The 54436-nt window shown below is 68.1% G+C and carries 59 protein-coding genes (2 of these 59 running past the window's edge); 44 read left to right on the forward strand and 15 right to left on the reverse strand.

Annotation, left to right across the window (positions count from 1 at the left end; translation table 11 throughout):
• Positions 1 to 61 carry the final stretch of a glutathione S-transferase family protein gene (locus FS845_RS09985; protein WP_144633758.1) on the forward strand. It extends 608 nt beyond the left edge of the window, so the window shows 61 of its 669 coding nt (coding positions 609-669); its start codon lies beyond the left edge, outside the window; it ends in the stop codon at positions 59 to 61.
• A 45-nt stretch (positions 62 to 106) separates the two neighbouring features.
• Here FS845_RS09985 and FS845_RS09990 read toward each other — a convergent pair whose 3' ends face one another.
• Complete coding sequence (locus FS845_RS09990) at positions 107 to 1012, reverse strand: LysR family transcriptional regulator (protein WP_144633761.1); 906 nt, start codon at positions 1010 to 1012, stop codon at positions 107 to 109.
• A gap of 246 nt (positions 1013 to 1258) precedes the next feature.
• On the opposite strand from FS845_RS09990, the gene FS845_RS09995 reads away from it, so the two are divergent.
• The 4 genes from FS845_RS09995 (at position 1259) to FS845_RS10010 (ending at position 7920) form a co-directional block, all read left to right on the forward strand.
• Entirely contained in the window at positions 1259 to 2035 is a 777-nt protein-coding gene (locus FS845_RS09995) for an alpha/beta fold hydrolase (protein ID WP_144633764.1), read from the forward strand.
• Positions 2036 to 2211: 176 nt separating this feature from the next.
• Positions 2212 to 2769 carry a sigma-70 family RNA polymerase sigma factor gene (locus tag FS845_RS10000; RefSeq protein WP_144633767.1) on the forward strand — a complete coding sequence of 186 codons (558 nt, stop codon included), beginning with the start codon at positions 2212 to 2214 and terminating at the stop codon, positions 2767 to 2769.
• A 4-nt stretch (positions 2770 to 2773) separates the two neighbouring features.
• The gene (locus FS845_RS10005) at positions 2774 to 3445 is read left to right on the forward strand and encodes an NrsF family protein (protein ID WP_144633770.1); all 672 of its coding nucleotides are present in this window, start codon (positions 2774 to 2776) and stop codon (positions 3443 to 3445) included.
• A gap of 197 nt (positions 3446 to 3642) precedes the next feature.
• Positions 3643 to 7920, forward strand: coding sequence for a PAS domain S-box protein (locus tag FS845_RS10010; protein WP_144633773.1), 4278 nt, complete (start codon positions 3643 to 3645; stop codon positions 7918 to 7920).
• An 83-nt stretch (positions 7921 to 8003) separates the two neighbouring features.
• Here FS845_RS10010 and FS845_RS10015 read toward each other — a convergent pair whose 3' ends face one another.
• The 3 genes from FS845_RS10015 to FS845_RS10025 form a co-directional block, all read right to left on the reverse strand.
• Entirely contained in the window at positions 8004 to 8996 is a 993-nt protein-coding gene (locus FS845_RS10015; protein WP_144633776.1) for a Bug family tripartite tricarboxylate transporter substrate binding protein, read from the reverse strand.
• A gap of 85 nt (positions 8997 to 9081) precedes the next feature.
• A complete protein-coding gene (locus FS845_RS10020) occupies positions 9082 to 9621 on the reverse strand; it encodes a hypothetical protein (RefSeq protein WP_144633779.1) in 540 nt (179 codons plus the stop codon).
• Complete coding sequence (locus FS845_RS10025) at positions 9614 to 10936, reverse strand: 3-isopropylmalate dehydratase large subunit (RefSeq protein WP_144633782.1); 1323 nt, start codon at positions 10934 to 10936, stop codon at positions 9614 to 9616. The genes FS845_RS10020 and FS845_RS10025 overlap by 8 nt, the downstream gene beginning before the upstream one ends.
• Before the next feature lie 143 nt (positions 10937 to 11079).
• Between FS845_RS10025 and FS845_RS10030 the strand changes: the two genes are divergently transcribed.
• The 17 genes from FS845_RS10030 to FS845_RS10110 all read left to right on the forward strand — a co-directional run bounded on the left by FS845_RS10030 (position 11080) and on the right by FS845_RS10110 (position 24434).
• Positions 11080 to 12012 carry a LysR family transcriptional regulator gene (locus tag FS845_RS10030; protein WP_186332224.1) on the forward strand — a complete coding sequence of 311 codons (933 nt, stop codon included), beginning with the start codon at positions 11080 to 11082 and terminating at the stop codon, positions 12010 to 12012.
• 151 nt (positions 12013 to 12163) lie between these two features.
• The gene (locus FS845_RS10035; protein ID WP_144633788.1) at positions 12164 to 13147 is read left to right on the forward strand and encodes an alpha/beta hydrolase; all 984 of its coding nucleotides are present in this window, start codon (positions 12164 to 12166) and stop codon (positions 13145 to 13147) included.
• Position 13148: 1 nt separating this feature from the next.
• Positions 13149 to 14036, forward strand: coding sequence for a fumarylacetoacetate hydrolase family protein (locus tag FS845_RS10040; RefSeq protein ID WP_144633791.1), 888 nt, complete (start codon positions 13149 to 13151; stop codon positions 14034 to 14036).
• Positions 14037 to 14062: 26 nt separating this feature from the next.
• Positions 14063 to 15262, forward strand: coding sequence for a hypothetical protein (locus FS845_RS10045; RefSeq protein WP_144633794.1), 1200 nt, complete (start codon positions 14063 to 14065; stop codon positions 15260 to 15262).
• Positions 15263 to 15342: 80 nt separating this feature from the next.
• Positions 15343 to 16497 carry a hypothetical protein gene (locus FS845_RS10050; protein WP_144633797.1) on the forward strand — a complete coding sequence of 385 codons (1155 nt, stop codon included), beginning with the start codon at positions 15343 to 15345 and terminating at the stop codon, positions 16495 to 16497.
• A 444-nt stretch (positions 16498 to 16941) separates the two neighbouring features.
• Complete coding sequence (locus FS845_RS10055) at positions 16942 to 17241, forward strand: RebB family R body protein (RefSeq protein ID WP_144633800.1); 300 nt, start codon at positions 16942 to 16944, stop codon at positions 17239 to 17241.
• Between the two features lie 31 nt (positions 17242 to 17272).
• Positions 17273 to 17542, forward strand: coding sequence for a RebB family R body protein (locus FS845_RS10060; RefSeq protein ID WP_144633803.1), 270 nt, complete (start codon positions 17273 to 17275; stop codon positions 17540 to 17542).
• Positions 17543 to 17593: 51 nt separating this feature from the next.
• Positions 17594 to 17863, forward strand: a complete 270-nt coding sequence (locus FS845_RS10065; protein WP_144633806.1) for a RebB family R body protein — start codon at positions 17594 to 17596, stop codon at positions 17861 to 17863.
• Positions 17864 to 17894: 31 nt separating this feature from the next.
• Entirely contained in the window at positions 17895 to 18164 is a 270-nt protein-coding gene (locus FS845_RS10070) for a RebB family R body protein (RefSeq protein WP_144633809.1), read from the forward strand.
• Between the two features lie 40 nt (positions 18165 to 18204).
• Positions 18205 to 18477, forward strand: coding sequence for a RebB family R body protein (locus tag FS845_RS10075; RefSeq protein ID WP_144633812.1), 273 nt, complete (start codon positions 18205 to 18207; stop codon positions 18475 to 18477).
• 67 nt (positions 18478 to 18544) lie between these two features.
• On the forward strand, positions 18545 to 18754 hold the full coding sequence (locus tag FS845_RS10080; RefSeq protein WP_144633815.1) for a RebB family R body protein: 210 nt from the start codon (positions 18545 to 18547) through the stop codon (positions 18752 to 18754).
• A gap of 26 nt (positions 18755 to 18780) precedes the next feature.
• Positions 18781 to 19329: a RebB family R body protein gene (locus tag FS845_RS10085; protein ID WP_186332225.1), complete on the forward strand. Its 549-nt coding sequence runs from the start codon at positions 18781 to 18783 to the stop codon at positions 19327 to 19329.
• 96 nt (positions 19330 to 19425) lie between these two features.
• Positions 19426 to 19758 (forward strand): hypothetical protein, encoded by a 333-nt coding sequence (locus tag FS845_RS10090; protein WP_260986229.1) that lies wholly within the window; start codon positions 19426 to 19428, stop codon positions 19756 to 19758.
• Positions 19759 to 19780: 22 nt separating this feature from the next.
• Entirely contained in the window at positions 19781 to 20974 is a 1194-nt protein-coding gene (locus tag FS845_RS10095) for a hypothetical protein (protein ID WP_260986230.1), read from the forward strand.
• Between the two features lie 9 nt (positions 20975 to 20983).
• Positions 20984 to 21370, forward strand: a complete 387-nt coding sequence (locus FS845_RS10100; protein WP_144633824.1) for a hypothetical protein — start codon at positions 20984 to 20986, stop codon at positions 21368 to 21370.
• A 506-nt stretch (positions 21371 to 21876) separates the two neighbouring features.
• Entirely contained in the window at positions 21877 to 23613 is a 1737-nt protein-coding gene (locus tag FS845_RS10105; RefSeq protein ID WP_144633827.1) for a helix-turn-helix domain-containing protein, read from the forward strand.
• Positions 23614 to 23912: 299 nt separating this feature from the next.
• A complete protein-coding gene (locus FS845_RS10110; RefSeq protein ID WP_222129979.1) occupies positions 23913 to 24434 on the forward strand; it encodes a hypothetical protein in 522 nt (173 codons plus the stop codon).
• 30 nt (positions 24435 to 24464) lie between these two features.
• Here the strand turns inward: FS845_RS10110 and FS845_RS10115 are convergent, their stop codons facing one another.
• Together FS845_RS10115 and FS845_RS10120 are read right to left on the reverse strand one after the other, a co-directional pair.
• The gene (locus tag FS845_RS10115) at positions 24465 to 25100 is read right to left on the reverse strand and encodes a hypothetical protein (protein WP_144633833.1); all 636 of its coding nucleotides are present in this window, start codon (positions 25098 to 25100) and stop codon (positions 24465 to 24467) included.
• A 9-nt stretch (positions 25101 to 25109) separates the two neighbouring features.
• Positions 25110 to 25580, reverse strand: coding sequence for a GNAT family N-acetyltransferase (locus tag FS845_RS10120; protein WP_144633836.1), 471 nt, complete (start codon positions 25578 to 25580; stop codon positions 25110 to 25112).
• Positions 25581 to 25774: 194 nt separating this feature from the next.
• Between FS845_RS10120 and FS845_RS10125 the strand changes: the two genes are divergently transcribed.
• Complete coding sequence (locus FS845_RS10125) at positions 25775 to 26179, forward strand: RidA family protein (RefSeq protein WP_144633840.1); 405 nt, start codon at positions 25775 to 25777, stop codon at positions 26177 to 26179.
• Positions 26180 to 26260: 81 nt separating this feature from the next.
• Here the strand turns inward: FS845_RS10125 and FS845_RS10130 are convergent, their stop codons facing one another.
• The 3 genes from FS845_RS10130 to FS845_RS10140 form a co-directional block, all read right to left on the reverse strand.
• The gene (locus FS845_RS10130) at positions 26261 to 27139 is read right to left on the reverse strand and encodes a fumarylacetoacetate hydrolase family protein (protein ID WP_144633843.1); all 879 of its coding nucleotides are present in this window, start codon (positions 27137 to 27139) and stop codon (positions 26261 to 26263) included.
• Between the two features lie 100 nt (positions 27140 to 27239).
• Entirely contained in the window at positions 27240 to 28205 is a 966-nt protein-coding gene (locus tag FS845_RS10135; protein ID WP_144633847.1) for a Bug family tripartite tricarboxylate transporter substrate binding protein, read from the reverse strand.
• 65 nt (positions 28206 to 28270) lie between these two features.
• Positions 28271 to 29065 (reverse strand): GntR family transcriptional regulator, encoded by a 795-nt coding sequence (locus FS845_RS10140; protein ID WP_186332226.1) that lies wholly within the window; start codon positions 29063 to 29065, stop codon positions 28271 to 28273.
• 141 nt (positions 29066 to 29206) lie between these two features.
• Between FS845_RS10140 and FS845_RS10145 the strand changes: the two genes are divergently transcribed.
• Genes FS845_RS10145 through FS845_RS10170 form a run of 6 tightly spaced genes read left to right on the forward strand, consistent with a single transcriptional unit; the run spans position 29207 to position 36304 of the window.
• Entirely contained in the window at positions 29207 to 30406 is a 1200-nt protein-coding gene (locus FS845_RS10145; protein ID WP_144633853.1) for a CaiB/BaiF CoA transferase family protein, read from the forward strand.
• Positions 30403 to 31200: an enoyl-CoA hydratase/isomerase family protein gene (locus FS845_RS10150; RefSeq protein ID WP_144633856.1), complete on the forward strand. Its 798-nt coding sequence runs from the start codon at positions 30403 to 30405 to the stop codon at positions 31198 to 31200. Before FS845_RS10145 ends, FS845_RS10150 begins: the two co-directional genes overlap by 4 nt.
• Before the next feature lie 20 nt (positions 31201 to 31220).
• The gene (locus FS845_RS10155; RefSeq protein WP_144633859.1) at positions 31221 to 32162 is read left to right on the forward strand and encodes a hydroxymethylglutaryl-CoA lyase; all 942 of its coding nucleotides are present in this window, start codon (positions 31221 to 31223) and stop codon (positions 32160 to 32162) included.
• Positions 32163 to 32192: 30 nt separating this feature from the next.
• Complete coding sequence (locus tag FS845_RS10160) at positions 32193 to 33389, forward strand: acyl-CoA dehydrogenase family protein (protein WP_144633862.1); 1197 nt, start codon at positions 32193 to 32195, stop codon at positions 33387 to 33389.
• 31 nt (positions 33390 to 33420) lie between these two features.
• Complete coding sequence (locus tag FS845_RS10165) at positions 33421 to 34800, forward strand: MmgE/PrpD family protein (protein ID WP_144633865.1); 1380 nt, start codon at positions 33421 to 33423, stop codon at positions 34798 to 34800.
• A gap of 4 nt (positions 34801 to 34804) precedes the next feature.
• Positions 34805 to 36304, forward strand: coding sequence for a class I adenylate-forming enzyme family protein (locus FS845_RS10170; RefSeq protein WP_144633868.1), 1500 nt, complete (start codon positions 34805 to 34807; stop codon positions 36302 to 36304).
• A 70-nt stretch (positions 36305 to 36374) separates the two neighbouring features.
• Here the strand turns inward: FS845_RS10170 and FS845_RS10175 are convergent, their stop codons facing one another.
• Positions 36375 to 37115 (reverse strand): SDR family NAD(P)-dependent oxidoreductase, encoded by a 741-nt coding sequence (locus tag FS845_RS10175; RefSeq protein ID WP_144633871.1) that lies wholly within the window; start codon positions 37113 to 37115, stop codon positions 36375 to 36377.
• 25 nt (positions 37116 to 37140) lie between these two features.
• The gene (locus tag FS845_RS10180) at positions 37141 to 38103 is read right to left on the reverse strand and encodes a Bug family tripartite tricarboxylate transporter substrate binding protein (protein WP_144633874.1); all 963 of its coding nucleotides are present in this window, start codon (positions 38101 to 38103) and stop codon (positions 37141 to 37143) included.
• Between the two features lie 177 nt (positions 38104 to 38280).
• On the opposite strand from FS845_RS10180, the gene FS845_RS10185 reads away from it, so the two are divergent.
• Together FS845_RS10185 and FS845_RS10190 are read left to right on the forward strand one after the other, a co-directional pair.
• On the forward strand, positions 38281 to 39048 hold the full coding sequence (locus tag FS845_RS10185; RefSeq protein ID WP_144633877.1) for a DUF72 domain-containing protein: 768 nt from the start codon (positions 38281 to 38283) through the stop codon (positions 39046 to 39048).
• Positions 39049 to 39051: 3 nt separating this feature from the next.
• Positions 39052 to 39414: a hypothetical protein gene (locus FS845_RS10190; RefSeq protein ID WP_144633880.1), complete on the forward strand. Its 363-nt coding sequence runs from the start codon at positions 39052 to 39054 to the stop codon at positions 39412 to 39414.
• Here FS845_RS10190 and FS845_RS10195 read toward each other — a convergent pair.
• Positions 39386 to 40339 (reverse strand): LysR family transcriptional regulator, encoded by a 954-nt coding sequence (locus tag FS845_RS10195; RefSeq protein WP_144633884.1) that lies wholly within the window; start codon positions 40337 to 40339, stop codon positions 39386 to 39388. The two genes, FS845_RS10190 and FS845_RS10195, sit on opposite strands and share 29 nt — an antisense overlap.
• A 167-nt stretch (positions 40340 to 40506) precedes the next feature.
• Between FS845_RS10195 and FS845_RS10200 the strand changes: the two genes are divergently transcribed.
• The 4 genes from FS845_RS10200 to FS845_RS10215 all read left to right on the forward strand — a co-directional run bounded on the left by FS845_RS10200 (position 40507) and on the right by FS845_RS10215 (position 43323).
• Positions 40507 to 41259 (forward strand): SDR family oxidoreductase, encoded by a 753-nt coding sequence (locus FS845_RS10200; protein WP_144633887.1) that lies wholly within the window; start codon positions 40507 to 40509, stop codon positions 41257 to 41259.
• A 31-nt stretch (positions 41260 to 41290) separates the two neighbouring features.
• On the forward strand, positions 41291 to 42217 hold the full coding sequence (locus tag FS845_RS10205; protein ID WP_144633890.1) for an SDR family NAD(P)-dependent oxidoreductase: 927 nt from the start codon (positions 41291 to 41293) through the stop codon (positions 42215 to 42217).
• The gene (locus FS845_RS10210) at positions 42207 to 42692 is read left to right on the forward strand and encodes a DUF1097 domain-containing protein (RefSeq protein ID WP_144633893.1); all 486 of its coding nucleotides are present in this window, start codon (positions 42207 to 42209) and stop codon (positions 42690 to 42692) included. Before FS845_RS10205 ends, FS845_RS10210 begins: the two co-directional genes overlap by 11 nt.
• 118 nt (positions 42693 to 42810) lie before the next feature.
• Complete coding sequence (locus tag FS845_RS10215; protein WP_144633896.1) at positions 42811 to 43323, forward strand: DoxX family protein; 513 nt, start codon at positions 42811 to 42813, stop codon at positions 43321 to 43323.
• A gap of 44 nt (positions 43324 to 43367) precedes the next feature.
• On the opposite strand, the gene FS845_RS10220 is transcribed toward FS845_RS10215, so the two are convergent.
• Together FS845_RS10220 and FS845_RS10225 are read right to left on the reverse strand one after the other, a co-directional pair.
• Complete coding sequence (locus FS845_RS10220) at positions 43368 to 43769, reverse strand: VOC family protein (protein ID WP_144633899.1); 402 nt, start codon at positions 43767 to 43769, stop codon at positions 43368 to 43370.
• Positions 43770 to 43940: 171 nt separating this feature from the next.
• Positions 43941 to 44870, reverse strand: coding sequence for a LysR family transcriptional regulator (locus tag FS845_RS10225; RefSeq protein WP_260986231.1), 930 nt, complete (start codon positions 44868 to 44870; stop codon positions 43941 to 43943).
• An 87-nt stretch (positions 44871 to 44957) separates the two neighbouring features.
• On the opposite strand from FS845_RS10225, the gene FS845_RS10230 reads away from it, so the two are divergent.
• The gene (locus FS845_RS10230) at positions 44958 to 45782 is read left to right on the forward strand and encodes an SDR family oxidoreductase (RefSeq protein ID WP_144633902.1); all 825 of its coding nucleotides are present in this window, start codon (positions 44958 to 44960) and stop codon (positions 45780 to 45782) included.
• 38 nt (positions 45783 to 45820) lie between these two features.
• Positions 45821 to 46321, forward strand: a complete 501-nt coding sequence (locus FS845_RS10235) for a lipocalin-like domain-containing protein (protein WP_222129980.1) — start codon at positions 45821 to 45823, stop codon at positions 46319 to 46321.
• A 145-nt stretch (positions 46322 to 46466) separates the two neighbouring features.
• On the opposite strand, the gene FS845_RS10240 is transcribed toward FS845_RS10235, so the two are convergent.
• Positions 46467 to 47345, reverse strand: coding sequence for an SDR family oxidoreductase (locus tag FS845_RS10240; RefSeq protein ID WP_144634581.1), 879 nt, complete (start codon positions 47343 to 47345; stop codon positions 46467 to 46469).
• Positions 47346 to 47445: 100 nt separating this feature from the next.
• Between FS845_RS10240 and FS845_RS10245 the strand changes: the two genes are divergently transcribed.
• The 7 genes from FS845_RS10245 to FS845_RS10275 form a co-directional block, all read left to right on the forward strand.
• Complete coding sequence (locus tag FS845_RS10245) at positions 47446 to 48279, forward strand: helix-turn-helix transcriptional regulator (RefSeq protein ID WP_144633905.1); 834 nt, start codon at positions 47446 to 47448, stop codon at positions 48277 to 48279.
• A gap of 79 nt (positions 48280 to 48358) precedes the next feature.
• Complete coding sequence (locus tag FS845_RS10250) at positions 48359 to 48742, forward strand: VOC family protein (RefSeq protein WP_144633908.1); 384 nt, start codon at positions 48359 to 48361, stop codon at positions 48740 to 48742.
• A 374-nt stretch (positions 48743 to 49116) separates the two neighbouring features.
• The gene (locus tag FS845_RS26480; RefSeq protein ID WP_186332227.1) at positions 49117 to 50124 is read left to right on the forward strand and encodes a methionine ABC transporter ATP-binding protein; all 1008 of its coding nucleotides are present in this window, start codon (positions 49117 to 49119) and stop codon (positions 50122 to 50124) included.
• Entirely contained in the window at positions 50124 to 50792 is a 669-nt protein-coding gene (locus FS845_RS10260; RefSeq protein WP_144633911.1) for a methionine ABC transporter permease, read from the forward strand. The genes FS845_RS26480 and FS845_RS10260 overlap by 1 nt, the downstream gene beginning before the upstream one ends.
• A gap of 61 nt (positions 50793 to 50853) precedes the next feature.
• Positions 50854 to 51732, forward strand: coding sequence for a MetQ/NlpA family ABC transporter substrate-binding protein (locus FS845_RS10265; protein ID WP_144633914.1), 879 nt, complete (start codon positions 50854 to 50856; stop codon positions 51730 to 51732).
• Between the two features lie 4 nt (positions 51733 to 51736).
• Positions 51737 to 53062, forward strand: a complete 1326-nt coding sequence (locus tag FS845_RS10270) for an LLM class flavin-dependent oxidoreductase (protein ID WP_144633917.1) — start codon at positions 51737 to 51739, stop codon at positions 53060 to 53062.
• 2 nt (positions 53063 to 53064) lie between these two features.
• A protein-coding gene (locus tag FS845_RS10275; RefSeq protein WP_144633920.1) for an LLM class flavin-dependent oxidoreductase crosses the window boundary here: on the forward strand, positions 53065 to 54436 show its 5' portion. 8 nt of this gene lie beyond the right edge of the window; only the first 1372 of its 1380 coding nucleotides appear in the window; the start codon lies at positions 53065 to 53067; its stop codon lies beyond the right edge, outside the window.

Below are 54436 nucleotides of genomic sequence, written 5' to 3' on the forward strand. Positions count from 1 at the left end.
CCGGCGTGATCTGGATGCGCGGATGGACACGTTCATGAGCGCCCTCGGCACCACCTTCTGAGGCCGATCCGCGCGGCGTCTCGCAGAGCGTCAGGGGGCTTCTGGTTCAGCGCACGCCGTATCGCGTCGCCGCCAACTGTTCCTCGACGAAGGCGATGAAGGCGCGGGCCTTCGGGCTGGCGCGGCGCGCCCCGCCCGGCAACACCACCCACAGGTCCAGGGGCGGCATGCTCCAGCCGGCAAGGACCTCGACGAGCTGGCCGCCGTCCAGCTCGTCCTGGATGATCCACTCGCTGGCGACGGCCACGCCCAGGCCGGCCAGCACCGCGGCTCGGAGCCCCTCCAATGCACTGACGCGCAGCCTGGGCCGAAGCACGACCTCGGCCGAGGCGTCGCCGTTGGCAAAGGCGATGCGGTCGCCGCCTTCGTCGCGAGACAGGACGATGGCCGCGTGCCCGGCGAGATCGCTCGGCGCGTTGGGCATGCCGTGTTTCTCCAGGTACCCGGGCGTGGCGACGACGATGCGGCGGCATTGGCCTATCTTGCGCGCCGTCAGGTTGGAGCTCGCCAGCTTGCCCATGCGCAGGGCGACTTCGGCGCCTTCCTCCACGAGGCCGATGTTTCCATCGTCCAGCAGCAGGTCGATGGACAGGCCGGGATGTTGCGCCATGAAGATGGGCAACTTTGGAATGATGTGCTGCCGCATGAACGTGATGGTGCTACTGACACGCAGCCTGCCCGTCAGCGGTGCGTCCGCGCCTTTGACCGACTTCACGGCCAGGTCGGCGTCTTCCAGCGTACGGGCCGCATGCTCGTAGAAGTGATGCCCGGCATCGGTCGGCGTGAGGCCGCGCGTCGAGCGCAGGAAAAGTTGGACGCCGAGCTCCTGCTCGAGCTGCGCCATGGCCTTGGAGACCGAAGGCTGGCCCAGGTTCAGGCCCTTGGCTGCCGCGCTGAACGAACGGGTCTCGTAGACACGCACGAACGATCGCATGGCGCTGAGCAGGTCCATCGGTATTCGATCCCGGCATATGAAGAAGGGGATCGGCAAGCATACCCGTATTGACGGGACTGAATCCCCAGGTGATGCCGTCAGTGGCGGGTAATGGGCGGGTATGACGCGATTGATGGTTCGAGCTCGGACCCGCGCGACGGGGCGCGGCTGCCGCGAAAAAAATTTTCCGCCGACGTAACAACACGCACCGCCCCGACGAATAGTCCTCATGAAGCATCCCGCTTCTTCCTCAGGAGGACTCCCATGAAAGCACTGATTTCCACCGTTGCGCTGGCCTTTGGCCTGTCTTTCGCTGCCGCCAGCGGCGCCGCCTCCGCCCAGCCCCCGGCTCCCGTCCAGGCGAAGAACGTCGTCCTGGTCCACGGCGCCTGGGCCGATGGCTCCAGCTGGGCCGACGTCATTCCCTATCTCCAAGCCGCGGGGCTGAAGGTCATCTCGGTCCAGAACCCACTGACGTCGCTGTCCGACGACGTCGCGGCGACGCAGCGCGCCCTGGCCATGGTGGACGGGCCCACGGTGCTGGCCGGACACTCGTACGCAGGCACCGTCATCACCGAAGCCGGCGGCGATCCGAAGGTCACCGGCCTGGTCTACGTCGCCGCGCGCGCGCCGGATGCCGGCGAAGACTTCGTCGCGCTGTCCGCCAAGTTTCCGACGATGCCGGTCCGTGCCGGCGTGAAGGAGAAGAACGGGTTCTCAACCATCGAAGAGGACGCGTTCCTGCGTTACTTCGCCAACGGCGTCCCCGCCGGGAAGGCAAAGACGCTCTACGCCGTGCAGCAGCCGATCGCCGCGACGCTGTTCGGCGGCAAGACCACGACCGCCGCATGGCACACCAAGCCGTCCTGGTACGCGGTCTCGAAAGACGACACCACGACGGCGCCCGACCTGCAGCGATTCCTGGCGAAACGCATGAACGCGACGACGGTCGAACTGGAGTCGGGCCATCTCTCGCTGGTCTCGCATCCGAAAGAGATCGCGGACCTGATCCTGGCGGCTGCGGGCAAGCCGGCGCGTTGAAGGCGGATGCGTGCAGAGCGCCTGGTCGACCTCCGCTCCGTTTCCGTGCCGCGCACCGGCCGCCCGGGCGCAGTGCTACGCTGGCCGTCCTGGAACGGCGGCGGGGTCCGGCCGTAGGTCGGCCACGCTGATGGGCAAGGCACCCATGACGCGAGGATAAGGACGGGGCATTCGGCGTGGAATCGCAGAGTCAGGAAAGTGCTTGGGCGGCGGCCGTGCGCAAGGGGCGGGCGGGCGATCGCCTGGCGTACGAACAGTTCCTTCAAGACCTGTCGGCGTACCTGCGCCGGATCGTCCGGTATCGATTGCGCACGTTCGGGCTGGATCCCGCCGAGGCCGAGGACGTGGTGCAGGAGATCCTGATCGCGATCCATACCCGGCGCGACCAGTGGCATGCCGAGCGACCGCTCATGCCGTGGCTGGACGCGATCGCGCGCTACAAGATCATCGATGCCGCGCGGCGCCTGCGCAAGGACGCGCGGGGCAGGGTGGACTTCGACGATGCGCAGTGGTCGGCGCTGCCCGCCTCGGGCCAGCACGATCCGGCGATGCACGTCGACGTGGAACGCATGCTTTCGGAGCTGCCGCCGGCGCAGCAGTCGGTTGCCCGCGCCATCGGCGTGGACGGCGCATCGCCAAGCGAAGCGGCTGACCGGCTGGGCATGAAAGAAGGCGCCGTCAGGGTGGCGTTCCACCGGGCGTTGAAGAGACTGATGGCGATGGCCAAGGATTGAAGACATGGCGAACACGAAAGAAGAAGCGGAAGTCATGCGGACGGACGCGCTGATCCAGCGCCTGTCCAGCGAGGCCGGACAGGCCCCCACGACATCTCATGCCGCCATGCCGTTCGGCCGGGCGCTCGGATTGGGCTTGGCGCTGGCGTTGGTGGCGGCGCTGCTGGTGGTGATCGGCCTGTCGGAGATACGGACGGACCTGCCGGCGATACTGCCGACGTGGGTGTTCCAGTTCAAGGTCGTGGCGATGGTCTCGATCATCCTGGGCGGCATCAGTCTGGTGCGTGCGGCGGGGATCCCGGGCGCGCCCGTACGGCCCGTGCGGGCGTTGCTGCCGGGGATCCTGTTCCTGCTGGCGGGCCTGCTGCTCGACCGTACGGGGTTTCCGCTGCTGGGCGTACAGCAGTTCTCCGCCGCGCGCTGCGTGGCCGTCATCGTCGCGGCGTCGCTGCCCGGCCTCGCCCTCATCCTGGCGGGATTGCGCCGAGGCATTCCCACGCGGCTTTCTTCCGCCGGCGCGGTGGCCGGCATCCTGGCCGGTTCGCTGGCGGCGTTGGTGTACACGGTCGCCTGCGTCAACGACGGGACGGCTTTCGTCGCCATCTGGTATGTCGTCGCGATCTCGATCACCGCGGCGGCGGGGGCCATTGCGGGGCGGCACGCATTGGCCTGGTGAGCCCCGGTGGACGCGTTGCAGGCATTCAATCTACTAGTTGGTTGGGGTTCTGTCAATGCTGCTCGCGGCGGCCTGACGGCGCTGCCGGACAGGCCGGCCGGTTCGCCCATGAGCAGTCCTGGCACGCCGCATGCGGATTGCCTGCCTCGTGCAATCTTCGCACCGGCGTGCCGGGAGCCTTTGTGTCCGATCCACCAGTGAACGAAAGTGAAGCACCGCTCCACCTCCTGACCGGGGGCGAGATGCGGGCGCGCATCCAGGCGCACGATTGGTCGCATACGCCGCTGGGCTCACCGTCTGCATGGCCGCGCAGCCTGTCGTCCGCCATCGAGATCATGCTGGGTTCGCGCCATCCGACGCTGGTATGGTGGGGGCCGGATCTCGTCCAGTTGTACAACGACGCCTGCGTCCCGCTGCTGGGCTCGCGGCATCCGTGGGATCTTGGCCAGCCCGCCGCCCATTGCTGGGCAGATGCCTGGGCGGTCTTTGGCAGGCAGGCCGACGCGGTGATGGACGAAGGCGTGTCCTCCAGGATCGAGCGGTTCGAGATGGCGATGACGCGCAACGGCTTTCCCGAAGAGGTCTACATGACCTTCTCGTACGGTCCCGTACTTGACGACGCCGGCTCGATCCGCGGGGTGTTCTGCACCGGCGTCGAAGAGACGCCGCGGGTGCTCGGGGACCGACGCCTGGCGATGGTGGCAGCGCTGGGCGATCGGACGGCAAAGGCGCGGACGACGGGGCAGGCGTGCGATGCGGTGGCCGCTGTGCTGGCCGATAATCCGCGTGACTTGCCGTTTGCGCTTCTGTACCTGCTGGATGAGGGACAGCAGACCGCTCGCCTGGCGGCGATGACGGGCATCGAGCGGCCGGTGCCTGCCGACCTGGTGCGCGTCGAGCCGGGCGAGAGGGCGGCCTGGCCTTTCCGCGAGGTGTCCGCCCGGGGCGTTCCCGTCCATGTCGACGCTCTCCGATCACGCCCAGTCATGGCCTGCAAAGGCGCGTGGCCGGAGCCCCCGCGAGACGCGCTCGTCCTGCCGTTGGCGCGGACCGCAAGCGACGGGCTCGCCGGGTTTCTCGTTGCCGGCATCAGTCCGCGGCTGGTGTTCGACGACAGCTACCGAACTTTCCTCGGTCTGCTCGCGCGCCAGATCGCGACCGCGCTGGGCGCGGTCGCGCCATCGACGGAGGCGACGGCGGCCAGCGCGCGGGCGTTCGAACGGGAAGCGGTGCAATGGTTGCCGGGGCCGTCTTCCAAGTCCGCCTTTCGCGGCGGCGAACACAACAAGTATCGCGCGCTGTTCCAAGCCATGGGGCAAGGCTATTGCGAGCTGGAGCTCGTGCGCGACGCGCAGGGCCGTGCGGTCGACTTGCTCTGCCTCGAATTCAATCCGACCTTCGAACGCCTGTCGGGCATCCCCGTGGTGCAGGCAGAAGGCCGCCGTGCAAGCGATGTGTTGGCCGACCTCGATCCCATCTGGACGCAGACGTTCGGCAGGGTGGCCGCCACGGGAAAGCCCGAACGGATCGAGTATGAAATGGCATCGCTTCGCCGCTGGTTCGAAGTGTTCGCCTATCCGCGCGGCGGCGACCGTGTCGTCGTCCTGTACGACGAGATCACCGACCGCAAGCGCGCGGAGACGGTGCTTCGCCAGAACGAGGAGCGGCAGGCATTCCTGCTCAGGCTCAGCGACGCGATGCGCGCGCAGGACGATCCCGACGCCATCGGGCGCGTCGCCACCCGCCTGCTGGCCGAACAGTTGCAGGTCGACCGCTGCTACATCTGCCGCTTTTCCCGCGAAGCGGGCACGGCGTGGATCGGCCCCGAATATCACGACGGCGGCATCGCTCCCGCCCGCGGCGCATATCGGTTCGCGGATTTCCCCGAATCGATGCGCACGCTGGAAACCGGGGGCCTGGTCGTCGAAGATCTGCGCAGCGACAGCGCGCTGTCCGACCGGGACAAGCAGTCGATCGCCACGATGGGCATGAACGCCGTGCTCGTCGCCGCGCTGCGCAAGGTGGAACGGGACTTCGTCTGGGCGATGGCCGCGGGAGATTCGAACGAACGCCGCTGGACGGACCATGACCGCGTATTGCTCAACGAGACCGCCGAGCGGGTATGGGCAGCGACCGAGCGGGCGTGTGCGCAGGCCGCGGCGCTCGAAGCGCAGGCGCGGTACCTGGCCTTGTTCAATTCGATCGACCAGGGCTTCTGCATCATCGAAATGAAGTTCGACGAGCACGACCGGCCCGTCGATTACCGCTTCCTCGAGGTAAGCCCCTCGTTCGAGCGGCAGGCAGGCATCGTTGACGGGGCGGGGCGCTGGATGCGCAACGTCGCCCCGGAGCACGAACAGTTCTGGTTCGATGTGTACGGACGCGTCGCGCGTAGCGGCGAGTCGGTCAGGTTCGAGGACTACTCGACGCCACTGGGCCGCTGGTGGAGCGTCTATGCGTTCAAGGTCGAGGGGCCGAACCGGGTGGCCGTTCTCTTCGATGACATCACGCAGCGCCAGCGCGATGCCGACGCGCTGCGGGTCAGCAAGTCCCACCTCGAGTCGGAACTGAAACGACTGACCCTGCTGCATGCGCTGTCCAACCGGTCGGTGACCGAGGAAAGGCTTCCGGCGCTGTTCGAGGAAATCCTGGCCACCGCGGTCGCGATCATGGAGGCCGACGCCGGCACGGTGCAGGCGTACAGTCCCGCGTCACATTCGCTCGAACTGCTGGTGACGCAAGGCGTCGAGGGCAGGATGGCTGACCTTTTCCGCCGGATCGACGGCGCCAGCAACACCGCGTGCGGTATCGCCCTGAGGACCGGCGCGCGCACCTTCGTGGACTTCGACCGCCAGGAAACGGACGAGGCCCACAGGATGCACGTCGAGGCCGGCCTGCGTTCGGCCCAGGCGACACCGCTGCTGGCTCGCGACGGCACGCCGATCGGCATGATAAACACCCACTGGCGCGCCTCTGGCCACCGGCCCAGCGCGGACCAGCTGCGTTTCCTGGACCTGCTGGCGCGGCAGGCGGCCGACCTGATCGAGCAGCGGCGGGCCGACGAGAGACTGCGCGACAGTGAAGAGCGGCTTCGGCAATTCGGGGAGGCTTCGTCAGACGTGCTGTGGGTCAGGGGCGCCGTGCGCCTGCAGTGGGAATACCTGAGCCCCGCTTTCGAGGCGATCTACGGGGTGCCGGTCGCGCAGGCGCTGGCCGGCGACAACATGGGCAACTGGCTCAGCCTGGTCGTCGAGGAAGACCGCCAGCGCGCGCTGGCATGCATCGAGCGCGCGCGCGCCGGCGAATACGTCGCCTTCGAGTATCGCATTCGCCGGCCCGACGGCAACGTGCGCTGGCTGCGCGACACCGACTTCCCCATGCGCGGGCCAGGCGGCGAGGTCGCGCGCATCGGCGGCGTCGGGCAGGACGTGACGGAGCGCAAGGCTGCCGAGATCGCCTTGCGGGACCGCGAGGCGCGATTGAAGACCATCATGGAGACCGCGCGCGATTATGCGATCCTCACGCTGGACGCGGACGGGCGGGTGAACGGCTGGTGGGCGGGCGCCGAGGCCGCGTTCGGCTACCGTGCCGACGAGATCATCGGACGGGATGGCGGGCTGCTGTGGACCGAAGAGGACCTGCGGCGCGGCGAGGACCGGAAGGAGCGCGCCGTGGCGCGGGACCAGGGGCGCGCGCCCGACGTGCGGTGGCATGTCCGCAAGGACGGCAGCCGCGTGTTCATCGAGGGAATGGTCACGCCGCTGCCGGGCCCGGAAGGACAGGTCTCGGGCTATCTCAAGGTCGGCCGCGACATGACGGAGCGCCATGCCACGGACGAGCGGCAGCATGTGCTGGTCGCCGAGCTTCAGCACCGGACGCGCAACCTCATGGGCGTTGTCCGCTCGGTCGCGGACAAGACGGCGCGCGCCAGTGTCGACCTCGATGATTTCCGCGAGCGTTTCCGGGATCGGCTGGAAGCGCTCGCGCGGGTGCAGGGCCTGTTGTCCCGGCTGAACGACTACGACCGCGTCGCCTTCGACGAATTGATCGAAGCCGAACTGGCGGCGATGAGCGGCTCGGTCGACCGGGTCAGGCTCAGCGGCCCTCGCGGTGTGCGTCTTCGCTCTTCCGCAGTGCAGACCCTTGCGATGGCGCTGCACGAACTGGCGACGAACGCCGTCAAGTACGGGGCGTTGGGCCAGCCGGGTGCGCGTCTGGCGGTGACGTGGTCTCTGAGGGCCAGGGAGCAGGGCGGCCCGCCCTGGCTGCACATCGACTGGAGGGAAACCGGGGTCGCCATGCCCGCGGCGGGAGCGGACCCGCGCGGCGGCGGGCAGGGCCGCGAATTGATCGAGCGGGCGCTGCCATACCAGCTGGGCGCCGAGACCACGTACGAACTGGGCGAGGACGGTGTTCATTGCACCATCCTGATACCGATTTCGGCGACGCCGCCGCGGGATGCCGGAGGTGCGTGAACGACGGCTGCCGGATGGCCAATGACGGGGGCGGTGGAATCGCCTGAAGCCCGCGACTGGACGCCGCGCGCGTCGGTGTGGGATCAATCCACCGTGATCTTCATGTCGTTGGCCAGCTTGCGCGTGTCGGTGATGTACTTGCGCAGCATGGCGTCCATCTCCTCCGACGTGCTGGAGACCGGCTCTGCGCCGGCGCCGATGAAGGCCTCGCGCACGTCGGGCAGCTGCACGATGCGGGCCAGCGCCACGCTGAGCTTCTCGCGATAGGCCTTGGGCATCTTCGACGAGGCCACGAAGCCGAACCAGTCCGCGCCGTCGTAGCCGGGCGTCTTCTGCTGCGGCAGGGTCGGCGTGCCGGGAATGAACTTGCTGCCTTCCTCCGAGCTGCTGCCCAGGATCACGACGCTGCCGTTCTTTGCCAGGTTGATGACGTTGGGCGCCGGGGCGAAGGCATACGTCAGCCGGCCGCCCATCACGTCGACGATGGCCTCCGGCGTGCCGCGGTAGGGCACGTGCAGCGCCTGGAATCCCGAGACGCGGGCGAACATCGCACCGTGCAGGTGCGCGGTGCTGCCCACGCCGGCCGAGCCGAAGGTCAGCCCGTCCGGCATCGACTTGCCCAGGGCGACCAACTGGTCCACCGTCGTGATCTTCTGCGACGGCGCGACCACCAGGAAGCTGGGCGAGCGGGCGATCAGCCCGACCCCGGCGATGTCGCGCAGCGGATCGTAGGGCAGGGCATGGTCGATGGCCGAGCGCACGCCGAAGGCGCTGGGCACCATCATCACGGTATGGCCGTCGGCGCGCGCGGCCAGCAGCGTGGTGGCGCCGATGACGCCGCCCGCGCCGGGCTTGTTGTCGACGATGACCGGCACCTTCCAGTCTTCCTGCAGGTGGCGGGCCAGCACCCGCGCCAGGATGTCGGTGGTGCCGCCGGCGGTGGCGGGGATGATGATGCGCACGGTCTGGCCCGGCTGGGGATAGGCGGGCAGGTTCTCCTGCGCGGAGGCGGCGAGGGTGTAGAACGCGGCTGCGCAGGGGGCAACCAGACGGCAGAGGCGGCGAAGCATAGGCATGGAAGATCTCCGGATGGCCTTAAATCGGGGATACTGCTTCCTTGGAACGATGAACCTGCCGGGCTCGCAAAGAGCCCGGGGTGCTTCAACCCGGTGCGTCCTGCGCAGGATGGGTGCTCCACCAATTGCGCAGCCAGCCCGAGGTGCCGCCGTGGGTGACCAGCTCGTGCAAGGCGGAAGGAATCGGCGCGAACTGCGTGGTCATGCCGCGCTTTTCATTGTGGAAACGGCCGGTGGAGAAATCCACTTCCAGCTGGTCGCCGTCGTCGCACAGGTCCAGCACGCCGGGGCAGGGCTGCAGCACGCACAGGCCTTCGCCCAACGCGGCCCGGTAGGCCTGCACCGGCATCGACTCGCAGACCAGGCCCAGGCCCAGCGCCTTCATGGCGATGTAGCCGGGCACCTTGGGGCCCTTGCCGAAGCGGTGCCCGGCGACCACGATGTCGCCGGGGCGGCAGTCCTGCCCGAAGCCCGGGCGCAGGTCCTCGAACAGGTGCGGCTTGAGCACCTCGGGGTCGGTCTCCCGGGCGGTGATGAAGTGCGCCGGCAGGATGCCGTCGGCGTGCGGCACGTCATGGCCGAATTTGCGGCAGCGGCCGCGCATGACCCAGACGAAGTCAGACATAGGCGTTCTCCAGGAGGGCCAGTACTTCGGCATCCGCGCGCAGGGCGCGCGGGTCGGCGATCCGTCCGGCCACGGCCGACGCGGCAACGGTGGCGGGACTGCCCAGGAACAGGCGCGCGTCGCGCGGACCGAAGCGGCCATGGTTACTGTTGGTGGCGGTGGAAATCGAGGTCTCGCCCGAGGCCAGGGGCCCCACCACGGCGTCGTTGCAGGGGCCACAGCCCGCGGGCAGCACCATCGCGCCCGCATCCATGAAGATCTGCATCAGGCCGTCGGACATCAGGCGGCGGGTGGACCGCTCCGTGCCCGGCACGACGAACAGCCGCAGGCCCTGCGGCAGCCTGCGTCCCTTGAGGATGCTGGCGGCGACAACCAGGTCGTCATAGGCGCCCGACCCACAGGAGCCGATGAAGGCATGGTCGATGGCGGTGTCCAGCGCGGCGTCGATGTCGCCGGCAAGCGTCACGTCGCCGGGGGGCACGACCTGCGGGCCGACGTCGGCCAGGTCGATCGTGCCGACGGCCTCGTACCGGGCGTCGGCGTCCGGATAGACCGGGGTGTAGGGACGTTTCGCATGCGCGGCGCAATAGCGCAGGATCTCTTCGGACGGCGGCACGAAGACACCCGCGGCGCGCATTTCCGTGGCCGTGCTGCACAGGGCGATGCGGGCGCCCAGGCCGAACTGGTCGAGATCGCCCGCGAATTCCAGCACGCGGTAGTCCAGGTCGAAGGGAATCCTGCCGGCCTTGACTGCGCGGGCGAAGTAGAACCCCACGTCGCGGGCGTACACGCCGGGCGCCAGGCGGCCGCGCAGCTCGAGCTTCACGCTGCGGGGCACGGTGATCCAGGTGGTGCCGGTGGCCAGCACGCGGGCGATCTCGTTGCCCACGCGCATGCCGAACGCGCCCACCGCGCCGGCGTTGGTGGCGTGCGTGTCGTTGTCCAGGTAGAACATGCCCGGCAGCACCAGGCCTTCCTCCATCGGGAAGATGTGGCCATGGCCGCCCTGGCCGGCGTCGTAGAAGTTGTGGATCTTCCAGGTCTTGGCGGCCTTGCGGTTGAAGGCCCCGCGTTCGGCGGCGCGCGCGCTGCCGTACAGCACGTCGTGGTCGCTGACCACCATGGTCTTCTCGGGGGCGTGGATGCGGTCGATGCCGATGCCGTCGAGCATCTGCTTGGCCTCGCGCAGCAGGCCGTCGTGGATCATGACCATGTCCGGGTCAGGGAAAACCAGGGTATCGGCCGGCACGCCGTCGGGCTGCGCCGGGTTTCGACAGACCCGGGCCATGACCTTTTCGATTGCGGTGTAAGGCATCGTGAGTCTCGGTGGCTGGTGTGATGCCACTGTAGGCAGCCGACCTGGATAAGTAAATTATGAGTACGTGATGGAAGATTCACGTTTCTTTATGGATGCCACACGGGCAGAATACGGGAAATCCCTGGTCGGAGCCCTGCGCCATGCATCTGAATCTCCATCAACTCGACGCCTTCGTCCGCGTCGCCAGCGTGGGCCGTTTCTCGTACGCGGCCGAGCAGATGCACGTCAGCCAGGCGGGCCTGAGCATCCTGGTGCGAAAGCTGGAAGAGCGGCTGGGCGTGCAGCTGTTCGAGCGCACCTCGCGCAGCGTCACGCTGACCGCGGCCGGCAAGGCCCTGTTGCCCACGGCGCAGCGCATGCTGCAGGACGCGCAATGGATGCTGAACAGCGGCCATCAGCTGGTGGACCTGTCGCTGCGGCGCATCACGGTCGCGCTGCCCTCGGCACTGGCTGCGGCGGTACTGCCCGACGTGCTGTCGGATTTTCACGAGGCGCAGCCGGACGTGGAGGTCAGCTTCCGGGAGTGCGTGCGCGAAGAGCTGGTGCAGCGTGTCTACACCCGCGAGGTGGATTTCGGGCTGGGGTTCGAGCAGCCCGACAATTCGGAACTCGAAAGCCTGCCGCTGGGCCACGACGTGATCTCGGTGGTGCACGCGAAGGATCACCCCTTGGCCCGGCTGGCGCGGGTGCGGTGGGTCGACATCGCGCAGTACCCCCTCATCGTGATCACGCCCGGCAGCGGCACGCGCATCCTGGCCGAGGAGGCCTTCGTCGGCATCAAGGCGACCCTGCGCCCGGCCTACGAGACAAGCAACCACGTCACGTCGGTGATGCTGGCCAGCCGGGGCCTGGGCGTGGCGCTCGTCTCGTCCACCATGAGCAGCCTGGCCGCGTCGATGCGGGTCACGGTGCGCGCGCTGCAGGCGCCGCAGGTCAGCCGCCCGCTGTGCGTGCTCAAGCGCCGCGGCACGGCGTTGGCCGAGCCCGCCAAGGTGTTCATCGAAATGTTCGGCAAGGCGGTGGGCCGGCACCGGGCGGTGGCGCGGGCGCCCAAGCCGCGCCGGACGAAGTAAGGCTGCCTCGACGCAGTGCGCCGGCGATGCGACGTTGCTGTCCGGCTATAACAATCCTTTAACTGAGATTCAAGAAGCAGAATTTTACTTATCGATGCCCGGCTTCTACATTGGGTGCGGCCCATGCCATTCATCCAAAGGAGCGAGCATCATGAGCACAGCAAGACAGGCCTCCGCCAGCACGGAGGACCGCCCCGACGTCCAATGGTCGGGCGGCGAGGAGCACTGGACGACGCGCGACGGCGACGTCGAACTCTTCATGTGGCGCAAGCCGCCCAAGGCCCCGGCGCGTCAGGCGGGAACGATCCTGTTCGTGCACGGGTCATCCATGGCGTCCCAGCCCACCTTCGATCTCACCGTGCCGGGCCGGGAAGACTCCTCGGTGATGGACTGGTTCGCCGCGCAGGGCTACGACACCTGGTGCGTGGACTGCGAAGGCTATGGCCGTTCCAGCAAGCACCGCGACATCAACTTCGACATCTCGAACGGCGCCGACGACCTGGCCGCGGCGAGCGCCTACCTGATGGCGCACACCGGCGCGACCGAGCTGCTGGTGTATGGCATCTCGTCCGGCGCGCTGAAGGCGGCGCTGTTCGCGCAGCGACATCCCGAGCGCGTGGCGCGCCTGGCGCTGGATGCGTTCGTCTGGACGGGCAAGGGCAGCCCCACGCTGGAGCAACGCGCCAGGCGCCTGGACGAATGGCGCAGCATGAACCGCCGCCCCATCGACCGGGCGTTCGTGCACAGCATCTTCAACCGCGACCACCCGGGTACCGCCGAGGACCGCGCGGTCGATGCGTTCGCCGACGGGATCCTGACGCTGGATTCGTCGGTGCCGACGGGCACGTACGTGGACATGTGCGCGAACCTGCCGCTGGTCGATCCGCGCGCCATGCCCATGCCTACTATCGTGATGCGTGGCGAGTACGACGGCATCGCCAGCGAGGAAGACCTGTTCGAGTTCTTCCGGCTGCTGCCCAACAGCGACAAGCAGTTCGCGGTAATGGCCGGCATCGCCCACGCGAGCTTCCAGCAGAAGAACTACCGCACGGTCTACCACATCCTGCGTTCGTTCTTCACGCAGCCGGCGCCCGTCTACCAGCCCGGCGCGGCCTCCAACGGCAAGGGACACTGACATGCGCATCGCAACCTTCAAGCACGGCGCGCAGCGCCTGGTGGGCGTGGTCTCGGACGACCAGCGCTCGGTCCGGCCGTACCGGCTTGCCCCCGACGCGGCTCAGCGCGGGGTGCAGTCCCTGATCGAGCGTTCGCTGCAGTCCGGCGCGGCGCTGCCCCAAATCGAGGACCACGCGATCGACCTGGCGGACGTGACGCTGGAGGCGCCGCTGCCCCTGCCGCGCCGCAACCTGTGGTGCGTGGGCCGCAACTACAAGGCACATGCCAAGGAGTTGGCGGCCACGGTGTTCAAGGACTCGCCGCGCGATACCGCCGCCTGGCCCATCGTGTTCACCAAGGCGCCCGAGACGGTCATCGGGCCCTATGCGCCGGTGCAGCTGCCCGGCCCCGTCTCGGCCCAGATCGACTACGAGGCCGAACTGGCCATTGTCATCGGCAAGCCGGGCAAGAACATCGCGCGCGAGGACGCGCTGGACCACGTGTTCGGCTACACCATCGTCAACGACGTCACCGCGCGCGACGTGCAGATGCGGCACCAGCAGTGGGATCTGGGCAAGTCCTTCGACACGTTCTGCCCGATGGGTCCGTGGATCGTGACGGCGGATGCGTTCGACGGCGCCAGGACCCGCATCCGCTGCTGGGTCACGCCCGCCGGGAAGGACGCAGAGCTGCGCCAGGATGCCCGCACCGAGGACCTGATCTTCGACATCCCGACCCTGATCGCCACGTGTTCGGCGGGCATCACGCTGCAGCCCGGCGACGTGATCGCCACCGGCTCGCCGGCAGGGGTGGGCATGGGGATGAATCCGCCTCGCTATCTCGGGGTGGGGGACAGCGTGCGCATCGAAATCGATGGGTTGGGGTTCATCGAGAACAGCTTCGTGTAGACCCCAGAGGTCGAATGCGGCGTGGCATGGGTTTGGCGACCCGGCCACGCGATCTCCGACGAATCCAGCCGATTCGTCGAAACGGCGGAATTTCCGCGATTTTCAGCCGTGCCGACATCCTCGGTATCGCGATGTCCATCGATTTGTTCGAGCCAGGCTTGCCTGCCATTCATAGACTGGCGGCATCGACTGAAGCCTTGCTGCAAGGAGAGGACATGCTGACCACGAAGCAACTGAACAAAGCCGCGGCCACCATTTCGGTCGTCGCCGCGAAAGCCACCAAGTTCATACTGAAATATGGCGCCGCAAACCAGGTCGCCGATATTCGGAATGGCACGGGCGGCAAGTTCGAATCCGATGCGCGCGTCAAGCTCATCAGGGACTACGTGCAGCGTGCGATGGCTCACCACGGCAACTCGACCAGTAATAGCAGCGTCCTGGAACGGGACGCGCTCACGACCGGGATCGGCGCCATCCTTGCTGCCTATTATCGCGCCGGCAACTGCGGCGAGAACGCGGCGGTCGCGTTCTGCATGCTGGAGCGGCTGGCGGCCGTCGGCTCGCTCAGGGAATGGCTGGTCCAGAGCGGCGTGTCGATGCATTACTGGCGGCTGTCCGTGGATGCGGATCACGCGTTCTGCGTGATTCGCCTCAGGTGGGCCTCGACGGAGCCCATGGAAATCGACGGGGTCCCGAACGACAACGAGGATTACGCCGTGTATTCGGATCCGATCATCTGCGATCCGTGGGCGAAGGACAGCCACGTCATCGACACGCAGAACTTCTTCATGAACGGCGCACAGGCGAACGAGTCCCTGCCTTCCACCGAGCTCGATGCGTTGAAATCCGCGTTGTCGCAAAAATACAAGCTCGACCCCTCGCTCGGCAAAGCGCTGAATCTGATGGAACTGTCCTGGAATATCCTCTGCGCTTTCCTGTTGAGCGAGGGGAAGAACCCCTCGACCGTCTTCCAGGACAAAAAGAGCATCGCGGGGGCGCAGCGGCAACCCCGCGATGGGGATTGGGAGGTCCCCCATCCGGCCCGCGACCCGCACGCCCTGCTGACGTTCGAGGGGACCAACCTCGATCTGGAAAGCGACCCGGGACAGAAGCAATTTGCCTCCGCCATCTACAACGAACTCCTCGGTTACTACCGCGGGGTATACGGCACGCTGATCAACTACATCACGCATTCCTCTGCGTTCTATCCGCACGTTCGCAATTGATCGGCCGATACGAACCCAATGGAATCGGCATCCGTCCGGTTCACGACCACCGCGCGCTTACTTGATCGGAAGGAGGCACCATGCCCTGGATGACGGACCTGTACTACGACCCACAGCTCTCGGTTGACGACCGGGACGGGTTCTCCACTCGTGCGCTGCGCCAGATCTGCATGCCGGGCACGCACGATTCGGGTTGCTACGCGACCCACACGCTCAGCCTGAATGTACTGTCGCTGACCCAGACGAAGAATGTCCTCGGACAATTGGCGGGCGGCATCCGCTACTTCGATATCCGCCCCTGCTTCTACGGCGAGCAGATCTACACGTATCACGGCCCGCTCTATTACGGCGACAGGATCGATGGCGACGAGGGCATCCTTGCCCAGGTCAAAGCCTTCATGGACAGCCTTGCCGACACGGACAGGGAACTGGTGATCCTCAATGTGGCGCACTTTTATAAATTCGACGACGCCAGGCACGAGAAGCTGATCGCCACTATCCAGGAGACGCTTGGCAGGTATCTGGTGGATTTCAACCAGAACGGCATCGATCTGTTTAATAACCCGTACGAGACTGTGTTGACCGACCAGAGCGGAAACACCGGCTCGCGAGTGGCCATTGTCTACGACGGTGCGCTCGATGAGGATCGGCAGCCGTACATCACCGGATATCTGGCCAGGAAGGGCGTCCTCCCGCCGGGATTCTTCACGGTTTCCCCGAAATACACCCCGCAGGGCAATCCGATCTACATATTCGATATCTACAGCAACAAGAAGCGTGTCGACGACACGTTCCTGCGGGGACCCGGCATGCGCGCCGATCAATTCGCCAAGTTGACCAAGCGCGAGACGTTTCCCTACACGATGAAGCCCTGGGGCGCGGACCTGGATTCCAGGTTGTGGACCCCCGATGAGCCGAACGGGGTTGCAAGCACGTTGCACGTCCTGTCCTGGACGCTCACGCCTCAGCCGAGGGAGCCGATCACCTACGCGAAGAAATACGCCAATCCAGCGCTGATCGGTTTCCTGAGCGACCGGCAGCGGTGGAAGAATTCGTCGGGCGATGGCGGCTACTACGACGCCCTGTACAACCCGCAGATCAACATCGTCTATGTCGACGATTTCGACTCCGAGACTCATGCCAGTCCCGGGTCTCCCTGGCAGGGCATGGCCCAGCCGGTAGCCATCGCGGCGCGCATCAATGTAGGTCCGGTCGGCCCGCAAAACACTTGGTAGTGCCATTGGACGGCCGTTCCGCTGCAGCGCCGCGAATAATCGCAAGGATTCGAATTTCGCGAATCGGTGGATTTTGATTCGTCCCGAAGGGCGATTGCGCCCGAGCTGAAGCCACAGCCAAAGCCCATGCATCGCATGGCCCGCATCCCGCCCTGGAAAACCCAATCCGCGCCGACCCCGGCGCGGTTTTCATTTTCACCCCAAGAATAATTAATTTCGCGTGGAATCATCATATTGAACAGATTTGGCCGTGTATTGCCAGATTTCCACTGGATTTTGCCCCGGCTATTCGTGATTGTGTGCCACCGTATCCATTGGTTTCTTCAAGCCGGCTTGCAAACCGTTTTATAGACTTGCCATCAAGACATCGCCGGAAATCATTCGGGTCGTGTCGATCCTTCGCTTTCACCGGCGAATTCCACTGGATTATCAAAGGAGCCGTAAATGGCATTTCCCACGGCAGTGAACGACCAGATCACCGATTCGGTCACGCAGGCCAATACCAAGGTGCTGGGCGACGCGCCCGCCATGGCGATGGGCAATCTGTACCAGGCGACCGCCCAGGCCCTGGCGAACGCCGCGCACAACGCGACCAACGCGCAGCAGCAGAGCTATGTGACGTCGCAGTCCGCCACCACGATGGGCGTCTCGACGCTGTACTCGCTCGACACCGCAAGCGACGGCAGTGCCACCAGCAAGATCCTGTACCCCAAGGTGGCCGGCCTGAACCATCCCTATCCGTAAACATTCGCTCATTCGAACCAGGAGATAAGACATGGCCTTTCCGACCGCAGTCAACAGCCAGATCACCGATTCGGTGACCCAGGCGAATACCAAGGTGCTGGGCGACGCGCCCGCCATGGCGATGGGCAATCTGTTCCAGGCGACCGCGCAGGCGCTGGCGAACGCCGCGCACAACGCCACGAACGCGCAGCAGCAGAGCTACGTGACCTCGCAGGCGGCGACGACGATGGGCGTCGCGACGCTGTACTCGATCGATACCGCAACCGACGGTGTCGCCACCTCCCAGATTCTGGCCAGTTAAGCGCCGCATTGGCGTCCGTGATTCTTCCTACTTGACCGAAGGAGTTCCCACATGGCTTTCCCGACCGCTGTAAACGATCAAATCACCGACTCGATCACCCAGGCCAACACCAAGGTGCTGGGCGACGCGCCCGCCGTGGCGATGGGCAACCTGTTCCAGGCCACGGCCCAGGCGCTGGCCAATGCCGCGCACAACGCGACCAATGCCCAGCAGCAGAGCTACGTCACGTCGCAGACGGCGACCACGATGGGCGTGGCGACGCTGTATTCGATCGACACCGCCACGACCGGTGTCGCCACGACCAAGATCCTGAACGGATGACGCTGAATAAAGCGTAGAAGGAGACGCCACCATGGCCTTCCCAACCGCCGTCAACGACCAGGTCACCGATTCGGTCACGCAGTCCAACGTCCAGGTGTTGGGCGTAGCCCCGAGTCTGGCGATGGGCAATCTTTACCAGGCTACCGCCCAGGCACTGGCCAACGCCGCGCACAACGCGACGATGGCGCAGCAGCAGATGTACGTGACTGCGCAGGCGGCCACCACCATGGGCGTCTCGCTGCTGTATTCGCTGAATACCGGCAGTTCCGGCGCCGCGACCACGAAGATACTCGGCGCCTGATCCGGCCGGCCTTTTTCCTTTCTGAAACGGAGCTCTCATCATGGCTTTTCCTACCGCAGTCAACAGCCAGATCTCGGACTCGATCACGCAGGCCAATACGGAGGTCGTGGGCGCCGCCCCGGCCGTCGCGATGGGCAATCTGTTCGTCGCAACCGGGCAGGCGTTGTCGAACGCCGCGCACAACGCGACCAACAATCAGAACCAGTCGTACGTGACGCTGCAGGCCAGCACGACCCAGGGCCTGTCCACGCTGTACGGCATCGAGACCGGGACGACGGGGGTCGCGACCCGGGGCATCCTCGGGCTGGTCTGAAACGCGCCGGGTGCGGACCACGGTCCCAACCTGGCGTTGAGCCGAGCCAGCGCGTGATCCTGCCGTCATGAGCGCCGAAGTGGACGGCTTGCAGATCGCGCTGGCGCCCTCGGCGGCCATGGCGATGTGCGATCTCGCCATGGCCAACAGCCTGGCGCTGGCCATGGCGAATGCCGTGGCCAGCCAGCAGAGAGGGCAGGTGGTGTGCGAAACGGCGGTTTCGATAGTACTCGCGAAGATACTGACGGCAGCCGCCAAGCCGCCGTCTAAGTCATAGATCAACTTCATTGGATGGGATTCAACATGAGCGACTTGGTCGGTACGGTCAACAGTCAGGTCATCGATGCCAATGCCAGCATCGTCACGCTAATGACCGGGCAGGCGCCGGCGCAGGCGTTCGGCATGCTCGATGCGGTCTTGCTGGAGACGCTGGGCATCGCGATGTACAACGCGGTCAACCGGCAGCAGGGAGCTGGCATGATGAGCGCGGCGGCGGTCACGACGGCCTGCGCGAAGATGCTGGGAGTGCCGCTGGACGTCAAGGCGCCGCCGCCGCCGCCGGCCGTCGCGCCGCCTGTCGTCGAGCCGCTGCCGGGGCCGCCGCCGTCGCTGGATCCGGCCGCCGCCATCGCCGTGGCGAACGCGCAGGCGCAGGCTGCGCTGACGGCCCTGCAGGCCGAGGCGCAACTGGCCGAAGGGGCCGCGACGCAGGCTCAGCAGGACCTGAAGAACCTGTCGAGCCAGCTGCAGGGCGGCGCGTCGCAAGCGGCGGCCGGCACCCCGGGCAGCCCTGCGTCACAGCCCGGTGCCGATCCCGGCAGTCAAACGCCTACTTCCGGCGACGCCGGTTGACGAACCCGGAACCCGCGCCGGCCCCGCTGGGGTCTTCGCGCCGCAGACCGGCCGCATGTACAAGCTACGGAGGTTTCCATGAGTGGAATTACGAACGTGAATCCGCAGATCGTCGATGTGATCAACCAGGTGCAGCTCGCGACGATGAGTCCGCAGGTCGTCCTGACCAGCGGTGCCGGCAAGGCCTATCAGGCGGTCGCGCAATCGTCCGCGATCGCCATCCAGGACGCCGCCGACGCGCTGCGCAACGTCTCGACGATCGCAACCACCGCGGCGGGTGTCGCGATGGCGCAATTGCTCGTGACCGGCGATCCGAAGTACATCGCCGTCCTGCAACTGGCGCAGTCGATGACCAGCGCCGCCTCCAGCGATTTTGGCCAGATCAGCAGTACCGCGGCGGCGCTGCTCAAAGAGTTTCCCGCGGGCTGATCATTGACGACGGAGATCTTCCATGACGTTGAATATTGCTGCCAGCCAGATCCAGCAGCCTTCCAGGATCTCCGCCTCCGCGCGCTCCTGCCTGAGCCTGATCGACGGAGGATTGCAATGGCTGCAATGGGCGATCCAGTCGCCGGTGCAGCATTTCAGGCTGCCCGACGAAACACAGATGCTGTGTACCGTGCAGCAGGGGCTGCACGGCGACCCGCTTTGCCTGCTGCCGGTATCCGAACTGCTGGTCAGTCCCGCCAAGCTGATGACGATGGACAGCAACGATCTGCAGACCTTGACCAGTGTGGAAGCGCAGGGCCGTGCCCAGCAGGACCCGGTCCTGGACAACCAGCTGGCGAACGTGCTTTCCAGGCACAACCTGGTGTGCCGCGCCGATATCGCGGCATTGCTGACATGGCTCGAACAGCTGGGCGTAGGGGCCTGCCCAGTGTTCCAATGCCTCTCCATCGACGACGCCAGGGCACTGATCGAGCTGATGCGCAGCGCGCCGAGCACGCTGAGCACAGATGCGGCGGAACCGCCGAGTACGCCGCCGCAGACCCTGGCAGCCGCCGCTTTCGCCGTGGAAGAGGCGCGCACGCCGCTGGAGTTCGTCGACTACATGCGTTTCTATCTGGTGCTCGCCGCCCGCGATCTTGCGGACCAGGCGCAGGCACTGCTGCACGCGACGTTGCCGGCGTTGTTCGGCAGTCTCGAGTGCCCGCAGCTGCGTGGATTGCCGACGCCCGAGGCGGTCATGAAAGTCGTGCGCGACTGGTACGCGCAATCGCGCCAATTGGGTTTTTCGCGTCTGTCGCTGGCCGCGCTGCGCCTGGTTCAGCGCACCGACTATCCGAAGAAAGGAGAATCCGACCCCAGAACCGCGCTGTGGCGCTACACGACAGCCGCGCAGATCCTGTTGTCGTCGATTGCCGACGTCACCGCGCGCATGGGGCAGGACGGCAGTACCTGCACATACCAGATGAGTCGCGGCACGCAGAGCGCGGTGCTGTGCCTGGACAGGCACGGTGTGATCTCGCTCGATGATTTCGTGCCGGACAACACGCCGGACGGCGTGCCAGGACAGTCTTCCAGCGGTCTTGCCGGCGCCGGCCCATCCGCCGTCAATGGCGCGTCCAGCGGGCCGGCATCGTCGCTGTCGACATTGACGCGAGGCCTCGCGTTCGGGCGCCGCCTGCTCACCCCAACGAATTGAGGATTCACCATGCCAAACTATCCTTCCTCCGCGGCGGCCTCCAGGGCGTCGGTACCGCAACCCGTGCCCGCGTCGCCCGACGTGGCGGCACCCTCCGTGCCGGCGCCGGGGTCGGCTCCCGATCCGTACCCCGTCGTGGACGCGGCGGTGAAGCAGGCGCAGGCCGCCGTCGCGGGTGTGCAGCAACTGGTCGATGCGAACATCCGGCAATACGAAGCGGCGATGGCGCAGGCGATCCAGGGTACCGAGCGGCAACTGGCCGAGGCGGTGAAGATGACCGAGCAGTCGCTGCAGCAAGCGATGCAGAGTACGGCCACCGCCGTCGCCAAGGCCGCCGATACCGGACAGACTGGGGCGGCGAAGCCCCCGAATGCAGGCGGCGGCCCGGCCAGCTGAGTCGAGGCGCCGCCGCCCTGAGCGGGCGGACTCTGCGAGCCGCGTGGACATCGTGGCGCGCGCGCACTAACCCTTCCTGGCACGGGTAAGCATCGTCCAGTCAGGATGGACCTGCTCGACCCATCGCGATTGCCCGGCCGTGACGCATGGCGCCGGCGTCGTGTGCTGCATTGCCGTGCCATCGCCAAGTACCTCACCTCATGTGCCCATGAGCATCGGGCGGACCAATCGGGCGGATTCCAGAGACATCGCCCGGGGCCGGGCCCGATTCGCAATACGTTTTCGTCGTAGGTTCCGCCATGCGACAGCGGCGATGCGGACCGGACCGCGCTTGCATGCGGGCCCGACCGTCGGCCCGTTCGAGGAGCGGGCGAAATTAAAAGAACGGGACTTCCCTGCACGGAAGCCAAGCAAGGTCGACTGACCTGGTCAGTACTGTTCTTTCAACTTCGGCACGCAGCTTCGATTGCGTTGCGCAGCTATTCGACGGTGTTACGGGGCACACGATGAAAATGCAGGTTAGCGATAACGAGCCAGGGCAGGTTGTTTCCGTATCGGATATGGCAGGATTGCGAAACCGATTCCCGCAGGCGGGCGCGGAGCCCGTCTGGCAGGATTCGCTCGCGCACGGCAGTGAGATCGGCGTGTTGATTCCAGCACTGCTGCGCAACATGAAGGACTGGCTGGAGGTTCGCGACATCGTGCTGGCCATCGAGCGGGGCGATGGATGGGGACATGCGCAATCGGCGGCATGGTCGCCGCAGTACTGGTCGGCAAGCGGGGCATCGGATCCGGCGGACGCAGACCCCTGCCGTCCGCCCGAGACAGTGGAACTGCGCTTTGCCGGGCGGCGGCTCGGTACGCTGAAATTCTTCTGGTCGGCAGGGGCCGGCGCGACCTTGCCGGCCTTCGTGAGCGAACTGGTCCGGCGGCTGGGCTGGGTGGTCTTGCGGTACCTCTTCCAGTCGGCCAGTTTCGGGCCCATGTCCCGATCAACGTTATGGATCGGCGCGGGGCATGCAATCCAGCGCTTCACGGAGCGTCTCGAGGTCGCGGTACGCAGTCATTTCCCGGTGTACATCGCGGGTGAGTTCGGAACGGACCCCAGCTCGATCGCGTGGGCGATGCACGCGTTGCGTTGCGGCTTCGATGCGCCTTTTGTCGAGATCCGCGGGTCGCATCCCGAGGGAACCCCTGCCGAATGGTTTGCCCGGGCCAAAGGCGGGACGCTGTACATCAACGGCATCCAGGACATGGCGCCTGCCTTGCTGTGCGAGTTGCCGGGCTACCTGCAGTCACGGCTGGGCCAATGGGCCAGCTCCCCCCCGCGGGAAGATGCATGCCAGCTCGTATCGTCCGGCGTGCTGCGTGCGGAGCAGTTGATGTGCGCGCCGGAATTTCCGCGTGCCCTGATGGCGGAGCTGAGCCTGGTCGAACTTCACGTGCCACCGTTGCGTGCGCGTATCGATGATTTCCGTGCATTGTTTTCCCATGTGTGCCAATGCGTGGGCCAGGATATCGAGTTGCATTGCGACGATGACGTTTGGCAGTACCTGGAGCGCCACGTGTGGCCGGAGAATCAGCTCGAGCTGACTCGGCTGGTCGCGCAGCTTGCGCTGTCCGTGCAGAACCGCGCGGTTCGGTATGCGGATCTGGCACATTGCGTGCCCACGCTCGTTCCGCGGATGCCACCCGCGGCGGTCGAATCGCTGCTGAGCGCGGCCGCGCGATCGGCTCCGGCGACGCTGCGCGAGACGCCGCCGCCGAAGAATGAGCATTCCGTCGGTCCTGGCATCCCGGTTCATCCTGCCGCAGGCAGCGAATTGGTGGAAACATGCACGCCGTGCACGGCTTCGTCGTGGGCGCACTACGTCCTGCAAGGCGAGCAGTGCGCGGGAATCGAGGGCGAGATGGCTTTGCCGCGCGCGCTCGTGCGCGCGCTGCGCCATCTTTCCCAGCATTACAGCGAATCGCTGACGCAGCCTGACCTGGCCGCGGTTGCATGTACGAGCGCCTCCCATCTGGCGGCGTTGTTCCGGCAGCATCTGGGCGTCAATTTCAAGACGCTGCTTCAGCACATCAGGGTGCTGCGCGCGAGGCATTTGCTGTGCGAGGCCGGTGTGGTCCGGGTGTCCGATGTCGCGATTGGCCTGGGTTTCGCCGACCTGAGCCACTTCGAGCGTTGTTTCAAGCGGATCACCGGATACAGTCCCAGGGAGTACCGGATGCGGTTCGCGCCGTGATGCCGGGTCCCGCCGCCGGCAAGGGCTGGGCGTGCCGGCGCAATGCATCGGGCCAGGGTGCCGGTTTCAGATTTGCTTGCCAGTTGTCTTGGCTTGTCCAACGGTTCGCGCGCCGGGCCGCTACCATGCAGGGTGTCATCCGGTCAGGAGCCGTACCTATGCATCGCACGACATCCCTTGTTCGTTTTCGTCTGGCGGCGTGTATTCCCGCCGTCGCTTTGGCCGTCGCCTTGGCGGCTTGTTCTCCGTCAGAGACAGAGGGTGCCACCGGCTCCTCGGGAAAGAGCACCCAGGGCAGCGTGACGCAGCCGCCCGGCAAACCCGGAGCCGCGCAGGCTGAGGCGCCCGCGGGCGGCACGGCTCCGGCGTCGACGCCGACGCCCGCCGCCGCCAAGGTGCTCGCCCTGGAAGGCCTGGGCGACCTGCGCATCGGCCAGCCCGTGCCCAAGGGCACGTCCTGGGCCGAGCGCGGCGCGCAGACGGGCAACGAATGCCGCACGGTCAGCTCGCCCGCCTACCCCGGCGTGTATGGCATGGTGGTCGACGGCAAGGTCCAGCGCATCACGGTGGGCAAGCGCTCGGACGTGAAGCTGGCCGAGGGCATCGGCACGGGCGCCACCGAGAAGGAAGTGAAGCAGTGGTTCCCGAGCTTCCGCCAGGAGCCGCACAAGTACGAAAGCGCGCCCGCCAAATACCTGACGGCGCCCAACGCCGCCAATAGCGAATCCGCGCTGCGCTTCGAGATCGGGCAGGATGGCAAGGTGAACTTCATGCACGTGGGCAGGATGCCGGTGCTGGCTTACGTGGAAGGGTGCGCGTAGCGGCCCGCACGTGTCGGGCAAGCGTTTCGCCTACTTCTCGTAGGGATACCCGATCTCTTCCAGGTCTTCGACTAGCTGATCCTGGTCGATGGACAGGCCTGATGACGCCAGGGATGCAAGCGAAATGGGCTGGTGGTTGAAGACGCGTTCCACCAGGTCCGGATCGATTTGCACCTCGTAATACGCCTGCGCCCAGGAGCGGTAGAAGTCCGGCCCGTTGCGTAGGCATTGCAGCAGGTCCGCCTGGCCGCCATCGTCGCCCGGAACGAAATCCGCGGGCGGCGAAGCTGCCTGCCATTGCGCCTGCGATTCGTCGAACCACAGCACGAACGAGGCTTCGTCCAGGGAGAACGCCGGCTCGGCCATGAATTCGGCGAAATTCGCGGGAATCTGCGTCTTCACGCTTGCCAGGAAGGCCGCGCTGCCCTGGATGCTGCTGTCGGAAGCGCAACCCTTGATGGCGGTGCCGTAGGGCGCGTAGATCAGGAAATAGTCGTCGCCTTCCCCGTCGCGCATCGAGCTCATTTCCTGGCCTGGCGCCCAATGGGCGTTGTGGCTGAAGTAGCGCAGGTCCCATTCCCGGCACAGGATGGCGTCGAGCGCGGCCAGGGCTTTCGAGCGGGTCTTCAACACGTCCGGCGCGGGCAGCTGGATCGGCGGGTTCATCGTGGGCCCCTATGCCGTCGCAGCCGGCGGCAATCGCTTGCGCATGAATATCCGGTTGAAGCCGTCCTGCTCGGCGCGGTCGTACTCCTGCCAGCCCAGCCTGGTGTAGATCGCCACGTTCTCGTGCATCAGCACGTGGGTGTACAGGCGCAGTTCGTCGATGCCGTTCTGCCGTGCATGGGCTTCGGCGTGGTCCAGCAGCCTGCGGCCGAGGCCGCGGCCCTGGTGGGCGCTCGACACGGCGACGTTGCTGACCAGCAGCCCGTCTTCGTTCGCGCGCAACACGATGAGGCCGGCCACGCCGCCGTCCTGCACCAGCACCCAGGCGGCGCCGCGCGCGACCAGGTCGGCGTAGTCGGCGCTCATGGGAGCAGGGGGGCGGCCCATCCGGGGGATGTAGCGGCTGTAGGCGTCGTTGACCACGGACTGGATGGCCGGCAGGTCCGATGCGGTGGCGGGGCGGATGGTGGCTTCGCTCATGGCTTTCTCGTGATTCGTGATCGGGCTGTCTGGCCGATGGGACCAGGCGGCAAGACGTGCGGAAGCAGGCCGGCCCATGTTAGCAGCGCATTGTTTGGCAGACGCAAACAGTGGTTTTGCGAACCGCTGGTTTATCCGGGGCCGGCGCGATCCTACAGTGAGGGCTTCTACAACGGTATTGAAGGAGTGCCCTCATGACCATCCGCGACGTCGTCTTCCCGCCCGATCGCCACGCCCTGTACGACCTGCACCGCTATTCCCCGGCCATCCGCGCCAATGGCCTGTTGTTCGTGTCGGGCCAGGTCGGCAGCCGGCCCGATGGCACGCCCGAGCCGGACCTGGACCAGCAGGTGCGCCTGGCGTTCAGGAATCTCAACGCCATCCTGGCCGAGGCCGGGCTCAGCTTCGCCGATGTGATCGACGTGACGGTGTTCATGGTGGATCCGGACCGGCATTTCGAACGCGCCTGGGCCGTGGTCGCGGAGTATTGGGGCGAGGCGCCGTATCCCACCGCGACGGCGGTGGGCGTGACCTGGCTGTCGGGGTTCCAGTTCGAGATCAAGGTGATCGCCAAGCTGCCTGAAACGGCGGCAGCCTGAGTGCTGTCCGGCCGCCGCGCAAGGCGGCGCCGCTGAGGCGTTGCGCGCGGGCGAAGACGCCCGCATGCCCCTGCCGCGTGCTCAGCGCGCGAACGGCACCACGCGCTGCCGCTGTTCGCCCAGCCCCTGCACGCCCAGCGTCATGACGTCGCCCTCGCGCAGGAACACCGGCGGCTTCATGCCCAGGCCCACGCCGGGCGGCGTGCCGGTGATGATGACGTCGCCGGGCAGCAGCGTCATGAAGCGGCTGACGTAGCTGACGATGGTGCGCACGTCGAAGATCATGGTGCGGGTGTTGCCCGTCTGCATGCGCTGGCCGTTGACGTCCAGCCACAGGTCCAGCGACTGGGGGTCGGGCACCTCGTCGCGCGTCACCAACCAGGGGCCGATGGGACCGAAGGTATCGCAGCCCTTGCCCTTGTCCCAGGTGCCGCCGCGATCCATCTGGTATTCGCGCTCGCTGACGTCGTTGACGACGCAGTAACCTGCCACGTGGTCCAGCGCGTCTGCCTCGGCTACGTAGCGCGCGCGTTCGCCGATGACGATGCCCAGTTCCACTTCCCAATCGCACTTCTGCGCGCCCTCGGGCAGCATGACGTCGTCGTCCGGACCCTGGATGCAGGAAGTCGCCTTCATGAAGATCACCGGCTCCTTGGGCACCGGCGCCCCGACCTCGGCGGCATGGTCGTAGTAGTTCAGGCCGATGGCCACCAGCTTGCCCACGTGGGCCACGGGGCAGCCCAGGCGCGGCTTGCCGTCCACGGCGGGCAGGGTGGCGCTGTCCAGCCGGGCCAGCGCCGCGAGCGCGTCGCGCCCCAGTTGCCCGGCGCCCGGTTGCCCGGCGCCCGGCTGCCCGGCGCCCAATTCCAGCATCACGCCGGACAGGTCGCGCAGCACGCCCTGCGCGTCGATCAGGCCAGGCCTTTCCTGCCCTGCCGGGCCGAATCTCACCAGTTTCATGCTTGTTTCCTCGTTGCTCGTTGCTCGATGTTCGATGTTCGATGTTCGATGTACGGGGCGGCCGGAAAACCCGGCCGCCGTCGTTCGCGCGGGCTGCGCGTCACTCCAGCTGCACGTTGGCCGCCTTGATCGTGTCGCCCCAGCGGGTGATCTCTTCCTTGATGTAGGCGTCGGTCTCTGCAGGCGTGCTCAGCATCACCTCGGCGCCCAGCGCGGCCAGCTGCTCCTGCACGGCGGGCTTCTTCAGCGCCACCTGCATGGCCTGGTTGAGCTTCTCGACCACGGGCGCCGGCGTGCCCTTGGGCACCAGCAGGGCGGCCCAGGTCTGCGCGTCAAAGCCCGGCACGCCGGCCTTGTCCACGGTGGGGATGTCCGGCAGGGCCTTCGAGCCGCGGCGGCTGCCCACTGCGAACACCTTCAGCGCGCCTTTCTGCACGTGCGGCATGATGGCCGGACCCGACTCAAACATCATCGACACGTCGCCGGACATCAGCCCGGTCAGTGCCGCCGCCGCACCGCGATAGGGCACGTGCATGAGGTTCACGCCGGCCTGGCGCTTGAACATCTCCATCGTCAGGTGGTTGGTCAGCCCCGTGCCGCCCGAGCCGTAGTTGAGCTTGCCGGGATTCTTCTTCACGTACTCGATCAGTTCCTTCAGGTTGTTGGCCGGAAAGTCCATCCTGGTGACCAGGAACTGCGGCACCACGACCACCATGGAAACGGCCGTGAAGTCCTTCAGCGTGTCATAGGGCAGCTTGCGGTACAGCCCCATGTTGATGGCCAGCGGGCCGCTGGACGCCATCAGCAGCGTGTAGCCATCGGCCTCGGAACGCTTGGCGCCCTCCATGCCGATGATGCCGCCCGCGCCGCCGCGGTTGTCCACGAAGAACGCCTGGCCCAGGGATTCCGAGAGTTGCTGGCCGATGATGCGGGCCAGCACGTCCGTAGTCTGCCCGGCCGGGAACGGCACGATGATCTTCACGCCCCGGTCCGGATAATCGGCCCGGGCCGGCGTGAAGCTCATGGCGCCCATGATGCACAACATTGCTGCGAGTACTCGTTTCATGGATTGTCTCCTCCATCCTTTTTTGTCCGAGCACGCCACAAGCCTCTGCCTGTCGGGGGATCAGATCATGGCTCCTCTCCACGTTCCCATTCGGTTTGCAGCTTGAAGCGATCGGCGATATAGAAGTTTTCAGAGACCGTCAGCAGACGGCCCTGGGGGTTGAAATACGCGCGCAGCATCCGCAGGGCGGGGCTGCCGCTTTCCAGGCCGAGCTGGAACAGGGCGTTCTCAGGCATCAGCGTGGCCTCTATCTGCTGGCGGATCCGGTGGATCTCCTGACCATAGTCGTCCTGCAGCATCTTGTAGATGCTGGGATGATTGCCATGCAGTTTCTTCTTGATGCTCTCGAACTCGGGGCGCATGTAGACGCGCGTGTACGAGATGACGCGATTGTTCTCCACCAGCTTGCGGTTGGTGTGCAGCACCAGCCACTTGGAGCCGGCTTCGCAGCGCAGCGACTCGGCCATGGCGTCGTCGGCCACGGCGACGGTTTCGCCGAAGACCTCGAGCCGGGTGTGATCGGTATACGCCAGGATGTCCTTCATCGTGCCCAGGCCCGCCACGTAGCTGGGCTGGGTGGCGCCCGGCTGTGCCGCGGTCACCACGGTGCCGATGCTGGGGTAGCGCACGATCATGCCGGTGTCGACCAGCCGGCGGGTGGCCTCGCGCACGGTATGGCGGCTGACGCCGTAGGTGGCGCTGAGCTGGGCCTCGGTGGGCAGCAGCGACCCCACGGGGTACTTGCCCGACACGATGTCGTTCAGCAGGCTCTGGTGCAGCCACGCATAGCGAGGCTGGGTCTTGCTGCGCGGCGTGGCACGCGTGGGCTTGGACGCGGGCTTGCCGTCATTCTTGGGCATGCTGGGCACGTTGTCTTTGCAAAAAAAGTTGTCGAAGGCAATGTACGTACATTTGAATAAGATGTAAAGTGGTGAATGTACGTACATTGAATATAAACGTTTCGACGCCCGGCCACGGGCGCATTGGACGGAGACACATCCATGCAGGACAGCAGCGATACCGCCCGGGTCGCGGCCGCCAGCCGCCCATTCGAGGGGCTGGTGGTGATCGAACTGGGGCATAGCGTAGCCGCGCCTTTCGCCGGGCAGATACTCGGCGAACTGGGCGCCACGGTCATCAAGATCGAGAAGCACGATGGCGACGCCGCGCGCGCCTGGGGCCCGCCGTTCCAGGAGGGGGCGGCGACGCTGTTCCAGGCGCTGAACCGCAACAAGCAGTCGGTGGTCTGCGACCTGCGCGACCCGGCGCAGGCAGCCGCCCTGAAGAGCCTGATCGTCGAGCGCGCCGACGTGGTGCTGCAGAACCTGCGGCCCGGCCAGGTCGACGCGCTGGGCCTGGACGGCGCGGCGCTGCTGGCGCTCAAGCCGTCGCTGGTCTACTGCAACATGGGCGCCTTCGGGCGCGTGGGGCCGCTGCGCAGCCATCCGGGCTACGACCCGCTGATGCAGGCCTTCGGCGGCATCATGAGCACCACGGGCGAGGCCGGCCGGCCTTCCGTGCGGGTGGGCGCGTCCATCGTCGACATGGGCACGGGCATGTGGGCGGTGGTGGGCGTGCTTGCCGCGCTGTGGCAACGCGAGGCCACCGGGGCCGGGCGCGTGGTGGACGTGTCGCTGTTCGAGACCGCCACCACCTGGGTGTCGCTGATCGCCTCGCAGGTGCTGGTGACGGGCGAGGCGCCGCCGCGCTTCGGGTCCGGCACCGCCAGCATCGTGCCGTACAAGGGCTACGCCACGGCCGACGGCGAGATCGTGGTGGCCGCTGGCAACAATGGGCTGTTCCGCAGCCTGGCCCGCGCGGTCGGCCGTCCCGAGTGGGCCGACGATCCGCGATTCGTCGACAACCCCACCCGCGTGCAGCATGCGGCCGAGCTGTACGGCATGCTGGACGCCATCTTCGCGCAGCGGCCCACCGGTTTCTGGCTGGAGCAGCTCGAGGCCGCGGGCCTGCCGTGCGCGCCGGTCAACGACATGAACCAGATGCTGGCGCATCCGCAGACCGAGGCCCTGGGCCTGGTGCAGCGCGTGCCCGGCACTGAAATGGATTTCATCGGCCTGCCCCTGAGCTTCGACGGGCAGCGGCCGCAACCCCGCTCGCGTCCGCCGGCGCTGGGCGAGCACACCAAGGCCCTGCTGGGCGCATACGCCGCCCCGGCCGACAAGACGGAGAAACTGGCATGACGCTGCCCGAGTACGACACCATCACCACGCGCATGGCCGACGAGCACGTGCTGCTGGTGACGCTGAACCGCCCGCAGGTGGGCAATGCCCTGAACACCCAGATGGGCCGCGACCTGCTGGACCTGTGGAACCGCCTCACCGAGGACGCCGGCGCCGCGCGCTGCGTGGTGCTGACGGGCGCTGGAGACCGCATCTTCTGCGCCGGCGGCGACCTGAAGGAACGCAACGGCATGAGCCGCGAGACCTGGCAGCGCCAGCACGAGCTGTTCGAGCGCATGTACTGGACGCTGGTCGATCTGCCGCTGCCCGTCATCGGCGCGGTCAACGGCCATGCCTACGCGGGCGGGCTGGAGATGGCGCTGTCCTGCGATTTCGTCTATGCCAGCCGCCAGGCGCGCTTCGCGCTGACCGAGGTGACGCTGGGCATCATGCCTGGCGCCGGCGGTACGCAGAACCTGCCGCGCGCGCTGGGCGAGCGCCGCGCCAAGGAGATCCTGATGACCGGCCGTCCGTTCGAGGCCGCGCAGGCATTGGAATGGGGCCTGGCCAACGCGCTGCACGAGCCGGCCGAGGTATTGCCGGCGGCGCTGGCCACGGCCGGCGTGATCGCCGGCAACGCGCCGCTGTCGGTGCGGCAGATCAAGAAGTCGGTGCGCTACGGCGGCCAGATGGAGCTTCGTACGGCGTTCCGCTTCGAGATCGAGGCCTACAACCATCTGGTCGATACCGACGACCGCCGCGAAGGCGTGCTGGCCTTCAACGAGAAACGCAAGCCGGTCTTCACGGGCCGCTGAAGCATACAGAGGAGAACATCATGGCAAGAGACGTCATCCTGCGCGAGGTGGGCCTGCGCGACGGCCTGCAGAGCGTGGCCACTTTCTTCGAGACCGCCGACAAGCTGGAATGGATCCGCCGCGAGGCCGCCGCGGGCGTGGGCGAGATCGAGGTCACGTCCTACGTGCCGCCCAAGCTGCTGCCGCAGTTCGTGGACGCGGAGGCCGTCACCACCGAATCGATGCGCATCCCCGGCCTGACGGTGGCCGCGCTGGTGCCCAATCTGCGCGGCGCGCAACGCGGCCTGGAGCTGGGCGTGCACAAGATCAATTTCGTGATGTCGGTCAGCGCGACCCACAACATGAAGAACGTGCGCCGCAGCCGCGAGGACTCGCTGGCCGACTTCCGCAACATCGCCGAGCAGGTGCGCGCGCGGCCCGAGGGCCAGCGGCCCGAGCTGTGCGGCGGCCTGGCCACGGCGCTGGGATGTTCCTACGAGGGCGACGTACCGGTGGACGAGGTGGTGCGCTACGCGGTGGCGCTGGCCGAGGCGGGCGCCGACGAGCTGATCATTCCCGACACGGTGGGCTACGCCAATCCCGCGCTGGTGCGCCGCGTCTTCAAGGCGGTGCTGGCCGAGGTCGGCTCGCTGCCGGTGGCGGCGCACTTCCACGACACGCGCGGCACGGGCCTGGCCAATCTGCTGGCGGCGCTCGACTGCGGCGTGCGCGCCTTCGACGCATCGCTGGGCGGCCTGGGCGGCTGCCCCTTCGCGCCCGGCGCCACCGGCAACATCGTGATGGAAGACGCGGCCTACATGCTGGAATCGATGGGCGTGGACACGGGCATCGACCTGAACGCGCTGCTGGAGGTGCGCCAGGTGCTGCAGCGCGTGCTGCCGGACACGCCGCTGTACGGCGGCCTGGCGCGCGCCGGCCTGCCGCGCGGTTTCGTGCCGGCGCACGAGGCCGTGGCCGCCTGATTCCTCCCATCCCAAACACCGGACACCTGCATGGACACGATTACGCATAGCGGTCAGGACGAGCTGACCATGCCCCTGGGCGAAGACTTTCCCGACGTGCGCGACAGCGTGCGGCGCATCTGCGAGCGCTTTCCCGGCGAGTACTGGCGCCGCCTGGAAGCCGAGGAGCGCTATCCCGACGAATTCGTCGCCGCGCTGACGGAATCGGGCTTCCTGGCCGCGCTGATCCCCGAGGAGTACGAGGGCAGCGGCATGCCGCTGCGCGCCGCGGCGGTCATCCTGGAAGAGATCCACGCCGCCGGCTGCAACGCCGGCGCGTGCCACGCGCAGATGTACACCATGGGCACCGTGCTGCGCCATGGCAGCGCCGAACAGAAGGCGCGCTACCTGCCGGCCATCGCGCGCGGCGAGCTGCGCCTGCAGGCCTTCGGCGTGACCGAGCCCACCAGCGGCACCGACACCACGCGCCTGAAGACCCGCGCCGTGCGCGACGGCGACAGCTACGTGATCAACGGCCAGAAGGTATGGACGTCGCGCGCCCTGCAGTCCGACCTGATGCTGCTGCTGGCGCGCACCACGCCGTACGACGAGGTGCAGAAGAAGAGCGACGGCCTGTCGGTGTTCCTGGTGGACATCCGCGCGGCGCTGGGCCGCGGCATGGAGATCCGGCCGCTGGCCGCCATGATCAACCACAACACCACCGAGGTGTTCTTCGACAACCTGCGCATCCCGGCCGACAGCCTGATCGGCGAGGAAGGCAAGGGATTCCGCTACATCCTGGACGGCATGAACGCCGAACGCATCCTGGTGTCGTCGGAAGCCATCGGCGACGCGCGCTGGTTCACCCGCACGTCGGTGGCTTACGCCAGCGAGCGGCAGGTCTTCAACCGGCCCATCGGGCAGAACCAGGGCATCCAGTTTCCCATCGCGCGCGCCTACGCCGAGACTCAGGCGGCAGACCTGCTGCTGCGCAAGGCGGCCGCGCTGTTCCAGGCCGGCCTGCCGTGCGGCGACGAGGCCAACATGGGCAAGATGCTGGCCTCGGAAGCCGCGTGGCATGCCGCCGAGGCCTGCCTGCAGACGCATGGCGGCTTCGGCTTCGCGCGCGAGTACGACGTGGAGCGCAAGTGGCGCGAGACCCGGCTGCTGCAGATCGCGCCGATCTCGACCAACCTGATCCTTTCCTACATCGGCCAGCACATCCTGGGCATGCCGCGTTCGTTCTAGGCCTCTGGCCCTCTCGACAAGGAGACTCACCATGACCGGACTTACCCAGGCGCTGGCCGCCTACATCGCGGCCGGGCCGCAGGACGACGCGCAGGCCAATGCCATTGCCCGCATGGGCATGACGGACACCATCGCGGTGGCGCTGGCCGCGCGCGACGAAGGCGTCACCCGCATCGCGCTGGACTATGCGCGCGGCCTCTGCGGCACCGGCCCGGCCGCGCAGGGCGCGCCGCTGTGGTTCGGCGGCGACGCGTTGCCGCCGGCGCTGGCCGCCTTCGTCAACGGCGTGGCCAGCCATGCGCTGGACTACGACGACGTGGCGCTGTCGGGCCATCCCAGCACCGCGCTGACGCCCGCCATCCTGGCGCAGGGCCATGCTCAGGGCGCCTCGGGCGCGGACTGCCTGCGCGCCTACGTGGTGGGCTACGAGGTGTGGGCCGAGCTGGTCGCGCGCGAGCCCGATCCGTACCACATCAAGGGCTGGCATCCGACGGCGGTGTTCGGCACCGTGGCGGCCACGGCCGCGCTGTCGCACCTGCGCGGCCATACGCGGGAGCAGGCCGCGCGCGCGCTGGCCATCGGCGCCAGCCTGGCCAGCGGCCTGGTCGCCAACTTCGGCACCATGACCAAGCCGCTGCATTCGGGCCGCGTCGCCGCGCTGGCCTTCGAGGCGGTGACGCTGGCCGGCCTGGGCCTGACGGCGGCGGCCGACGCGCTGGAGCACCATGCGGGTTTCCTGGCGGCGCTGTCGCCGCGCGGGCAGGCCGACCGCGAGCGCCCGTACGTGCCGGGCGAGCCGCGCATCCTGGCCACCGGGCTGTCGATCAAGAAGTATCCCGTCTGCTATTCCGGGCACCGCGTCATCGACGCGGTGATCGACCTGGCGCGCGAATCCGGCCTGGATGCCGCGCAGGTGGAACGCGTCACGATAGGCATCGGACGGCCACAGGCCTCCATGCTGCGCAACGCCGAACCCGTCACGGCGCTGGAGGCCAAGTTCAGCGCCCAGTTCGCCGTGGCCGCGGCGCTGGTGCGACGCAAGGTGGGCCTGGCCGAGCTGGACGACGCCTTCGTCAACGAGCCGGCCATGCGCGCGCTGTACGGCAAGGTGGCGGTCGGGATCATCGAGGGGGCCGATCCCGAGGACTCGGCCTTCTCGCTGCACGACACGGTGGAGATCGCGCTGCGCGATGGACGGGTGCTGCGTTCGGGCGAGATCCGCTATCCGCGCGGCCATGCGCACCTGCCGCTGGCCGAGGCCGACCTGCGCGCCAAGTTCGACGATTGCCACGCCATCTGGCGGCGCCAGGCGGGCGAGGGCGCGGCGGCGCTGCCGGCGGGCGGCGCCCTGTACGACCGGCTGGCCAGCCTGGCGCAGATCGACGACGTGCGCGCGCTGTTCCGGAGCTGACACGATGCGCGGCACCGAAACCATCCCGTGGTCCCTGGAACTGCACACACTGGCCCGCCGCTTTCCGCAAGGCGTGGCGGTCGATGACGGGCAGGGGACGCTGGGCTACGCGGAACTGAACGCGCGCGCGCACGCGCTGGCGCAGGCGTTGCTGGCGGACGGCGCGCGGCAGGGCGGCTGCGTGGGCATCTATCTGCCCAACGGACGAACGGCGGTCTGGGCCGACTACGGCGCCACGGTCAGCGGCGTGTGCCTGGTGCACCTGAACGCGGTCTACACGCGCGAGGAGATCCGCTGGAGCCAGCAGCTGACGCCCATGAGCCACATCATCACGGACCGCGCGCATGCCGAGACGGTGCGCGGGCTGAGCGCGCGCCTCATCCTGTGCGAGGACATCGCGCCGCTGGACGCGCCGCCCGTGCTGCCGGCCGTCCCGGCCGACGCCTGGGGGCGCATCATCTTCTCGTCGGGCACCACGGGCAAGCCCAAGGCCCTGGTCTACGACCAGGGCCGGCGCTGGCTGGCCGCGGTGATGCTGCGGGCCGTGCTGCCCTTCACGCCAGGGCCGGGCTCGCGCGTGTTGCTGATGACGCCGTACGTGCACGGGGCCTCGATGCAGGCGCGCGCGTGGATGGACTACGGCGGCACCGCCGTGCTGCTGAACGGCGTGGACGTGGAGGCCGCCGGGCGCGAGCTGCGCGCTGGCACGCTGGACGCGGTGTTCGCGCCGCCCACGGTGCTGGCCAAGCTGGCCGCGGCGTTCGAGGGCGAGCATTTCCCGGGCCTGCGCTGCGTGTTCACGGGCACGCAGACGCTCACGCCCAGCCTGTACGCCAAGGCGCGCGCGCTGTTCGGCCCGCGCGTGCGCGTCACGTACGGCAAGAGCGAGAACGTCAATCCCATCACGGTGCTGGACCCCGAGGCCACGGAGGCCTGCTTTGCCGCGGGCGGCGGCGAGGGCGCCTGCCTGGGCTGGCCCGCGCCCGGTGTGCAGCTGCGCATCAACCCGCAGGGCGAGATCGAGCTGCGTTCGCGGCATATGTACATCGGCCATGTGGACGACAAGGGCTTCCACGGCCCGGACGCCGACGGCTGGCATCGCACGGGCGACCTGGGACGCATCGACGAGCAGGGCCGGCTCTGGCTGCTGGGCCGCATGGCCGACGTGATCAAGAGCGGCGGCTACAAGGTCTATCCGGACGAGATCGAGGCGGCGCTGGCGGGCACGCCGGGCTGCGGCGAGATCTGCGTGGTCGCGCTGCCGTCGGACTACTGGGGCGAGGTGATCGTCGCGGTGGCGGAACGCGTCACGGGCGAATGGATCGCCGCGGCGCGGCGCAAGGTGGAAGGCCTGGCGCGCTACAAGCATCCACGCGCGTACATTCCGGTGCAGGCGCTGCCGCGCAATCCGCAGGGCAAGCTCAGCCGGCGCGTGGTGCGCGAGCTGGTGCAGTCGCGGTACGACCTGATCGACGGGCCGTATCCAGAGCTGCGCGCACGGTAGGGGCGATCGAGCGCAGGCATGAAAATACGCGGCGCCGGAAAGATCCGGCGCCGCGTTTCCTTCGCCCTGGTCAGTACGTCGACCGCCCGCCCGACAGGTCGAACACCGCGCCGGTCGAGAACGAGCAGTCCTCGGTGCACAGCCAGGCCACCATGGCCGCCACTTCCTCCGGCAGGCCGAAGCGGCCCATGGGGATGCGCGACAGCATGTAGTCGATGTGCTGCGGCGTCATCTGGTCGAAGATCGCCGTCTTCACCGCGGCCGGCGTCACGCAGTTCACGCGGATGTCCGTGCCGGCCAGCTCCTTGCCCAGGGACTTGGTCAGCGCGATCACGCCGGCCTTGCTGGCGCTGTAGGCGGCGGCGTTGGGGTTGCCTTCCTTGCCCGCCACCGACGCGATGTTGACGATGCGGCCGCTGCCCCGTTCGCGCATCTGCGGCAGGACGGCCTGGCAGCACAGGAACGTACCGGTCAGGTTCACGTCCAGCACCTGCCGCCAGGCGGCTTCCGGATAGTCCATGACCGGGGCGTTCGGCCCTGTGATGCCCGCGCAGTTGATCAGCGCGTCGACGGCGCCGCCGTCCTGCGTGGCGGCCATGGCCGCGCGCACGCTGGCCGCGTCGGCCACGTCGACCTGCACGCCCGATGCGCCGGCCAGTTCGCGGGCGGCCGCCTGCAGCGCCGACGCGTCGCGGTCCCACAGCACGGGCCGCGCGCCCGATGCGGCGACGCGCCGGGCGATTGCCAGGCCCAGGCCCGCCGCGCCGCCGGTGACCACCACGCGCTTGCCGTGCATATCCAGTTGATTCATGCCTTGCTGCTCCAGAAGTAGGGGATCAATCGACCCGCGCGCCGGAGGTCTTGACCGCCTGTCCCCAGACGCCGATCTCGCGCGCGATGAACTGGCGGGCTTCCTCCCGGCCGATGGACACGGTCTCGGCACCTTGCTGGGCAAGCTTGTCCTGCAGGTCGGGGCGCGCCAGCGCCTTGCGGGTCGCGGCGTTGAGCTGCTCGAGCACCGCCGCCGGCGTGCCCGCCGGCGCCATCAGGGCGATCCAGGCCTGGGCCTCGAAACCCGGCACGCCCTGGTCGGCCACCGGCCTGGCCTGCGGGAACGCGCGCGCGGGTTCGCGGCCGCCCACGCCCAGCACCTTCAGCGTGCCGGCCTTCACGTGCGGCATGATGGCCGGGCCCGCCTCGAACATCATGGCGACGTCGCCGGCGATCAGTCCGGTCAGCGCGGCCGAGGCGCCGCGGTACGGCACGTGGGTCATCTCCAGCTTGGCCTGGCTCTTGAACATCTCCATCGTCAGGTGGTTGGTCAGCCCGCTGCCGCCCGAGCCGTAGTTCAGTTTGCCTGGGCGCTTGCGCACGTAGTCCAGCAGCTCGGGCACCGAGTTGGCGGGGAAGTCCGACCGCACCACCAGGAACAGCGGCACCATCGCCACCAGCGCCACGGGCTCGTAGTCCTTCTGGGCGTCGTAGGGCAGCTTGCTGTAGAGGCCCGGGTTGATGGCGATGGGGCCGCTGGCGCTCATCAGCAGCGTGTAGCCGTCGGGGTCGGCGCGCTTGGCCGTCTCCATGCCGATGATGCCGCCCGCGCCGCCGCGGTTGTCGACGAAGAAGGCCTGGCCCATGGCCTCGCCCAGTTCCTGCCCGACCACCCGGGCAATGACGTCGGTGGTCTGTCCGGCCGGGTAGGGCACCACGATCTTCACGCCCCGGTCGGGATAGGCGGCCAGGGCGGCCGTCGTGCCCAGGCTCGCGCCCAGCAGCACGGCCGCAAACAGTCTGCGCATGCTCAGTCTCCTTTGGTGGATGGCGGCGCTGATCTTTGGTCAACGTCCGGACATTACGATATCACTTATCTCCATCTATGTACGTACATTGTTTTCGCATCCTGGTCCATGCGGGTCGAGGCGGGGCGGACGAGTGCGCCGCCGTCTTCGAGCGACCGGCGGTGTTACCCTGCTGACATGAATCCGGCAGGCGCTCATTCTTCCCTGGCCAGGCCGCGCGTGGGTTGCGCGGGCTGGTCGCTGTCGTCCAAGGTGGCTGAAGCCTTTCCGGCGCAGGGCAGTCATCTCGAACGGTACGCGCAGGTGTTCTCCTGCGTGGAGATCAACTCGTCCTTCTATCGCCCGCACCAGCCCAAGACCTATGCGCGCTGGGCCGCCGGCGTGCCGGACGCGTTCCGCTTCAGCGTGAAGTTGTCGCGCACGGTCACGCACGAGCTGCGGCTGCGGCAATGCGAGCAGCCCGTGCGCGAGTTCTTCGAGCAGGTGGCCGCGCTGGAGGGCAAGCTGGGCTGCGTGCTGGTGCAACTGCCGCCCAGCCTGGCGCTGGACGCGGGCGAGGCCGCGGCGTTCTTCGACCTGATGCGCCGGCACACGCAGGCGCCCATCGCGTGCGAACCCCGCCATGCCAGCTGGTTCACGCCGGGCGGGGCTGCGTTGCTGGAGGGCGCGGGCATCGCCTGCGTGCAGGCGCATCCCGCGCCGGTTGCCGGCATCGGCGACGTCGGCGGCGCCGGCATGCTCTACGCCCGCCTGCACGGCGCGCCCGAGATCTACTATTCCGCCTACGACGAGGCATTCATCGCGGCCGTCGCGGCGCGGCTGCGCGAGGCGCTTGCGCAGGGCAGGGATGCCTGGTGCATCTTCGACAATACGGCCCGCGGCGAGGCGGTCCCCAACGCGCTGTCACTGGCCCGCCGGCTGCAACCGCTGCCCGGCGCGGATTGAAGCATGGAAATACTGGGCTACCTGGGCTATGGCGCCATCGGGCTGGGGGTGATCTTCGTGGTCGCCGCCCTCTACGCGCAATCGGCGCTGTCCGGGCTGCTGGACTATTTCCGCGAGCAGCCGGCGCTGCTGGACCGCACGGGCTTCATTTCCGACCTGTACTTCGTCTTCGACCTGCCCAAGTGCCGGTACGGATTCGCGCGGTATCTGTACCGGCATCCCGTGCCGCCGCCCGAGATCGCGGCAAGGTTCCCCGACTATGCGCGGCTCAGGGCGATCTCGAACGCGGTGTTCGCCCTGCACATCGGAATGGGCGCGTACCTGGCGGCGCTGTTCGTCAGTTCGCTGCTCGCGCACCGGATGTAGATGGCTCTTCGGCGTGCTCCTGCAGCGCGCCGAAACGCTCGGCATATAGCCCCCGTGCCCAGTCGATGAACACGCGCACGCGCGGCGACAGCTGGCGGTGGAACGGGTAGAGCGCGCACACCGGCAGCGAGGGGCATTGCCAGTCGGCCAGCACCTGCACCAGGCGGCCGGCCTGCAGGTGCTCTTCCAGGCGGAAGCGCGGCACCTGGATCAGCCCGCAGCCGGCCAGGGCGGCGCTGGTATAGCACTCGGCGTCGCTGACCGACATCCAGCCGTTGCTGGGAAACTCCGCGACCGCCCCGTCCACGATGACGGAAAACGGATAGCGGTTGTCGTTGCCGCGCGAGAAGAAGCCGATGCCCTGGTGCCCGGCCAGTTCGGCCGGATGGCGGGGCGTGCCGTGCCGCGCCAGGTAGTCGGGACTGGCGCAGATGATCTCGGGCATGTCCGCCAGCTTGCGCACCACCAGCGACGAGTCGCGCGGCTGCCCCGCGCGCACGACGCAGTCGATGCCCTCCTTGACCAGATCCACCAGGCGGTCGCCGCTGCTGATCACCACGTCGATCTTTGGATAGCGTTCGCGGAACTCCATGATGCGCGGCAGGATGATCACCGTGGCGTGCACCCCGTGCAGGTCCAGCCGCAGCGTGCCATGCGGGTTGGCGACCTGCGTGCTCAACGACGTCTCGGCATCCTCCAGTTCGGCCAGCACGCGCTTGCTGCGTTCGTAGAAGGCCTGGCCGTCCAGCGTGGGCGTGACCTGGCGCGTGGTGCGGTCCAGCAGGCGGGCGCCCAGCCGCTTTTCCAGCGCCTTGATGGCATGCGTGGCGGTGGCGCGCGGGATGTCCAGCACGTTGGCGGCCTCGGTGAAGCTGCCCAGTTCCACGATGCGGGTGAAAAGATGCAATGCGTCCAGACGGTCCATGGCATTTCTTATTGTTGATGCTGGTTGAATTAACAAGGCAATTTGTTGGCATTTATCCATATCTTGTCAACGCGCATCATAGCTTCATGGCAGCGCTTGTGGGAACCGCGGGCGCCGCGGCCACCCGATCGCTTCCCTGCAACCCCATCCGTTTCGAGGAAACCACCATGAATTCCAAGCATTCATCCTCTCCCGCCTCGACCGCCATCGTCACCGGCGCGTCCCGGGGCATCGGCCGCGCCATCGCGCTGCGTCTGGCGGCCGACGGCTACAAGGTCGTCGTGAACTACGCGGGCAACACCAAGCTGGCGCAGGAGGTCGTCGCCGAGATCCAGCGCGCCGGCGGCGAGGCGATCGCCGTGCAGGCGGACGTGGCGCAGGCCGAGCAGGTCGAGCACCTGTTCAACGCGGCGCGCGATGCGTTCGGCGGCGTGGACGCGGTCGTGCACAGCGCGGGCGTGATGCCGCTGGCGCCCATCGCGCCGGAAAGCCTCGAGATCTTCGACCGGGTGGTGCAGACCAACTTGCGCGGCGCCTTCCTGGTGCTTGCGCACGCGGCCCAGCACGTGCGCGGCGGCGGCCGCATCGTGGCGCTGACGACCAGCGTGATCGCCAAGTCGTTCCCGCAGTACGGCCCCTACATCGCCGCCAAGGCCGGCGTGGAAGGGCTGGTGCGCGTGCTGGCCAACGAGCTGCGCGGCCGCAACGTCACCGTCAATGCCGTGGCGCCGGGCCCGGTGGCGACCGAGTTGTTCCTGGAAGGCAAGTCCGAGGAGCAGATCGCCCAGCTGGGCAAGGTCCCGCCGCTGGAACGACTGGGCCAGCCCGAGGACATCGCCGGGACGGTGTCGTTCCTGGTGGGGCCGGACGGCGGCTGGGTCAATGCGCAGGTGCTGCGGGCCAACGGCGGCTTCGCCTGAGCGCGGTCCGCCCCTTCACCAGGAGACTTCCATGAGCCAGATCATCCTGATCACCGGCGCGTCCAGCGGATTCGGCGCGCTGGGCGCGCGCGCCCTGGCGGCGGCCGGCCACGTGGTGCATGCCGGCATGCGCGATACGCAGGGGCGCAATGCCCCGCAGGTCGAGGCCCTGCAGGTCCATGCCGCCCGGCACCGGGTCGCGCTGCACGCGGTCGAGCTGGACGTACAGTCCGACGCGTCGGCGCAAGAGGCCGTGCGGCAGGTCATCGCGCTGCACGGGCGCATCGACGTGCTGGTGCACAACGCCGGGCACATGGTGTTCGGTCCGTCCGAGGCCTTCACGCCCGAGCAGCTGGCCCAGCTGTACGACGTGAACGTGCTGGGCACGCAGCGCGTCAATCGCGCGGCCCTGCCGCACCTGCGCGAACAGGGGCGGGGCCTGGTGCTGTGGGTCGGCAGCAGCAGCCATCGCGGCGGCACGCCACCGTACCTGGGGCCGTACTTCGCGGCCAAGGCGGCGATGGACGCGCTGGCCGTCAGCTATGCCGGCGAGCTGGCCCGCTGGGGCGTCGAGACCAGCATCCTGGTGCCCGGCGCCTTCACCAAGGGCACCAACCATTTCGCCCACAGCGGCCGTCCCGCCGACACCGAGCGCCAGCGGGCCTATGCGCAGCAGGCCTACGCGGGCTTCGAAGAGGAAATCCTGGCGGGCCTGGCCGGCTGCGAACCGGAAGACGCCGACGTGGCCACTGTGGCGCAGGCGATGGTCGACATCGTCGATCGTGCCCACGGGACCCGCCCATTCCGCGTGCACGTCGATCCGTCGGACGACGGCTGCGAAGTGGTCAACGCGGTCGCGGACCGCGTGCGCGCCGAGTTCCTGCGCCGCATCGGGCTGGCCGATCTTCTGTCGCCGCGCCGCGTCGCGATGTCCGAAGGAGCCTCCAATGGCCGCTGACGCCCGGTTCCTGAAGATCGTGGTGGGCGAGTCGGTCATCGCCTCGTCGGCCGCCACGCTGAGCGTGATGGCGCTGGAAGTGCCGGTGTGGGCCATGTTCGTCGGGTGGATCTCGTTCTTCACCCGCGGGCTGGACCTGCGGCAGGGCAGCGTCAATCTGGCGTGCGTGCTGATCGGCCTGCTGCTGGGCATCGGCGCGGCACACGCCACGGCCGCATTGACGCCGCTGCTGGGCAGCTACGCGATCACGGCAGTGGTCTTCGCCATCACCGTCATCGCGCTGTCCCTGGCGCGCGCGCCGGTGTTCAACAACCTGCTGGGCTTCTTCCTGGGCCTGGTGGCGTACTTCGCCTCGCACCAGCCGCCCTCGCTGTCGACCTTCGGGATGCTGGGCACGGCGGCGGCACTGGGCGCGGTGGCGGCCTGCCTGGCGCATGCATGGCAGAAGCGCCTGCGGCAAGGCGCGGCGCATTGATCCACGCGGCGGTGGTCGCCGCGGCCCCGCCGGCTTCCTGGCTTTTCACGTCTTCAGCTGTGCTTCGATCCGGCAATTTCCCGTGCCTCGCCGCACATCCACTTCAAGGACTACCGAGATGGAAACTACCCGAACCCGCACCGCCTCCGTTGCCCAGAACGGGCCCGCCGGCCACGACCGGTCGCTGTTTCCCGCGCTGGCGGCCGTCTGCGCGCGCGCGGAACCGTACTTCTACGCGCTGCTGCGCGCGGCATTCGGCCTCATCATGCTGACCCACGGGCTGCCCAAGCTGATGGGCGCTTCGCACGGCTCGATGGCCGATCCGATGGCGGGCTCCATCAACCTGATCCAGAACGTCATGGGCCTGCCGTTCGCGCCGCAGTTGGCCTTTTTGGTGATGCTGCTGGAAAGCGTGGGCGCCGTCATGCTGGCCGTCGGGCTGTGGACGCGCCTGGTGGCGCTGCTGATCGTGGCCGAGATGGCCGCCATCAGCTACGCCCTGGGGCCGACGTGGCCCTGGATCGACCGCGGCATCGAATATCCGGTGCTGATGGCGTTCCTGGCGCTGTACATGGCGGTGCGCGGCAGCGGCCCGATGGCGGTGGAGCGCAGGCTGGGCTGGGCGATCTGAGCGGTCGGGCCGGCGCCGTGCGCCCATTGGCAGGGGCGCCGCCGTCAGCCCATGTCGCCGCGGAACACGATGTGCACCTTGTTGCCGTCCGGATCGCGCAGGTAGGCGCCGTAGTACCCCGGCGCATAATGCGGCCGTTCGCCGGGCGCGCCTTCGTCGCTGCCGCCCGCCTGCATGCCTGCCTGGTAGGCCTGGTCGACGAGGGCCTGCGAGGACGCCAGGAAGGCGACCATGCTTCCATTGCCCGCGGTGCCCGGCTCGCCGTCAAAGGGCTCGTAGACGTAGAAGCGCGGCAATGCCTTGTCGGGGTCGACCCAGCAGGCGAATCCCTGCTTGCCATCCGGCTTGCCCGCGCGGCGCACCAGGCCCAGCGGGAACAGGATGGCATCGTAGAAACGTTCCGAGCGCTGCAGGTCCGTCGTGCCGACGGTGACGTGGCTGAACATGGTGTGGCTCCTGGGGTAGGGCGCCGTGCGGGCGCGGCATTCGGCGCGATGCGCCGCATGCGGCGTGCCCGTGCGTCCGACGGGCCGGGCCGGGCCGGCGGGCCACGGCGACGTCCGGCCCCCGGCGGGAGGGGGCCGGACGCGACTCCATTGGGTCGGGAACGCGGCGATTCACGCCATGTCGCGCGACGTCTCCTTGACCACGTCGATCAGCGCCCGCAGGCCCGGCGGCACGTGCCGGTTCGCGGGAAAGTACAGGAACAGGCCCGGAATCGGCGGACACCAGTCCTCGAGCACCGTCGCCAGCTTCCTGGATTTCAGATAGGGCGCGGCGTACGGTTCGGGCACGTAGGCAATGCCCAGCCCGTCGGCCGCCGCCTCGACCATCAACTGGCTGTTGTCCAGCGTCAGCGTGCCGGGCACGTCGATGGCCACCTCGTGGCCGCGCTTCCTGAACTCCCAACGATACCGCTTGCCGCTGGGCAGGCGCTGGCGGATGCACTGGTGCCGATGCAGGTCATCGGGCGTGCGCGGCGCGGGCGCGCGCTTGAGATAGCGCGGCGCGGCCACCGCGAGAAAGCGCAGTTCCGGACCCAGCCGCACGGCCACCATGTCCCGGGGCACGGCTTCACCCAGGCGGATGCCGGCGTCGAAGCCGCGCTCCACGATGTCGACCAGTTGTCCCTCGGCGGACAGGTCCAGTTCCACGCGCGGATACCGTGATCGCAGGGTCGGCACGACTGTCTGCAGCAGCAGGCGGATGGCGCCTTCGCTGCCGTTGATCCGCACCACGCCGCCGGGCTGGCCTGCCGCGGCCCTGGCCTCGGCCAGGGCCCCATCCAGGTCGTCCAGGATGGGCGCCAGGCGAGCCAACAGGCTTTCGCCATCCTGCGTCAGCGACACGCTGCGCGTGGTTCGGTTCAGCAGGCGTACGCCCAATCCGGCCTCCAGGCCGCGCATGGCATGGCTGAGCGCGGAATGGGACACGCCCATCACGTCGGCGGCGCGGCGGAAGCTGCGGTGCGCGGCCACCGCGACGAAGGCATTCAGGTCGGCCAGCGTGGGCGTCTTCATGGGCTCGTTCCGATTGGTTCGTTTCATTCACCACTTCATGCCGAATATACCGTCTTCCGGAGCCAATGGCCGATGGCTACCATGCCTGCATGCACTGACGAAAAAGGAGCTGACATGAGCAAGACATGGTTCATCACGGGCGCCTCGGCGGGCCTGGGCAGGTTGCTGGCGGAACGCCTGCTGGCGCGCGGCGACCGCGTCGTGGCCACGGCGCGGCGCGATGGGGCGCTGGACGATCTGCAATCCCGCCACGGCGACCGCCTGCGCGTTCTGAAGCTGGACGTGACCGACACGCAGGCGATCCGCGCCCGCGTCGGCGAGGCCTTCCAGGCGATGGGCCGCATCGACGTGGTGGTCAGCAACGCGGCGTATGGGCTGTTCGGCGCGGCCGAGGAACTGTCGGACCAGCAGATCGACCGCCAGATCGCCACCAACCTGACGGGCTCGATCCAGTTGATCCGCGCGGTCCTGCCGCATCTGCGCGCGCAGGGCGGCGGGCGCATCGTGCAGGTGTCGTCCGAGGGCGGCCAGATCGCGTATCCCGATTTCAGCCTGTACCACGCCACAAAATGGGGCATCGAAGGCTTCGTCGAGGCGGTGGCGCAGGAGGTGGGGCCGTTCGGCATCGACTTCCTCATCGTCGAGCCCGGCCCGACGCATACCAGCTTCGGCACGAACCTGGACCAGGCTGAGCCCATGGCCTGCTATGCGGACACGCCCTCGGGCGCGGTGCGGCGGGCCTTGGCGGACGGCGATTTCGGGCCATTCGGCGACGCGGGCAAGACGGTCGACGCGATGATTCCGGCAATGGATGCACCGAATCCGCCGCTGCGGCTGGCCCTGGGGCAGTCCGCGTACGAGTCGATCCGCAAGGCGCTGGCGCAGCGTTTGCGGGCGGTGGAGTCGCAGAAGGACGTTGCGTTGTCGGTGATGCCGTAGGTCCGATCATGGCGAACTGGCGACGAGGAGATCCGATCATGACCATGACCGCACGCCGCGCTGCCGCGCTTGCCGCGGCGGCGACAATGCTGTCCGCCACGGCCTGGGCCCAGGCGCCGAACAAGGTGCTGGGCACCTGGCGGATGGTGTCCGCCGAAATCGAGCAGGACGGCAGGACGCGGCCCGCGTACGGCGCCGCGCCCAACGGGCTGCTGGTCTTCACGCAGGACGGGCATTTCGTCGAGGTGCTGACCGACGCCGCGGTTCCCAGGTTCGCAAAGGACGCCCGCGGCCAGGGCACGGACGAGGAAAACCGGGCCGCGATGGCGGGCGGCATCGGCTTCTTCGGCACCTACACAGTGGATGCCGACGGTGAATTCAGCGGCAACCGCGTGACCGGGTCGACCTTTCCCAATTGGGTGGGCAGCGCGCGGACCCGCAAGGAGCTGCAACTGGTCGTGCAGGGCGACCGCATGACAGAGCGCTTCCAGCGGCCGGAGGGCAGCCAGGTCCACATCGTATGGCGGCGCGAAAGATAGGGCGCGGGAGCACGGGTAGCGGCGGGCTGCCCGGTGCACGGCCGTCTGCCACGGGCGGCCCGCCTCGTGGCCGTCCGGATATGCGGCGACCGCGGGACCAGAAGCGGGCGAGCCCCCGGCCCGGGCCCTGCCGCGTCCGGCATTCTCAGGCCTCGCAATAGTCGGGCTGGGCGAGATCCGCCAACAGCGTGGGCCCCCGAGGCTGCCATCCCAGCGCCGTGCGCGTGCCCGCGCTGGACGCGGGCATGTCGGCGCCGGCGAAGTCGGCGAACCAGCCGAAGTGCTCGCGGCCGCGCGGCGCCACGGGCAGGCCCAGCCGCCGGCCGATGGCCTGGGCAATGTCGTGCATGGCGATGCCTTCTTCCGCGATCGCATGGTAGACGGACGCCGTGACGCCGCTTTCCAATGCCAGGCGGTACAGCGTGCCGGCATCCGCCACGTGCACCGCCGGCCAGCGGTTGCTGCCGTCGCCGACATAGGCCGACACGCCCGTCTGGCGCGCCAGGCGGACCAGGATCGGAATGAAGCCGTGGTCGCCGACGCCATGCACGGAGGGCGCCAGCCGCACCGTGGCCGCGCGGATGCCGCGCCGCGCCAGTGCGATGGCGGCGGCCTCGGAGCGCCGGGGATAGCCGGGCGCGTCCGCGGGCAGGTCGGCTTCGGTGGCCACGCGGCCGGGCGCCAGCCGTGCCAGGCCCGACGTCGCCAGCAAGGGCTTGTCCGTGCCGGCCAACGCCTGCCCCAGGGCCTCGATGGCGCGCTGGTCCTGCATGGCGTTCTCGGCGAACTTCGAAAAGTCGTGGTTGAAGGCCGTGTGGATGACGGCGTCGCAGCGGCCGGCCGCCTCTGCCAGGCGCTCCAGGTCGTCCAGCGTGGCCTGCAGCACCTGCGCGCCTGCCCGCGACAGTTGCGCCGCCTTGTCCGGCGTCCGCGCCAGCCCAAGCACCTGATGACCGTGCGCCAGCAATTCCTGGACGACCCGCGAGCCGACCCAGCCCGTGGCGCCCGTGACGAATACACGCATATGCACGTCCTGTTTCCGTGTGCAGGGGCAGTGTGGCGGTCTTTGTCATCCTGTTAAAGTGTGGAGATTATCCAGGTATAACGTTCAACAGGATGCGCGCATGGCCAACGATTCCGCGCTCGGCGCCTATCTGCGCGAGCGCCGCGCCCGCCTCGATCCCGCGGCGCTGGGCTATCCGGCCGGCAGGCGGCGCACGCCGGGCTTGCGGCGCGAAGAGGTGGCGCAGCGCGCCAACATCAGTCCCACGTGGTACAGCTGGCTGGAGCAGGGGCGCGGCGGCCCGCCGTCGGCGCCGGTGCTGGACCGCATCGCGCAGGCCCTGATGCTGACCGAGGTGGAGCGCGAACACCTGTTCCTGCTGGGACTGGGACGGCCGCCGGAGGTGCGGTACCGGCCCGCCGAAGGCGTCACGCCGCGCCTGCAGCGCGTGCTGGATGCCATGGGCGCCTGCCCGGCGATGGTGCGCACGGCCACCTGGGACGTCGTCGCCTGGAACGCCGCGGCCGCGGTGGTGCTGACCGACTATGCCACGCTGCCGCCGGATCGCCGCAACGTGCTGCGCCAGATATTCCTGAATCCGCGCTCACGCGAACTGAACTTCGATTGGGAGGCGGTGGCGCGTTTCGTGGTGGGCGTGTTTCGCGGCGACGCGGCGCGCGCCGGGGCGGCGCAGACGGTGCAGCCGCTGGTGGACGAGCTGTGCCGCGACAGCGCCGAGTTCGCCGCGATGTGGCGGGACAACGACGTGCGCAGCTTCGGCGAGGGCATCAAGCGGCTGCGCCATCCGGTGTTGGGCACGATCGCGCTGGAGTACTCGTCCTTCGCGGTGGATGGCCGGCCCGACCTGGCCATGCTGGTCTATCACCCCGTCGAGCAGGCCGACGCCATGAAGATCCGCCGGCTGATCGAGGAGAGGGCGCAGCGCGCGGCGTGAGCGCGCCGGGGCACGCCCGGGCCGCGATGCGGATGCGGCATACTGGCCCCGCCGTTTCACCATCGCGAGGACGCTTTGCATGATCGACCATCTCGACCACCTGGTCCTGACCACCGCCGACGAGCAGGCCTGCATCGATTTCTACGTGGGCCTGCTGGGCATGACGCTGGAGACGTTCGGCCAGGGCCGCAAGGCCTTCAAGTTCGGCTCCCAGAAGATCAACCTGCACGTGAAGGGCGCGGAGTTCGAGCCCAAGGCGCACCTGCCGGTGCCGGGCGCGCTGGACCTGTGCTTCATTGCTTCCGAGCCGCTGGACGCGGTGATCGAGACGCTGAAGGCGCGCGGCGCGGCCATCATCGAAGGCCCGGTGCGGCGCACCGGCGCGAACTATCCGATCCGCTCGATCTACCTGCGAGATCCGGACCTGAACCTGATCGAGATTTCCGAACGCGCCGACGCGTAGGCGGACGCCACGCCTGCAGGCGCGGCGCGTGTTGCCGTCCAGGCTGGCGTTGAACAGGCCCTCGATGACGCCGGGCAGCCCCGGCGGATCAACGCGCGCCTACCGCCGCGCGCACGCAAAGGAAAAGACCGTTTCCCGCTAACGTTATTCCGTCAGGAACGGGGCGTGCGCGTGCGATATCAATATGGGAATTTATTCGTTTGGGGACGATGGCCTTCGCGCCAATAATCAAAAAAATTCAATGAATACCCCCAGAAGAACCAAGATTCCTGACATATGAATATCCCGATCGACATGGCCGGCGGCAAGCGCCGCGGCACCGCTCCCCAACGCATTTTCCATCGTCCGTTCCGCCGGTGAGCGACGCGGTGCCGATGAGTTCCATCTTCAGACTGGAGAACGTATCGAAGACGTTCTCGCGCGCCGGCGAAACCGTGCATGCCTTGAACGACGTGTCGCTGGGCATTCCCGAGGGCGCGTTCTTCGGCATCGTGGGCACGTCCGGCGCGGGCAAGAGCACGCTGCTGCGCCTGCTGAACCTGCTGGAGACGCCCACCCGCGGATCGATCCGGTTCCACGGCACCAGGATCGATGGCCTGAGGGGGCACGCGGCGCGGCAGTACCTGAGCCAGGTGGCCACGATCTTCCAGCACTTCAACCTGTTCCATGGCAAGACGGTGCTGGAGAACGTCGAATTTCCGCTGGCGGTGCGTGGCGTGCCGCGCCAGGTGCGCCGCAGGAAGGCCCAGGCCCTGGTCGACCTGGTGGGCCTGGCGGGCAAGGAAGGCGCCTATCCCTCGCAACTGTCGGGCGGGCAGAAGCAACGCGTGGGCATCGCCCGCGCACTGGTGTCGGACGCGCAGGTGCTGCTGTGCGACGAGGCCACCAGCGCGCTGGACTCCGAGACCACGACGGTCATCCTCGACCTGCTGCTGACGCTGAAGCAGCAACTGGGCCTGACCATCGTGCTGATCACGCACTCGTGGGACGTGGTGCGCCATGCGGCCGACTCGGTCACGCTGATCCAGCACGGCAGGACCGTGGAGACGGGACGCGTGCGCGACCTGCTGCACGATGCCGATTCGTACCTGGGCCGGCAGCTGCTGCCCGCGCCCGACCTGGGCCACGCGCCGCGCGAGGGCTGGGTACGCTACGACGTGATCCTGGCCGACGTGCGCGAGCAGAGCACTTTTTTCTCCGAGGCCGCGCGGCGGCTGGACGTGACCGCGTCGGTGGTCTCCGGCGGCGTGGAACGCCTGGGCGGCGTCGAGGCCGCGCGCTTCAAGGTGGACTTCGACCTGCGCGGCAAGGCCGCGAACGCGCGCGAGGCGCTGTCGTCCATCCTGCGCGAGAAAAGCATCGTGCTGGGCAAGGTGGCGTGATGGGCAAGCGCGACTGGACGCAATACCTGCCCGACTTCTGGGAAGCGCTGGGACAGACGCTGTACATGACCTCGCTGGCCGGCGTGCTGGTGATCGCGCTGGGCATCGCGATCGGGCTGCTGCTGTACCTGAGCGCGCCCGGCTCGTGGCGGCCCCGGCCGGTGCTGTACCACGCGGTGAACACGGTGGTGAACACGGGCCGCTCGATTCCTTTCATCATCCTCATCGTGATCCTGATTCCCGTGACGCGGCTGGTGGTGGGCACGCCGCTGGGATCCGCCGCGGCGCTGGTGCCGCTGACCATCGGCTTCACGCCGTTCTTCTCGCGGCTGATCGAGGCCAACCTGCGCGAACTGGACCAGGGCCGCATCGACGCCGCGCGCGCCATCGGCGTGACCACACCGCAGTTCATCTTCCGCATCCTGCTGCCGGAGTCGCTGTCCGGAATCATCGGCTCGGCCACGATCATCCTGGTGGGCCTGGTGGAGGGCACGGCCGTGGCCGGCGCCATCGGCGCGGGCGGCGTGGGCGACTTCGCCATGACCTTCGGCTACCAGCGCTGGTTCACCGAACTGATCGTGATCGCCGTCGTGGCGATGGTGGCCATCGTGCAGTTCATCCAGATCACGGGCGATGCCTGGGTCCGCCTGCGGCGCCACAAGCGCTGAGCGGCCGGCCGCGTCCTTCCACGGTTCCATCCCCCGATAGTCCAGAGAAAAGGAAGTCATCATGCCGCATGCCCCCGACCGCCGCAAAAGGCAATTCGTACTGGCTGCCGCCTGCGCGCTGGGCCTGCTGGCCGCCGGCAACGGCATGGCCGCGCAGGGCGCTGCCGTGCCCGGCGAGCCGCTGCGCATCTATGCCACCCCCACGCCGCAGGGCGACGTGCTGCGCTTCGTGCAGAAGCTGGCCGACAAGGACGGCCGCGGCCTGAAGCTGAAGGTGATCGAGAGCAGCCAGGGGCTGGACTCGAACGTGCTGCTGTTCAAGGGCGATGTCGAGGCCAACCTGACCCAGCACCGGCCGTACTTCGATTCGTGGATCGCCGCGCATCCCGAGGCCCGCGGCAAGCTGGTGAACGTGGCCACGGTGCTGGTCAACGTGTTCGGCCTGTACTCGGCCAAATACAGGTCGGTGAAGGACATTCCCGACGGCGCCGCGTTCCTCGTGCCCAACGAGCAGACCAACCTGCCGCGCGCGCTCTTCATCCTGCAGAACGAAGACCTGATCCAGCTGGCCCACGGCAAGTCGGACGGCTCGGCGGCGGCCGTGGCGATCGACGAGAAGAGCATCGTCGCCAATCCCCGCAAGTTCCGCTTCGTGCCCACCGAGACGCGGCTGCGCGCCAAGTCGCTGCCCGACGTCGAGGCGTCCTTCATCAACGGCGACATCGCGCTGACCAACGACGTCGATCCGCAATCGGCGCTGTCGCTGGAGGACAAGGCGAACAACCCGTACGCCAACGTGCTGACCACGCGGCAGGAGCTGGTGGACGACCCGCGCGTGCGCCTGCTGGCGCAGTACCTGACGGGCCCCGAGGTGGCGCGGTACATCACCGACAACTACAAGGGCTTCATCGTGCCGGTGCAGGCCACGTTGGTGCGGTGACCCGATGGCCGCCGCCGCTCCCCGCCGATTGCACCTGAACGTCAACGCCTGGCTGCAGGGCTTCGCGCCCTCGGCCTGGCGCGTGCCGGAGAACGATCCGCTGGGCTTCGTGGACGTGCAGCACTACGTGCGCGTGGCCCGCGTGGCGGAAGCCGGCAAGCTCGACGCCATCTTCCTGGCCGACTCGGTCGCAACGGACGGCCTGGCCACGGGCCCCATCACCGCGCTGGAGCCCACGCTGATCCTGACGGCGGTGGCCATGGCGACTTCGCGGCTGGGGCTGATCGCCACGGCATCCACCAGCTACAACGAGCCCTACAACATCGCGCGGCGCTTCGCGTCGCTGGACCTGATCAGCGGCGGCCGGGCCGGCTGGAACGTGGTGACCACCGCGGACCAGGCCTCGGCGCTCAGCTTCGGCCAGCAGGCCGTCCCCGACCATGCCACGCGCTATCGCCGCGCCGGCGAGTTCACCGAAGTCGTCAAGGGGCTGTGGAACAGCTGGCAGGACGATGCGCTGATCGCCGACCCGGTCTCCGGACGCTTCGTCGACACCGCTCGGCTGCATCCCGTGGCGCACGAGGGCGAGTTCTTCCGCGTGCACGGGGTGCTGAACCAGCCGCGCTCGCCGCAGGGCCATCCGGTGCTCCTGCAGGCGGGCGGCTCGGCCGACGGGCAGGCGCTGGCCGCGCGCCACGCCGAGGCGGTGTTCTCGGCGTCGCAGTCCTTCGACGAGGCGGTTTCCTACGCGCGGGGCCTCAAGCGCGCCGCGCAGGCGCTGGGCCGCGACCCGGACGGCATCAAGGTGTTCCCGGGCCTGGGCACCTTCGTCGGCGGCACCGAGGAAGAGGCGCGCCGCAAGCACCGCGAATTGATCGAACTGGTGCCGCCCGAGCATGCGCTCAAGCGCCTGGCCGGACGACTGGGGGTGCCGCACGACCTGCTGGACCTGGACAAACCCCTGCCTCAGGACCTGCCGCTGCCCAACGGCGGCAACGGCGGGCACACGTTCTTCCGCGCCATCCTGGCGCGCTCGCGGCTGCACGGCTACACGCTGCGCGAATTGCTGGCCGAGCTGGCCGGCGGCGGCGGGCATCGCGAGATCGTCGGCACGCCCGAGCAGATCGCCGACGACATCGCGCACTGGTTCCGGGGCGGCGCGGCCGACGGCTTCAACCTGATGCCCAGCCTGCTGCCCGGCGGGCTGCAGGACTTCGTGGACGGCGTCGTGCCGATCCTGCAGAAACGCGGCCTGTTCCGCACCGACTACGAAGGCAGCACCCTGCGCGAGCACCTGGGGCTGCCGATTCCTCCCGCGCACAAAGGATGACCATGACCCAATCCCGACGCCAGTTCAGCCTGGGCGCCTTCCTGATGCAGACCGGCCATCACATCGCAGGCTGGCGCCATCCGGACGCGCAGGCCGACGCCGGCACCAACTTCCGCCATTTCGTGGAACTGGCCCAGCTGGCCGAGGCCGCCAGGTTCGATGCGGTGTTCCTGGCCGATTCCTCGGGCGTGCGCAGCACGGACCTGGATTCGCTGGCGCGCACGTCCCGCGCGGCGTTCTTCGAGCCGCTGACGCTGCTGTCGGCGCTGGCGGCCGTGACCGAGCGCATCGGCCTGATCGCCACGGTGTCCACCTCGTTCCACGAGCCCTACAACGTGGCGCGCAAGTTCGCCTCGCTGGACCAGATCTCGGGCGGCCGCGCCGGCTGGAATCTGGTGACCTCCAGCAGCACGGCCGAGGCGCAGAATTTCAACCTGGACGCCTTGCCCAACCACGCGCAACGCTATGCGCGCGCCGCGGAGTTCCATGACGTGGTGCGCGGCCTGTGGGATTCGTGGGAGGACGACAGCTTTCCGCGCGACAAGGCCAGCGGCATCCACCTGGACCCGCAGAAGCTGCACGTACTGGCGCACCAGGGCGAGCACTTCCAGGTGCGCGGCCCGCTGAATGTCGGGCGTTCGCCGCAGGGGCATCCCGTGGTGGTGCAGGCGGGCGCCTCGCCCGCGGGCCGCGAACTGGCCGCGCGCACGGCCGAGGTGATCTTCGTGGCGCACCAGACCTTCGACGAGGCGCGCGAATTCTACGCCGACATCAAGGGCCGGTTGCCCGCGTACGGCCGGCATCCGGACGACGTGAAGATCATGCCGGGCATCTTTCCGGTGGTGGGGCGAACGCAGGCCGAGGCGGACGAGAAGTTCGGGCAGTTGCAGTCGCTGGTCGATCCGGTGGTGGGCCTGGCGCTGCTGTCCACGGTGCTGGGCGGCGTGGACCTGTCCGGCCTGGACGTGGACGGGCCCATTCCCGAACTGCCCGAGACCAACGGCCCCAAGAGCCGCCAGCACCTGCTGGTGGAGGCCGCGCGGCGCGACCGGCTGTCGATCCGCCAGCTGTATCTGCACATCGCGGGCGCGCGCGGCCACCAGCAGGTGGTCGGCACGCCGGCCGGCATCGCGGACCAGCTGCAGCAATGGTTCGAGGAGGGCGGCGCGGACGGCTTCAACATCATGGCGCCGTATTTCCCGGGCGGCCTGCGCGACTTCATCGAGCTGGTGCTGCCCGAACTGCGCCGCCGCGGCCTGTTCCGCACGGAGTACGAAGGGCGCACGCTGCGCGAGCACCTGGGGCTGCGGCGGCCGGCGTGGCCGTACGTGGCGCCGCGCCGGACGGCCGCCGCGCGCGGCGAAGCGCAGCGCG

Origin of the sequence: Bordetella genomosp. 13 (assembly GCF_007679965.1) — a bacterium.
GTDB lineage: Bacteria > Pseudomonadota > Gammaproteobacteria > Burkholderiales > Burkholderiaceae_B > Bordetella.

What these genes read in the sequence shown, in the direction of transcription:
- FS845_RS09995 (WP_144633764.1), top strand. Translation starts at nt 1,259, where the DNA reads ATGAAAGCACTGATTTCCACCGTTGCGCTGGCCTTTGGCCTGTCTTTC.
- FS845_RS10065 (WP_144633806.1), top strand. Translation starts at nt 17,594, where the DNA reads ATGGCTTTCCCGACCGCTGTAAACGATCAAATCACCGACTCGATCACC.
- FS845_RS10040 (WP_144633791.1), top strand. Translation starts at nt 13,149, where the DNA reads ATGCGCATCGCAACCTTCAAGCACGGCGCGCAGCGCCTGGTGGGCGTG.
- FS845_RS10245 (WP_144633905.1), top strand. Translation starts at nt 47,446, where the DNA reads ATGGCCAACGATTCCGCGCTCGGCGCCTATCTGCGCGAGCGCCGCGCC.
- FS845_RS10215 (WP_144633896.1), top strand. Translation starts at nt 42,811, where the DNA reads ATGGAAACTACCCGAACCCGCACCGCCTCCGTTGCCCAGAACGGGCCC.
- FS845_RS10035 (WP_144633788.1), top strand. Translation starts at nt 12,164, where the DNA reads ATGAGCACAGCAAGACAGGCCTCCGCCAGCACGGAGGACCGCCCCGAC.
- FS845_RS10020 (WP_144633779.1), bottom strand. Translation starts at nt 9,621, where the DNA reads ATGTCTGACTTCGTCTGGGTCATGCGCGGCCGCTGCCGCAAATTCGGC.
- FS845_RS10220 (WP_144633899.1), bottom strand. Translation starts at nt 43,769, where the DNA reads ATGTTCAGCCACGTCACCGTCGGCACGACGGACCTGCAGCGCTCGGAA.
- FS845_RS10170 (WP_144633868.1), top strand. Translation starts at nt 34,805, where the DNA reads ATGCGCGGCACCGAAACCATCCCGTGGTCCCTGGAACTGCACACACTG.
- FS845_RS10150 (WP_144633856.1), top strand. Translation starts at nt 30,403, where the DNA reads ATGACGCTGCCCGAGTACGACACCATCACCACGCGCATGGCCGACGAG.
- FS845_RS10265 (WP_144633914.1), top strand. Translation starts at nt 50,854, where the DNA reads ATGCCGCATGCCCCCGACCGCCGCAAAAGGCAATTCGTACTGGCTGCC.
- FS845_RS10015 (WP_144633776.1), bottom strand. Translation starts at nt 8,996, where the DNA reads ATGCCTATGCTTCGCCGCCTCTGCCGTCTGGTTGCCCCCTGCGCAGCC.
- FS845_RS10195 (WP_144633884.1), bottom strand. Translation starts at nt 40,339, where the DNA reads ATGGACCGTCTGGACGCATTGCATCTTTTCACCCGCATCGTGGAACTG.
- FS845_RS10135 (WP_144633847.1), bottom strand. Translation starts at nt 28,205, where the DNA reads ATGAAACGAGTACTCGCAGCAATGTTGTGCATCATGGGCGCCATGAGC.
- FS845_RS10225 (WP_260986231.1), bottom strand. Translation starts at nt 44,870, where the DNA reads ATGAAACGAACCAATCGGAACGAGCCCATGAAGACGCCCACGCTGGCC.
- FS845_RS10210 (WP_144633893.1), top strand. Translation starts at nt 42,207, where the DNA reads ATGGCCGCTGACGCCCGGTTCCTGAAGATCGTGGTGGGCGAGTCGGTC.
- FS845_RS10055 (WP_144633800.1), top strand. Translation starts at nt 16,942, where the DNA reads ATGGCATTTCCCACGGCAGTGAACGACCAGATCACCGATTCGGTCACG.
- FS845_RS10120 (WP_144633836.1), bottom strand. Translation starts at nt 25,580, where the DNA reads ATGAGCGAAGCCACCATCCGCCCCGCCACCGCATCGGACCTGCCGGCC.
- FS845_RS10045 (WP_144633794.1), top strand. Translation starts at nt 14,063, where the DNA reads ATGGGTTTGGCGACCCGGCCACGCGATCTCCGACGAATCCAGCCGATT.
- FS845_RS10085 (WP_186332225.1), top strand. Translation starts at nt 18,781, where the DNA reads ATGAGCGACTTGGTCGGTACGGTCAACAGTCAGGTCATCGATGCCAAT.
- FS845_RS10235 (WP_222129980.1), top strand. Translation starts at nt 45,821, where the DNA reads ATGACCATGACCGCACGCCGCGCTGCCGCGCTTGCCGCGGCGGCGACA.
- FS845_RS10105 (WP_144633827.1), top strand. Translation starts at nt 21,877, where the DNA reads ATGAAAATGCAGGTTAGCGATAACGAGCCAGGGCAGGTTGTTTCCGTA.
- FS845_RS10025 (WP_144633782.1), bottom strand. Translation starts at nt 10,936, where the DNA reads ATGCCTTACACCGCAATCGAAAAGGTCATGGCCCGGGTCTGTCGAAAC.
- FS845_RS10070 (WP_144633809.1), top strand. Translation starts at nt 17,895, where the DNA reads ATGGCCTTCCCAACCGCCGTCAACGACCAGGTCACCGATTCGGTCACG.
- FS845_RS10130 (WP_144633843.1), bottom strand. Translation starts at nt 27,139, where the DNA reads ATGAAACTGGTGAGATTCGGCCCGGCAGGGCAGGAAAGGCCTGGCCTG.
- FS845_RS10030 (WP_186332224.1), top strand. Translation starts at nt 11,080, where the DNA reads ATGCATCTGAATCTCCATCAACTCGACGCCTTCGTCCGCGTCGCCAGC.
- FS845_RS10075 (WP_144633812.1), top strand. Translation starts at nt 18,205, where the DNA reads ATGGCTTTTCCTACCGCAGTCAACAGCCAGATCTCGGACTCGATCACG.
- FS845_RS10165 (WP_144633865.1), top strand. Translation starts at nt 33,421, where the DNA reads ATGACCGGACTTACCCAGGCGCTGGCCGCCTACATCGCGGCCGGGCCG.
- FS845_RS10175 (WP_144633871.1), bottom strand. Translation starts at nt 37,115, where the DNA reads ATGAATCAACTGGATATGCACGGCAAGCGCGTGGTGGTCACCGGCGGC.
- FS845_RS10100 (WP_144633824.1), top strand. Translation starts at nt 20,984, where the DNA reads ATGCCAAACTATCCTTCCTCCGCGGCGGCCTCCAGGGCGTCGGTACCG.
- FS845_RS10125 (WP_144633840.1), top strand. Translation starts at nt 25,775, where the DNA reads ATGACCATCCGCGACGTCGTCTTCCCGCCCGATCGCCACGCCCTGTAC.
- FS845_RS10155 (WP_144633859.1), top strand. Translation starts at nt 31,221, where the DNA reads ATGGCAAGAGACGTCATCCTGCGCGAGGTGGGCCTGCGCGACGGCCTG.
- FS845_RS10095 (WP_260986230.1), top strand. Translation starts at nt 19,781, where the DNA reads ATGACGTTGAATATTGCTGCCAGCCAGATCCAGCAGCCTTCCAGGATC.
- FS845_RS10060 (WP_144633803.1), top strand. Translation starts at nt 17,273, where the DNA reads ATGGCCTTTCCGACCGCAGTCAACAGCCAGATCACCGATTCGGTGACC.
- FS845_RS10180 (WP_144633874.1), bottom strand. Translation starts at nt 38,103, where the DNA reads ATGCGCAGACTGTTTGCGGCCGTGCTGCTGGGCGCGAGCCTGGGCACG.
- FS845_RS10205 (WP_144633890.1), top strand. Translation starts at nt 41,291, where the DNA reads ATGAGCCAGATCATCCTGATCACCGGCGCGTCCAGCGGATTCGGCGCG.
- FS845_RS10160 (WP_144633862.1), top strand. Translation starts at nt 32,193, where the DNA reads ATGGACACGATTACGCATAGCGGTCAGGACGAGCTGACCATGCCCCTG.
- FS845_RS10240 (WP_144634581.1), bottom strand. Translation starts at nt 47,345, where the DNA reads ATGCGTGTATTCGTCACGGGCGCCACGGGCTGGGTCGGCTCGCGGGTC.
- FS845_RS10260 (WP_144633911.1), top strand. Translation starts at nt 50,124, where the DNA reads ATGGGCAAGCGCGACTGGACGCAATACCTGCCCGACTTCTGGGAAGCG.
- FS845_RS10145 (WP_144633853.1), top strand. Translation starts at nt 29,207, where the DNA reads ATGCAGGACAGCAGCGATACCGCCCGGGTCGCGGCCGCCAGCCGCCCA.
- FS845_RS10270 (WP_144633917.1), top strand. Translation starts at nt 51,737, where the DNA reads ATGGCCGCCGCCGCTCCCCGCCGATTGCACCTGAACGTCAACGCCTGG.
- FS845_RS10115 (WP_144633833.1), bottom strand. Translation starts at nt 25,100, where the DNA reads ATGAACCCGCCGATCCAGCTGCCCGCGCCGGACGTGTTGAAGACCCGC.
- FS845_RS10140 (WP_186332226.1), bottom strand. Translation starts at nt 29,065, where the DNA reads ATGCCCAAGAATGACGGCAAGCCCGCGTCCAAGCCCACGCGTGCCACG.
- FS845_RS10185 (WP_144633877.1), top strand. Translation starts at nt 38,281, where the DNA reads ATGAATCCGGCAGGCGCTCATTCTTCCCTGGCCAGGCCGCGCGTGGGT.
- FS845_RS09990 (WP_144633761.1), bottom strand. Translation starts at nt 1,012, where the DNA reads ATGGACCTGCTCAGCGCCATGCGATCGTTCGTGCGTGTCTACGAGACC.
- FS845_RS26480 (WP_186332227.1), top strand. Translation starts at nt 49,117, where the DNA reads ATGAGTTCCATCTTCAGACTGGAGAACGTATCGAAGACGTTCTCGCGC.
- FS845_RS10050 (WP_144633797.1), top strand. Translation starts at nt 15,343, where the DNA reads ATGCCCTGGATGACGGACCTGTACTACGACCCACAGCTCTCGGTTGAC.
- FS845_RS10005 (WP_144633770.1), top strand. Translation starts at nt 2,774, where the DNA reads ATGGCGAACACGAAAGAAGAAGCGGAAGTCATGCGGACGGACGCGCTG.
- FS845_RS10080 (WP_144633815.1), top strand. Translation starts at nt 18,545, where the DNA reads ATGAGCGCCGAAGTGGACGGCTTGCAGATCGCGCTGGCGCCCTCGGCG.
- FS845_RS10230 (WP_144633902.1), top strand. Translation starts at nt 44,958, where the DNA reads ATGAGCAAGACATGGTTCATCACGGGCGCCTCGGCGGGCCTGGGCAGG.
- FS845_RS10250 (WP_144633908.1), top strand. Translation starts at nt 48,359, where the DNA reads ATGATCGACCATCTCGACCACCTGGTCCTGACCACCGCCGACGAGCAG.
- FS845_RS10190 (WP_144633880.1), top strand. Translation starts at nt 39,052, where the DNA reads ATGGAAATACTGGGCTACCTGGGCTATGGCGCCATCGGGCTGGGGGTG.
- FS845_RS10200 (WP_144633887.1), top strand. Translation starts at nt 40,507, where the DNA reads ATGAATTCCAAGCATTCATCCTCTCCCGCCTCGACCGCCATCGTCACC.